The 55,239-nt window shown below is 71.9% G+C and carries 54 protein-coding genes and 1 pseudogene (1 of these 55 running past the window's edge); 23 read left to right on the top strand and 32 right to left on the bottom strand.

Translation table 11 applies throughout. From position 1 onward, the window contains the following. Positions 1-182: 182 nt before the first annotated feature. Entirely contained in the window at positions 183-863 is a 681-nt protein-coding gene (locus ABD419_RS01515) for an EF-hand domain-containing protein (RefSeq protein WP_344480895.1), read from the bottom strand. Between the two features lie 148 nt (positions 864-1,011). Beyond that, complete coding sequence (locus ABD419_RS01510) at positions 1,012-1,929, bottom strand: transglycosylase SLT domain-containing protein (protein WP_344480893.1); 918 nt, start codon at positions 1,927-1,929, stop codon at positions 1,012-1,014. Between the two features lie 480 nt (positions 1,930-2,409). Here ABD419_RS01510 and ABD419_RS01505 point away from each other — a divergent pair, with 480 nt between their 5' ends. Next, positions 2,410-3,372 (top strand): TIGR01777 family oxidoreductase, encoded by a 963-nt coding sequence (locus ABD419_RS01505; RefSeq protein WP_344480891.1) that lies wholly within the window; start codon positions 2,410-2,412, stop codon positions 3,370-3,372. A gap of 154 nt (positions 3,373-3,526) precedes the next feature. On the opposite strand, the pseudogene ABD419_RS01500 reads toward ABD419_RS01505, so the two are convergent. From ABD419_RS01500 to ABD419_RS01490, 3 genes and pseudogenes are all read right to left on the bottom strand, one after another. Further along, positions 3,527-4,144: pseudogene (locus ABD419_RS01500) on the bottom strand (DUF1275 family protein); the annotation flags it as partial. After that, entirely contained in the window at positions 4,141-5,658 is a 1,518-nt protein-coding gene (locus ABD419_RS01495; RefSeq protein ID WP_344480888.1) for a collagen-binding domain-containing protein, read from the bottom strand. The gene ABD419_RS01495 and the pseudogene ABD419_RS01500, both read right to left, overlap by 4 nt. A 113-nt stretch (positions 5,659-5,771) precedes the next feature. After that, positions 5,772-6,635 carry a TetR/AcrR family transcriptional regulator gene (locus tag ABD419_RS01490; RefSeq protein ID WP_344480886.1) on the bottom strand — a complete coding sequence of 288 codons (864 nt, stop codon included), beginning with the start codon at positions 6,633-6,635 and terminating at the stop codon, positions 5,772-5,774. Positions 6,636-6,709: 74 nt separating this feature from the next. On the opposite strand from ABD419_RS01490, the gene ABD419_RS01485 reads away from it, so the two are divergent. Beyond that, positions 6,710-7,975 carry an MFS transporter gene (locus ABD419_RS01485; protein WP_344480884.1) on the top strand — a complete coding sequence of 422 codons (1,266 nt, stop codon included), beginning with the start codon at positions 6,710-6,712 and terminating at the stop codon, positions 7,973-7,975. Beyond that, positions 7,950-8,333 carry a carboxymuconolactone decarboxylase family protein gene (locus tag ABD419_RS01480; RefSeq protein ID WP_344480881.1) on the top strand — a complete coding sequence of 128 codons (384 nt, stop codon included), beginning with the start codon at positions 7,950-7,952 and terminating at the stop codon, positions 8,331-8,333. The genes ABD419_RS01485 and ABD419_RS01480 overlap by 26 nt, the downstream gene beginning before the upstream one ends. 46 nt (positions 8,334-8,379) lie before the next feature. On the opposite strand, the gene ABD419_RS01475 is transcribed toward ABD419_RS01480, so the two are convergent. After that, the gene (locus ABD419_RS01475; protein ID WP_425555893.1) at positions 8,380-9,507 is read right to left on the bottom strand and encodes a DUF5925 domain-containing protein; all 1,128 of its coding nucleotides are present in this window, start codon (positions 9,505-9,507) and stop codon (positions 8,380-8,382) included. Between the two features lie 224 nt (positions 9,508-9,731). On the opposite strand from ABD419_RS01475, the gene ABD419_RS01470 reads away from it, so the two are divergent. Together ABD419_RS01470 and ABD419_RS01465 are read left to right on the top strand one after the other, a co-directional pair. Then, on the top strand, positions 9,732-11,822 hold the full coding sequence (locus ABD419_RS01470; RefSeq protein WP_344480879.1) for a bifunctional copper resistance protein CopD/cytochrome c oxidase assembly protein: 2,091 nt from the start codon (positions 9,732-9,734) through the stop codon (positions 11,820-11,822). Between the two features lie 70 nt (positions 11,823-11,892). Then, positions 11,893-13,065 (top strand): trans-sulfuration enzyme family protein, encoded by a 1,173-nt coding sequence (locus ABD419_RS01465; RefSeq protein ID WP_344480877.1) that lies wholly within the window; start codon positions 11,893-11,895, stop codon positions 13,063-13,065. Positions 13,066-13,660: 595 nt separating this feature from the next. On the opposite strand, the gene ABD419_RS01460 is transcribed toward ABD419_RS01465, so the two are convergent. Genes ABD419_RS01460 through ABD419_RS01450 form a run of 3 tightly spaced genes read right to left on the bottom strand, consistent with a single transcriptional unit; the run spans position 13,661 to position 15,941 of the window. Continuing rightward, positions 13,661-14,551: a 5-oxoprolinase subunit C family protein gene (locus ABD419_RS01460; protein ID WP_344480874.1), complete on the bottom strand. Its 891-nt coding sequence runs from the start codon at positions 14,549-14,551 to the stop codon at positions 13,661-13,663. Then, positions 14,548-15,201: a 5-oxoprolinase subunit B family protein gene (locus ABD419_RS01455; RefSeq protein ID WP_344480872.1), complete on the bottom strand. Its 654-nt coding sequence runs from the start codon at positions 15,199-15,201 to the stop codon at positions 14,548-14,550. Before ABD419_RS01455 ends, ABD419_RS01460 begins: the two co-directional genes overlap by 4 nt. Beyond that, entirely contained in the window at positions 15,198-15,941 is a 744-nt protein-coding gene (locus ABD419_RS01450; protein WP_344480871.1) for a LamB/YcsF family protein, read from the bottom strand. The genes ABD419_RS01455 and ABD419_RS01450 overlap by 4 nt, the downstream gene beginning before the upstream one ends. Positions 15,942-16,142: 201 nt before the next feature. Here ABD419_RS01450 and ABD419_RS01445 point away from each other — a divergent pair, with 201 nt between their 5' ends. From ABD419_RS01445 to ABD419_RS01415, 7 genes are all read left to right on the top strand, one after another. Continuing rightward, positions 16,143-17,099, top strand: coding sequence for a glycoside hydrolase family protein (locus ABD419_RS01445; RefSeq protein WP_344480868.1), 957 nt, complete (start codon positions 16,143-16,145; stop codon positions 17,097-17,099). Between the two features lie 164 nt (positions 17,100-17,263). Further along, on the top strand, positions 17,264-17,668 hold the full coding sequence (locus tag ABD419_RS01440; protein WP_344480866.1) for a YbaB/EbfC family nucleoid-associated protein: 405 nt from the start codon (positions 17,264-17,266) through the stop codon (positions 17,666-17,668). A 1-nt stretch (position 17,669) separates the two neighbouring features. After that, positions 17,670-17,993, top strand: a complete 324-nt coding sequence (locus ABD419_RS01435; RefSeq protein WP_344480864.1) for a WXG100 family type VII secretion target — start codon at positions 17,670-17,672, stop codon at positions 17,991-17,993. Between the two features lie 125 nt (positions 17,994-18,118). Continuing rightward, positions 18,119-18,613: a WXG100-like domain-containing protein gene (locus ABD419_RS01430; RefSeq protein WP_344480861.1), complete on the top strand. Its 495-nt coding sequence runs from the start codon at positions 18,119-18,121 to the stop codon at positions 18,611-18,613. Between the two features lies 1 nt (position 18,614). Continuing rightward, the gene (locus tag ABD419_RS01425; protein ID WP_344480859.1) at positions 18,615-19,112 is read left to right on the top strand and encodes a hypothetical protein; all 498 of its coding nucleotides are present in this window, start codon (positions 18,615-18,617) and stop codon (positions 19,110-19,112) included. A 14-nt stretch (positions 19,113-19,126) separates the two neighbouring features. Further along, on the top strand, positions 19,127-19,549 hold the full coding sequence (locus ABD419_RS01420; RefSeq protein WP_344480857.1) for a hypothetical protein: 423 nt from the start codon (positions 19,127-19,129) through the stop codon (positions 19,547-19,549). Positions 19,550-19,673: 124 nt separating this feature from the next. After that, entirely contained in the window at positions 19,674-19,901 is a 228-nt protein-coding gene (locus ABD419_RS01415) for a DUF4287 domain-containing protein (protein ID WP_344480855.1), read from the top strand. Between the two features lies 1 nt (position 19,902). Here the strand turns inward: ABD419_RS01415 and ABD419_RS01410 are convergent, their stop codons facing one another. After that, positions 19,903-20,346 (bottom strand): DUF1707 SHOCT-like domain-containing protein, encoded by a 444-nt coding sequence (locus ABD419_RS01410; RefSeq protein ID WP_344480852.1) that lies wholly within the window; start codon positions 20,344-20,346, stop codon positions 19,903-19,905. Between the two features lie 154 nt (positions 20,347-20,500). Between ABD419_RS01410 and ABD419_RS01405 the strand changes: the two genes are divergently transcribed. Continuing rightward, positions 20,501-21,586, top strand: coding sequence for an NADH-quinone oxidoreductase subunit D (locus tag ABD419_RS01405; protein ID WP_344481453.1), 1,086 nt, complete (start codon positions 20,501-20,503; stop codon positions 21,584-21,586). A gap of 5 nt (positions 21,587-21,591) precedes the next feature. Here the strand turns inward: ABD419_RS01405 and ABD419_RS01400 are convergent, their stop codons facing one another. Beyond that, positions 21,592-22,236, bottom strand: a complete 645-nt coding sequence (locus ABD419_RS01400; RefSeq protein ID WP_344480850.1) for a hypothetical protein — start codon at positions 22,234-22,236, stop codon at positions 21,592-21,594. Between the two features lie 91 nt (positions 22,237-22,327). Here ABD419_RS01400 and sigJ point away from each other — a divergent pair, with 91 nt between their 5' ends. Continuing rightward, a complete protein-coding gene (sigJ, locus tag ABD419_RS01395) occupies positions 22,328-23,233 on the top strand; it encodes an RNA polymerase sigma factor SigJ (RefSeq protein ID WP_344480848.1) in 906 nt (301 codons plus the stop codon). A gap of 69 nt (positions 23,234-23,302) precedes the next feature. Continuing rightward, the gene (locus tag ABD419_RS01390; protein ID WP_344481451.1) at positions 23,303-23,749 is read left to right on the top strand and encodes a carboxymuconolactone decarboxylase family protein; all 447 of its coding nucleotides are present in this window, start codon (positions 23,303-23,305) and stop codon (positions 23,747-23,749) included. A 233-nt stretch (positions 23,750-23,982) separates the two neighbouring features. On the opposite strand, the gene ABD419_RS01385 is transcribed toward ABD419_RS01390, so the two are convergent. From ABD419_RS01385 to ABD419_RS01370, 4 genes are all read right to left on the bottom strand, one after another. Continuing rightward, positions 23,983-24,294, bottom strand: a complete 312-nt coding sequence (locus ABD419_RS01385; protein ID WP_344480846.1) for a DUF1416 domain-containing protein — start codon at positions 24,292-24,294, stop codon at positions 23,983-23,985. A gap of 29 nt (positions 24,295-24,323) precedes the next feature. After that, positions 24,324-25,175 (bottom strand): sulfurtransferase, encoded by an 852-nt coding sequence (locus tag ABD419_RS01380; protein ID WP_344480843.1) that lies wholly within the window; start codon positions 25,173-25,175, stop codon positions 24,324-24,326. A gap of 439 nt (positions 25,176-25,614) precedes the next feature. Next, positions 25,615-26,337, bottom strand: a complete 723-nt coding sequence (locus ABD419_RS01375) for an LmeA family phospholipid-binding protein (protein WP_344480841.1) — start codon at positions 26,335-26,337, stop codon at positions 25,615-25,617. Between the two features lie 49 nt (positions 26,338-26,386). After that, the gene (locus tag ABD419_RS01370; protein WP_344480837.1) at positions 26,387-27,400 is read right to left on the bottom strand and encodes a hypothetical protein; all 1,014 of its coding nucleotides are present in this window, start codon (positions 27,398-27,400) and stop codon (positions 26,387-26,389) included. 317 nt (positions 27,401-27,717) lie between these two features. Between ABD419_RS01370 and ABD419_RS01365 the strand changes: the two genes are divergently transcribed. The 4 genes from ABD419_RS01365 (at position 27,718) to ABD419_RS01350 (ending at position 31,115) form a co-directional block, all read left to right on the top strand. Beyond that, positions 27,718-28,440 (top strand): winged helix-turn-helix transcriptional regulator, encoded by a 723-nt coding sequence (locus ABD419_RS01365; protein WP_112137400.1) that lies wholly within the window; start codon positions 27,718-27,720, stop codon positions 28,438-28,440. Positions 28,441-28,786: 346 nt separating this feature from the next. Then, positions 28,787-29,104, top strand: coding sequence for a hypothetical protein (locus ABD419_RS01360; protein ID WP_344480834.1), 318 nt, complete (start codon positions 28,787-28,789; stop codon positions 29,102-29,104). Positions 29,105-29,109: 5 nt separating this feature from the next. Next, positions 29,110-30,720, top strand: a complete 1,611-nt coding sequence (locus ABD419_RS01355; protein ID WP_344480832.1) for a hypothetical protein — start codon at positions 29,110-29,112, stop codon at positions 30,718-30,720. Positions 30,721-30,860: 140 nt separating this feature from the next. Next, the gene (locus ABD419_RS01350) at positions 30,861-31,115 is read left to right on the top strand and encodes a hypothetical protein (RefSeq protein WP_344480829.1); all 255 of its coding nucleotides are present in this window, start codon (positions 30,861-30,863) and stop codon (positions 31,113-31,115) included. A gap of 59 nt (positions 31,116-31,174) precedes the next feature. Here the strand turns inward: ABD419_RS01350 and ABD419_RS01345 are convergent, their stop codons facing one another. The 7 genes from ABD419_RS01345 to ABD419_RS01315 form a co-directional block, all read right to left on the bottom strand. After that, positions 31,175-32,224: an arabinan endo-1,5-alpha-L-arabinosidase gene (locus ABD419_RS01345; protein WP_344480827.1), complete on the bottom strand. Its 1,050-nt coding sequence runs from the start codon at positions 32,222-32,224 to the stop codon at positions 31,175-31,177. Positions 32,225-32,385: 161 nt separating this feature from the next. Beyond that, on the bottom strand, positions 32,386-35,442 hold the full coding sequence (locus tag ABD419_RS01340) for a S8 family serine peptidase (RefSeq protein WP_344480825.1): 3,057 nt from the start codon (positions 35,440-35,442) through the stop codon (positions 32,386-32,388). A 230-nt stretch (positions 35,443-35,672) separates the two neighbouring features. Then, positions 35,673-36,269 carry a DUF1707 SHOCT-like domain-containing protein gene (locus ABD419_RS01335; protein WP_344480823.1) on the bottom strand — a complete coding sequence of 199 codons (597 nt, stop codon included), beginning with the start codon at positions 36,267-36,269 and terminating at the stop codon, positions 35,673-35,675. A gap of 35 nt (positions 36,270-36,304) precedes the next feature. Further along, the gene (locus tag ABD419_RS01330) at positions 36,305-36,742 is read right to left on the bottom strand and encodes a hypothetical protein (RefSeq protein WP_344480820.1); all 438 of its coding nucleotides are present in this window, start codon (positions 36,740-36,742) and stop codon (positions 36,305-36,307) included. An 832-nt stretch (positions 36,743-37,574) separates the two neighbouring features. Further along, positions 37,575-38,420 carry a hypothetical protein gene (locus tag ABD419_RS01325; protein ID WP_344480818.1) on the bottom strand — a complete coding sequence of 282 codons (846 nt, stop codon included), beginning with the start codon at positions 38,418-38,420 and terminating at the stop codon, positions 37,575-37,577. Positions 38,421-38,494: 74 nt separating this feature from the next. Continuing rightward, positions 38,495-38,773 (bottom strand): hypothetical protein, encoded by a 279-nt coding sequence (locus tag ABD419_RS01320; RefSeq protein ID WP_344480816.1) that lies wholly within the window; start codon positions 38,771-38,773, stop codon positions 38,495-38,497. Between the two features lie 182 nt (positions 38,774-38,955). Further along, complete coding sequence (locus ABD419_RS01315; protein WP_344480814.1) at positions 38,956-39,807, bottom strand: hypothetical protein; 852 nt, start codon at positions 39,805-39,807, stop codon at positions 38,956-38,958. Positions 39,808-40,138: 331 nt separating this feature from the next. Between ABD419_RS01315 and ABD419_RS01310 the strand changes: the two genes are divergently transcribed. Further along, positions 40,139-41,239, top strand: a complete 1,101-nt coding sequence (locus ABD419_RS01310) for a hypothetical protein (protein WP_344480811.1) — start codon at positions 40,139-40,141, stop codon at positions 41,237-41,239. Between the two features lie 9 nt (positions 41,240-41,248). Here the strand turns inward: ABD419_RS01310 and ABD419_RS01305 are convergent, their stop codons facing one another. Together ABD419_RS01305 and ABD419_RS01300 are read right to left on the bottom strand one after the other, a co-directional pair. Further along, positions 41,249-42,124, bottom strand: a complete 876-nt coding sequence (locus ABD419_RS01305) for a class I SAM-dependent methyltransferase (RefSeq protein ID WP_344480809.1) — start codon at positions 42,122-42,124, stop codon at positions 41,249-41,251. A gap of 84 nt (positions 42,125-42,208) precedes the next feature. Beyond that, complete coding sequence (locus ABD419_RS01300) at positions 42,209-42,916, bottom strand: sensor domain-containing protein (RefSeq protein ID WP_344480807.1); 708 nt, start codon at positions 42,914-42,916, stop codon at positions 42,209-42,211. A 195-nt stretch (positions 42,917-43,111) separates the two neighbouring features. On the opposite strand from ABD419_RS01300, the gene ABD419_RS01295 reads away from it, so the two are divergent. Next, on the top strand, positions 43,112-43,597 hold the full coding sequence (locus ABD419_RS01295) for a hypothetical protein (RefSeq protein ID WP_344480805.1): 486 nt from the start codon (positions 43,112-43,114) through the stop codon (positions 43,595-43,597). Between the two features lie 460 nt (positions 43,598-44,057). Here the strand turns inward: ABD419_RS01295 and ABD419_RS01290 are convergent, their stop codons facing one another. Together ABD419_RS01290 and ABD419_RS01285 are read right to left on the bottom strand one after the other, a co-directional pair. Beyond that, the gene (locus ABD419_RS01290; RefSeq protein ID WP_344480802.1) at positions 44,058-44,792 is read right to left on the bottom strand and encodes a DUF7873 family protein; all 735 of its coding nucleotides are present in this window, start codon (positions 44,790-44,792) and stop codon (positions 44,058-44,060) included. Between the two features lie 65 nt (positions 44,793-44,857). Continuing rightward, positions 44,858-45,391, bottom strand: a complete 534-nt coding sequence (locus ABD419_RS01285; RefSeq protein ID WP_344480800.1) for a hypothetical protein — start codon at positions 45,389-45,391, stop codon at positions 44,858-44,860. A 188-nt stretch (positions 45,392-45,579) separates the two neighbouring features. Between ABD419_RS01285 and ABD419_RS01280 the strand changes: the two genes are divergently transcribed. Further along, positions 45,580-46,317, top strand: a complete 738-nt coding sequence (locus ABD419_RS01280; RefSeq protein ID WP_344480798.1) for a hypothetical protein — start codon at positions 45,580-45,582, stop codon at positions 46,315-46,317. A 61-nt stretch (positions 46,318-46,378) separates the two neighbouring features. Here the strand turns inward: ABD419_RS01280 and ABD419_RS01275 are convergent, their stop codons facing one another. Together ABD419_RS01275 and ABD419_RS01270 are read right to left on the bottom strand one after the other, a co-directional pair. Then, entirely contained in the window at positions 46,379-47,059 is a 681-nt protein-coding gene (locus ABD419_RS01275; protein ID WP_344480795.1) for a GNAT family N-acetyltransferase, read from the bottom strand. Between the two features lie 60 nt (positions 47,060-47,119). Next, positions 47,120-49,378: a hypothetical protein gene (locus ABD419_RS01270; RefSeq protein ID WP_344480793.1), complete on the bottom strand. Its 2,259-nt coding sequence runs from the start codon at positions 49,376-49,378 to the stop codon at positions 47,120-47,122. 200 nt (positions 49,379-49,578) lie between these two features. Here ABD419_RS01270 and ABD419_RS01265 point away from each other — a divergent pair, with 200 nt between their 5' ends. Then, positions 49,579-50,562 (top strand): hypothetical protein, encoded by a 984-nt coding sequence (locus ABD419_RS01265; RefSeq protein ID WP_344480791.1) that lies wholly within the window; start codon positions 49,579-49,581, stop codon positions 50,560-50,562. 14 nt (positions 50,563-50,576) lie between these two features. Here the strand turns inward: ABD419_RS01265 and ABD419_RS01260 are convergent, their stop codons facing one another. The 4 genes in view from ABD419_RS01260 to ABD419_RS01245 are tightly spaced (at most 3 nt apart) and all read right to left on the bottom strand, a layout consistent with a single transcriptional unit that may run on beyond the window. Beyond that, positions 50,577-51,740, bottom strand: a complete 1,164-nt coding sequence (locus tag ABD419_RS01260) for a M23 family metallopeptidase (RefSeq protein ID WP_344480788.1) — start codon at positions 51,738-51,740, stop codon at positions 50,577-50,579. Beyond that, the gene (locus tag ABD419_RS01255; protein ID WP_344480786.1) at positions 51,737-52,273 is read right to left on the bottom strand and encodes a hypothetical protein; all 537 of its coding nucleotides are present in this window, start codon (positions 52,271-52,273) and stop codon (positions 51,737-51,739) included. The genes ABD419_RS01260 and ABD419_RS01255 overlap by 4 nt, the downstream gene beginning before the upstream one ends. A gap of 3 nt (positions 52,274-52,276) precedes the next feature. Continuing rightward, entirely contained in the window at positions 52,277-54,196 is a 1,920-nt protein-coding gene (locus tag ABD419_RS01250) for a hypothetical protein (protein ID WP_344480784.1), read from the bottom strand. Then, positions 54,193-55,239, bottom strand: partial view of an ATP-binding protein gene (locus tag ABD419_RS01245; RefSeq protein WP_344481449.1) — the 3' portion only. The gene runs 1,818 nt beyond the window's last position; the window shows 1,047 of its 2,865 coding nt (coding positions 1,819-2,865); its start codon lies beyond the right edge, outside the window — the gene reads right to left on this strand; it ends in the stop codon at positions 54,193-54,195. The genes ABD419_RS01250 and ABD419_RS01245 overlap by 4 nt, the downstream gene beginning before the upstream one ends.

The following is a 55,239-nucleotide window of genomic DNA, read 5'->3' as shown; positions in this document are numbered from 1 at the left end:
GGACCAGGCTGACAGGCCCGGTCGGCGTCCCGACCGCCCGCCGTGCGGGGCGGACCCCCAGGGGCCCCGCGGCGGGCATGAGAAGGGCCGGCCGATGCTTGGTGGAGCATCGGCCGGCCCGATTACCGCGGCTGGTGGCCGCGGGTGTCAGTGCCGCCTGGTCGGCGGGCGTGCCGTTCCGGTCAGAAGTCGGCCGGGGCCAGTATCGGGGAGCCGACCTTGCCCATGAGGTCGTTCGCCGGGTGGTTGCGCTCGCCGCTGAGGAAGAAGCCGAAGATCGCGCGGCGCCACTCGTCGGGCGAGATGCGGTTGTCGTGGTCGGCGTCCAGATACTCGAACAGGCGGTGGCTCTCCACGTAGTCGACGCCGTTCCAGTTGCGCATGAGCTGCACGAACTCGCCGGAGCTGATGAGGCCGTCGCCGTCCTCGTCGCTGATCGCGAAGTAGGCGTCGGCGACGGACGCGAGCTTGGAGGCCGCGGCGATGCGGTCGGCGAGCATGTGCCGGGCGAGGGCCGAGCGGAGCTCCTTGCGGGAGACGCGGGTCTCGTCGTCCTCGGCGGCCGGGGCGATGAACTCGGTCCACAACCGGTGGGTGGCCTCGCGCAGTTCGAGACCCATGGGGCTCTCGACGGGGACGCCGCGCGCCCCCAGGACGCGGTCGGCGGCCTCGCGCAGGTTCTCCTCGGTGATGTAGTCGTTGCCTTCAGTGTCGAGGGTGTCGAACCAGCGGTCGAACTTGTCGCGGCGGACCTTGCCGATGTTGCCGCCCTGCCTGGCCCGATTGGCGATGATCGCCGCGGCTCCGGCGGCGACCGCGGTAGCGGCGGCGCCGACCACGAGTGCCTTCGTGCTTCGCTGCATGGATTGCACCTTCCCGTCTCAGTTCCTGTCCAGGACGGATCGTTCCACGGCGAACGGGCCCGGGGACCGAAATCGGCCGATCCGGGGACAAGCCGCCCACCCGAGGTGCCGAAGCCCTTTCACCTCTGGGGAATCGGTGATGCGCGGACTACGCGGAGGCCTCCCACGGGCGCAGCTCCAGGAGGGCCCGGACGGTCTCGACGTACTGGAGGTTCGTGTACCCGGTGCCCGCGTCGAGCGCGGCCTCGACCGTGCCGAACCCGGCCTGGTACGCCGAGATCACCGAGTTGAGCAGGCAGTGCTCCTGGTGGTCGGGGACCGCGTCGTCCCGGGAGCAGTCGTCGGCGAGCGAGTACACGCCCGGGTCGGCGCCGCCGAAGTAGTTGACCGCGAAGTACTTCGCGAGCCACTGGACCTGCGCGCTGCCGAGCATCGCGTTGTCGGCGGCGTCCTCCCGGTCGAAGTCGGCCTCGAACCGCTGGTTGACGAACTTCTCGGTCGTCGGCTGGATCTGCATGAGCCCGGTGCCGCCGTCGCACGCGACGATGTCGGTCTGCCAGCCGCTCTCCATCCACGCGATCGCCTTGAGCAGGTCGGGGGAGAACTCGACGGTCGAGTTCGTCCAGAACTGCGTGTCGGCCGCCTCGTCAAGGGCCGCTTCGACCTCGGACGCCGGGGCCGCGCCGCCGTCGAGGTAGGTGGTGCACGGCGGGTGCACCGAGGGCGGCTCGGTCGGCAGCGCGGGACTGGTGGTCTCGGCTGCGGCAGTGGTCTCGGGCTCGGTCGGCGGGGCTTCGGGTGTCGTGGTCGGCTCCGGTTCGGGGCCGGGGGACTCGGTGGTCGGCTCGGCAGAGGTCACGACGGCCGCGGGGGCGCCGTCGGGCGAGGTGGAGGGCATGAACAGCAACACGGCCACGGCGATCGAGGCGAAGAGGAGCACGAAGGCCACGAGCCAGGTCCCCGTGCCGTTGTCGGGGTCGGGTCCGGAGGCGAGGTCGGGGTGGAGGCCCGCCTCTTCGGGTTCAGGCGGGGGCCCGGCGTCGCCGGGCGCGGTGGAGGGGTTCATCGAGGGGTCCTATCAGCGTGTCGCTACACAATGAAGCGTATCGACTACGCGCCACCTGCGGGGTTCATGACCAGCTGGGTTCACGAGCGGCTGGGTTCACGACCAGTTGAGTTCATGGGCGGCCGGGTTCACGACCGGCGGCGCTCCCCGAGGTCGGGTGTGTCCGAACTCGACGGCCCCCGGTTGCAAGGGTGCCTTCGCGGTACGACATCGCGGCGGGTTCCGGCCCCCGGGGTCGGGTGTGTCGGATTCGAAGCGCCCCCGGCTGCAAAGGTGCCCGCGGGGTGTGACATCGGTGCGGAGTTGCGGCCCCCGGGGTCGGGTGTGTTCGATCTGCGTCGCCCCCGGCTGCAAAGGTGCCAGGGGGGTGCGACAGTCCGTTGCCGCGGCTCGCTGCCGCTGGTGATGGGGGTGACGCGGAAATCATATTTGAACGTGTTCAAGTTTGGGGGTATCCTTGGCGTACAAGGAGGAACCCCCATGAAGATCGTCATCCCCGGAGGCACCGGCAACCTCGGCGCCGTCCTCGAACGCGGCCTCCTCGCGGCCGGCCACCGCCTCACCGTCCTCACCCGGACCCCGACCTCCCCGCACCACCTCCCCTGGGACGGCCGCACCCTCGGCCCCTGGGCGGAGGCGATCGACGGCGCCGACGCCGTCATCAACCTCGCCGGACGCAGCGTGAGCTGCCGGTACACCCGCCAGAACCTCGCCGAGATGATGTCTTCGCGCGTCGATTCGACCCGCGTCGTCGGCGAGGCGGTCGCCGCCGCCGCGCACCCGCCCGCCGTCTGGCTCCAGGCCAGCACCGCCACGATCTACGCCCACACCCAGGGCCGCCCCAACGACGAGGCCACCGGCGTCATCGGCGGCAGCGAACCCGACGCGCCCGCGTACTGGGCCGAGAGCATCGACATCGCCCTCGCCTGGGAGGCCGCCCTCGACGAGGCCGACACCCCCGCCACCCGCAAGATCGCGATGCGCACGGCCATGGTCATGAGCCGCGACAGCGGCTCGGTCTTCGACGTCCTCTCGCGCATGGCCTCGCTCGGCATCGGCGGCTCGGTCGCCGGCGGGCGGCAGTTCGTGTCGTGGATCCACGAGCACGACCTCGTGCGCGCCGTCGAGTTTTTCCTCGAACGCCGCGACCTCGACGGCCCGTTCAACGTCTGCGCCCCGCACCCACTGCGCCAGCGCGACCTCATGCGGATCCTGCGCCGCGCCAAAGGCGTTCCGTTCGGACTGCCCGCGACCCGGTGGATGGCCGAACTCGGGGCGTTCGCCCTCCGCACCGACACCGAGCTGCTGCTCAAGAGCCGCCGCGTCGTGCCCGCGCGCCTCGAGGCCGCGGGCTTCGAGTTCCACCACCCCGCCTGGGAGGCCGCCGCCGCGGACCTCGTGGGGCCGCGCAGGGCGACGCCGGAGCGGACGCTGGTCGGCTAGCGAGTCCTGCTCCGAGGCGCGAGGCGCGATTCAGTAAGCCGGTAAGCCGAAAGGTCTGGGACCGGGGAGCGGACAGGAGCTGCCTTCGTGCTCCGACCGGTAAGGCGCGGGCTCGGAGGTAGCGGTCCTCTACGAACCCGGCGACCGCCATCAGGGCCGCCACGCCCGCGGCCGACCAGCACACCGCGCTGAACGAGACCTCGTGCGCCAGCACCGAACCAAGCCCGGCGCCGAGGAGGTACACGCCCCACACCCCGGCCTGGAGCCGGGCCGACCGCAGGTCGTCGCGGTTCCCGGACAGGTTGACCGACAAGGCGATCAACGTCCCGGTGAGGACCGTTGTCGTCACCCCGGCGAGGCCGATCCGGGCCGCGTGGATGCTCTGCACGCCCATCGCGAACGCCGCCAGCCCGATCGCCGGCTCCGTGCTCCCCGCGAGCCCGGCCAGCGCCAGCAGCGCCACCTCGGCCACGAGCAGGCCCGGGACGCCGAAGCTGGTGAGCACGTGCCTGCGGGTCGCCAGCGACGCGGCGACCGCCCCGAGTGAGAACCCGGCGAGCGACCACAAGGGGCCGACCGCCGAGAGGCCGTCGTCGCGGCCCGTCAGCTCCCCGGACAGGGACACGGCCAGGAGCACGGCGTTCCCGGTCTGGTTGGCGACGAACTGCTGCCCGAGGGCGAGGAACCCGGCACCGTCGACCGCGCCCGCGAGTGCGGTGAGGACCAGAGCGGTCCACGCGTGCGCATAGGCGCGGTCGACGGTCGGTCTCACGAGTTCTTGGCGCTCCTGCGGCGGATCGAGGCGACGGCCACGACACCCGCGCCGACGGCGACGAGCGTACCCGCCGCGATCAGCAGCGGCGCAGTGGAAGAGGAACCGGTCGACGCGAGCGGCCCGCAGTCGCCCTTCGTCGTCGACCCGCCGCCGGTGGTCGGACCGTCGCTCGACGGTGTGTCGGAGCTCGGCGCGTCAGTGGTCGGCTGCTCGGTCGTAGGTCCGTCGGAGGTCGGCGCATCCGTCGTAGGCGCTTCGGTCGTGGGCGCGTCCGTGGTCGGCTCCCCGGTGGTCGGCTCCTCCGAGCTCGGCGCGTCCGTGGTCTCGCAAGGGGTCGTCTCCTCGTCGGTGGTCGGCGCGTCCGTGGTGTCGCTCGGCGACTCGGTCGGGGTGTCGTCCTCGCAGGAGAATTCGGCCGCGAACGGGAAGTAGTGGATCTCGCCGCCGTTCTGGCCGAGGTCGCCGAACTTGGCGTTCTTCGCGATGACCTGGCCCTCGACGTTCGTCGGGCTCACGTTCCGGTAGTCGGCGTTCGGCGCCAGGATCGACCCCTCGACCGTGTCGCCGGAGGCGATGTTCAGCCGGGTGGTGTCCGGGAAGTTCCACAGGATGTACGGCGCCTGGTTGCCGCTGATGCCGGCCTGGGTGGCGACGTCCCAGTCGAACTCGTTGCCGGTGCCGGAGGTGTCGACGTTGATCAGCAGCGGCGTGTCGGCGGTCGGGGGCGTGTCGAAGGTCAGGTCGGCCATGTTGTTGAGGTCTTCGCCGGTGACCTCGAGGATGTTCGTCACGCCCGGCTGGAGGCTGATGCGGATGCCCTGACCGGGTGCGACCTCGCCCTTCGGGACGACCACGGGCCGGTCCCGATCGTTCATCGGAACCTTGTACGCGTCGCACACGTACAGGTTCTGGGAGTTCTCGCGGAGCTGCGCGAACGCCGAGTCGAAGTCGATCGGGGAGGTCGGTCCGACCGAGGCGATCGGCTGCTGCACGTTCAGTTCGATCCGGGGCGTGCTGTCGTAGGCGCTGCCCGATGCGACCAGGTGCGTGTTCACGCTCGCGTTGTTGTTGTCGGTGTTCAGGACCGAGGTCCCGGTCAGGTCGCCGACCTTCACGTAGTCGTGGACCTGGACGACGGAGGTCGCCGGGTCCTGGCTGTAGTCGACGCGGCCGCCGACGACGAGTGCGCTCGGGCGGGCGTCGCCGGGCGCGGTGAACGAGGCCACTTCGTGGATGTTCACGTTGTACGAGCCCCGGATGACGAGGTTCCCGCCGGTGGCCATGGCCCCCTCGGACTCGGTGGAGTGCAGTTCGGTCTCGTTCTCCACGAACGCGTTGAAGTCGAGCGCGGGCGCGAGCGGGTCGTAGGTCACGGTCGCGGCCTGCGCGACCGGTGCGGTGCCGGCGGCGTTGAAGGCGATGGCCGTGGCGGCCACGGCGGCGGTGAGCGCGGCGGCGCCCGCCAGTGAGAGGCGCCTGGTCCTGCGGGCGCTCGCGGATCTGTTGTGCACTGTGTTCCCCCTGGGGCGGTCGGTTGTCAGCGGCGGCGGGGGGAACCGCGCCGAGCCTAACCGCGGGAGGGGTCCGGTCGGGTGAGCGAAACACCGAATCGGGCGAGGCGTGATCACTCGGACAGGAGCTTGAGGACCACCGGGCGCGAGACGGTGCCGGCGACCTGCTTCGCGAGGCTGTTGGCGCTGGCGCCGTCCGCGTTCGCGCGGCGCAGGGCCGCGCCGAGAGCGGCCTTGGCGGCGTCGGCCTCGGCCTGGGCCCGGCGCAGACGCTCGGCGGCCGCGGCGACGTCGGGTCCGGTGTCGTCGTCAACCAGGTCGTCGCGCTCCGCGCCCGCGGCACCGTCCGGGCCGGTCGTCCGCGCGGCGGGGGCGGGCCCGCTCGTCTCCATCCACGAGCGGATGGCGCCCTCGGCGAACGGCACCATGACCGCCTTGATCGCGTCGGCGTCGTGCGCGCGGTCGCCGAGCATGAGGCGGCGCAGCTGCGGGACCAGGTTGAGCCAGTTGGGCATCGCGCAGATGAGGAACGTGGTCATGCCGGCGCGGAACGGGTCGTCGGTGTCGAACTGCGCCATCGCGCTCAGGATCTTGCGCCGGTAGTGGCCGTGGCGCCAGTCGTCGATGTCGTGGGCGTCGTCGCCGCGGTGCAGGCCCTCCCAGGTGAGCAGGCGCAGCAGCTGCGGGTGCTCGCGGTGGTAGTCGTAGAGGCGGACCACGAACGCGCCGACCTCGCCGTCCTTCCACAGCGGGTCGACGACGTCGGTGAACTCCTGGAGGGCGTCGATGAGGACCGCGTCGAACAGCTTGTCCTTCGAACCGAAGATCCCGTAAATGCGCTCCTTGTTGCACCCGGCGGCCTCGGCGATCCGGTCGACGCGGGCGCCGGCCAGGCCGCGCTCGGCGAACTCGTCGCGGGCGGCGCACAGGAGCGCGGCGCGGGTGGCGTCGGAGCGTTTGGCCTCTTGGATCGGCATGAGGCCCAGATTACCAGACTGCAAACCAACTATTTGGTTGACATGGTCGCGGATGCAGGTCTAGATTCGGCGCCATGACCGCACCCGCCACCACCACCCCGCCCACCCGCTACGTCCCCGCCGGTCCACCCGGCCGCCCCAGGTCCGGCTACACCCCGGCGCGCGTCGCCGTCCCGGTCTTCGCCCTCGCCGCGCTGCTCGCGACCGGCCAGATGTACACGCCCATCCCGATGTTCGCCCAGATGGAGGCCACCTGGGACGTCGGCCTCGGCGCGATGACCTGGGTCATCAGCGCCTTCGCGTTCGGCTACGCCGCCGGCTTCGTGGCCTTCGGGCCCATGGCCGACCGGTTCGGGCGCCGCCGCGTCCTGGTCACCGGGTTGATCGCCGCCGGAGTGGTCACACTGTTGACCGGTCTGGCGCCGACGTTCGCGGCCGCGATCCCGCTGCGGGTCCTCCAGGGCCTCGCCGTCGGCGCGATCCCGCCCGCCATGACCGCGTACGCGACGACCAGGATCGCCCCGGCCCGCCGCGCCGTCGCCGTCACCGCGATCATCACCGCGTTCCTCGCCTCGACCGTCCTCGGGCAGCTCGCCGCCCAGGCCGTGGTGCGCGCCGCCGACTGGCAGTGGGTGTTCGTCGGCTCCGCCGCCCTCTTCGGCGTCGCCGCCCTCGCCGCCGCGCGCATCATGTCCCCCGACGAGATCGACCCCGGCGCGAGCCTCGCCCGCAGCTACGCCGCGATCCCGCGGGTGCTGCGCATCGGGCGGCTCCTGCCGATGCTCGCCGCCGCCGCGCTCGCCATGGGCTCCATGGTCGCCGCGTACACCGGGATCGAGCTCACCGGCGTCGTCACCGGGAACGCCGCGCTCCTCACCCTGCGGGCCAGCGCCCTCCCGGTGATGTTCGCCCTGCCCTTCCTGGCGATCCCGCTCGCGCGGCTCGACCGCACCTCGCACCTCCCGCTCGGCACCGCCGTCGCCGGGCTCGCGATGGTCGCGGCCGCGTTCGCGGGCGGGAACCTCACCGCCCTCGCGATCCTGCTGGCCGTCCTCGTCTTCGGCATCGGGATCGCCGGACCGGCGATGAACCAGATCGCCGCCGAGGCCGGCGGCGAGCAGCGGGCCGCCGCGACCTCCGTGGCCATGTTCAGCTTCTACGTCGGCGCCACCGCCGGGCCCCTCGTCGCCAGCGCGGTCGCCCCGCACGGATTCGCGGCCCTCGCCTGGACGCTTGCGGCGATGCTGCTCACTGCCGCAGGATTGGCCTTGTGGGGCAAGAGAAAAGCCTCACGCGACCTAGGAGGAACCCCTGATGGAGCAATCCGGAGCACGCTATGAGCGCGGACTGAAGGCACTCCAGTTCGTGTCGGGCCAGGCCGAACCGAACGTCGTCGACATCGAGACCGCCCCCGACCTCGCCAGGTACGTCGTCGAGTTCGGGTACGGCGAGGTCTACTCCAGGCCCGGCCTCGAACCGCGCGACCGCCAGCTGGTCACCATCGGCGCCCTCGCGGCCCTGGGCAACGCCGCCCCGCAGCTGCGCTTCCACATCAACGGCGCCCTGAACGCGGGCTGCACCCGCGCCGAGGTCGTCGAAGCCCTCACCCAGATCGCCGTCTACGCCGGCTTCCCGGCCGCGATCAACGCGATCACCGCGGCCAAGGACGTCTTCGCGGCCCGCGACGCCGAGCAGTGAACACCGCAGGGGCGGAACGCGATGCGTTCCGCCCCTTGCGCGGCGTCTACAGGTACTGGCCGACCTGCTGCTGGGGGACCTGCGGCTCCGTCCGGTTCGGGTCGGTGCCGGCGCGGCGGGCGTACAGCTCGGCGAGCGTCATCGGCTCCCGGACCTTCTCGCCGCCGAGCCAGTCGGCCGACTCCAGCGGCGACAGCTCCCCGACCTCGATCTGCGCGAGGCAGCGGCCGGGACGGACCACGGCCGGGTGGAGGCGGTCGAGCCGCTCGTTGGTGGTGATCGCGACCATGATCTCGCGGCCCTGGCCGAGCAGGCCGTCCGTCAGGTTCAGCAGGCGCGCGAGCGACTGGCCCGACGCCTCCTTCGCCTCGCCGCGGATGAGCTCGTCGCAGTCCTCCAGGACCATGAGCCGCCAGTGCTCGCGGCGCGGCTCGCCCGGCGTCAGGTCGGCGTCGAGCGCGAGGTCCATCTCCGACCCGATGATGACCTCCATCAGGTACGACGGGTCCGCGAAGAACGCCTCCGGGTCGAGGACCGTGTCCACCTGGCACCACGGCGCCCACTCGCGGGCGAGCGCCCGCAGGGCCGTGGTCTTGCCGGTGCCGGGCGGGCCGTGGAAGAGCACCAGGCGGCCCGTCACGTCGGAGGACTGCGTCGCCATGAGCTTGCCGAGCGCGGAACCGGCGCCCGCGGCGTAGTTCCGCTCGATCTCGGGCCAGCGCGGGGCGCTGATCGACCGGGTGGAGCGGAACGGGCCGCGCGCCGACCGGTACCAGAAGCCCATGTCGACCTTGTCCTCGCCGACCTCCTCGACCGAACCGGTCCGGTCGGTGACGTACGCGGCGACCTCCTCGGCGCGCTCGCGCGTCACGGCGGTCACCACCGCCTGGCCCGAGCCGTCGCGCCACCGCTGGGTGCGCAGCGTCCAGCCGTCGCCGGTCACGAGTTGCAGGAAAGAGGTCCCCGAAATCGACCGGACGAGTGAACCGCCCTCGGGGATGAGGTCGACGTCGTCCGTGACCATGTCGAGCGCCCGGACCACCGCGTGCGGCTGCGCGCCGCTCACATAGGCGTCCAGCGCCATGAGGTTCAGCACGTTCGACGGGTCGTCCGAGCCGTCCAACGTGAAGTGCATGTTCCCCAGCACTCCGCCGCCTCCCTGGAGCAGGTTCATGATCTCACCGCGTCTTTCGACGATTCCCATCGCGATCCACCATAGAAAATACGGCCCCGCCCCCGGAGTTGCGACTGGTCGGACTTCGCGGACGGCGCACCGTGATCGTGCCTTATGACCCCGACACCGCGGGACGGCGCCCGCAGGTCGCCGGGGGAGTCGCCGGAGATATCCCACCCCACCCGGTGGGGCGTGAGCTGGAACAATCAGCCATGCTGGATGACGTGACCGCATCGACCGAGACCAGCCAAAACACCGCCGACACCATACCTGGCGGCGGCCGCGGTCCCCGAAGCGGGCTGCGCGCCCCGGGGCACGGCCGGGGCCTGCGGGTCCTCGCCGTCGCCGCCGCGGCGACGGCCGGGCTCCTCGCCGCGGTCATCGCGCTCGACCTCGGCGGCGCCGTCGACGTCGCGGCCCTCCCCGGGCTCGCCGCCGCCGACCCCGCCGTCACCTGGGCCGCCGGTCTCCTCAAGTACGCGTACGACCTCGCGATGCTCGCCGCGGTCGGCTGCGCGACCGCCGCCGCGTGCTTCCTCCCCGGCCGCGACGGGGACCGCGCGCGACTGTCGGCCCAGTCGTGGCGGTGGCTGCGCGTCGGCGCCGCCGCCTCCGGCCTGTGGGCGCTCACCGCCGCGGTCAGCCTCCCGGTGGACTTCGCGAACACGTTCGCGCGACCCCTCGCCGACGTCACCCTCCCGGGCGTGTGGTCCTACATCGCCCAGTACGAGCAGGGCCGGGCCCTCGGCCTCACCGTGCTCCTCGCGGGCGCGGCCGCGGTCGTCGCCGCCCGCGCGTTCACGATCCCCGGCGCGGCCCTCGCCGCCGCCCTCGCGCTCGCCGCCGCCGTCCCGCCCGTGTTCACCGGGCACTCCGCGTCCAACGGCAACCACCAGATCGCCGTCGACGGGCTCCTCATCCACATCGTCGCCGCCGCGTTCTGGGCCGGCGGGCTCTTCGCCCTGTTCATCGCCCGCAAGGACCCCGCTGTGGCGGCCCGCCGGTACTCCCGCGCCGCCGCGTTCGCCTACCCCGCGGTCGCCGCCTCCGGGCTCATCGTGTTCGTCGCCAACGTCGCCTTCACCGACCTGTGGGAGTCCGCGTACGGGCGCATCGCCCTCGCGAAGCTCGCCGTCCTCGCCGTCGGCGGCGTCTTCGGCTGGGCGCACCGCCGCCGCACCCTCCCCGCCGTCGAGCGCGGCGACCGCCGCGCATTCACTCGGCTCGCCGCCGTCGAACTCGGCCTCATGGCGATCGCGTTCGGCCTCGCCTCCTCCCTCTCGGTCACCCCGCCCCCGGCCGAGGAGCTCCCCGACCCGAACACGGCCCTCCTCGGGTTCACCACCCCCGAGCCGCTCACCCTGGCCCGCATCCTCACCGACTGGTACCCGTCGGTCCTGTTCTGCACCGCCGCCCTCGCGATGACCGGGTTCTACCTCGCCGGCGTGGTGCGCCTGCGCCGCCGCGGCGACGCCTGGCCCTGGTACCGCACCGCCCTGTGGTGCGCCGGATGGGGCGTCGTCGTCCTCACCACCTCCACCGGGCTCGGCAAGTACGGCATGGTCATGTTCAGCGCCCACATGGTGCAGCACATGGCGCTCAACATGCTCGCGCCGATCCTCCTGGTCCTCGCCGCGCCCGTCACGCTCGCGCTCCGCGCCCTCAAACCCGACCGCGCCGGCGGCCCCCGCGAATGGCTCCTCGCCGCCCTCCACAGCCGCTGGTCGAGCTTCGTCTCACGGCCGCTCGTCGCCCTCTTCATCTACCTCACCAGTCTTTACGTCATGTACTTCACCGGGATGTTCGAGTGGGCCATGCGCTCCCACTTCGGGCACCTGTTCATGACCGCGCACTTCCTCGCCGCGGGCAGCCTCTTCTTCTGGGTCGTCATCGGCCCGGACCCGAAGCCCCGGCCCCTCACCTACCCCGCCAAGGTCCTCCTCTACTTCATCTCCATCGTCTTCCACGCGATCTTCGGCATCACCCTCATGATGGGGACCGGCCTCATCGCCGAGGGCTGGTACACCCAGATCGCGATCCCCTGGGTCGGCGACCTCCTCGCCGACCAGCGGGCCGGCGGCGGCATCGCCTGGGGCTTCGGCGAGATCCCCAGCCTCATCATCATCGTGGTCCTCATCGGACAGTGGGCCCGCTCCGAGGAGCGGGAAGGACGCCGGCTCGACCGGATCGCCGAGCGCGCCAGCGCCAGCGGCCGCCCCGAGGACGACCCCCACGAGGTGTACAACGCCTACCTTGCCAGCCTCGACCAGGAACGGCACCCGACGGAAGTCGGGAACCAGACCCCCCGAAAGTAAGGAGAATCCGGACCCCGTTTCCGGTCGAACGACAGATGCGCCTGCGCCACCGCGGACGTACCGTCAACCCATGAGCGAACCGATCCACGACATCGCGACCACCGCCATCGAGACCGTCGCCGTCCACGCCGCCGAACCCCGGCCCGCGCACGGCGGATCGATCGTCCACCCCCTCTACCAGGGCACCGTCTTCGAGAGCGTCCCCGGCGAGTCCTACGACGAACTCCAGTACATCCGCCTGAACACCAACCCGTCCCAGGCCCACCTCCACCGCAAGCTCGCCGCCCTCGAAGGCGCCGAGGCCGGGCTCGCCACCGCCTCCGGCATGGCCGCCATCACCACGACCCTCCTCGCCACCCTCGCCGCCGGCGACCACGTCATCGCCGCCGGCGCGTTCTACGGCGGCACCCACCACTTCCTCACCGAGCAGGCCCCGCGCCTCGGCTGGAACGTCGACTTCGTCGCACCCGACGACCGCGACGCCTGGACCGAAGCCCTGCGCCCCGGCACCAAGGCGTTCATCGTCGAGACCATCAGCAACCCGCTCGTGCGCGTCGCCGACCTCGCCGGCATCGCCGCCTTCAGCCGCGAGCACGGCCTCACCAGCATCATCGACAACACCTTCGCCACGCCCGTCGTCTTCCGGCCCCACACCCTCGGGTTCGACCTCGTCTGCCACTCGGCGACGAAGGCCCTCAACGGCCACTCCGACCTCGTCGCGGGCGTCGTCACCGGCTCCGAGGAGCGCATCGCGGCCATCCGCCACGTCCTCAACCTCTACGGCGCCAGCCTCGACCCCCACGCCGGGTTCCTCCTCGCCCGCGGTCTCAAGACCCTCGCCCTGCGGGTGCGGCAGCAGGGCGCAACCTCGCTCGCGCTGGCCCGGTTCCTTGAGGGGCACAGCGGCATCGCGCAGGTCAACCACCCGGGCCTGGAGTCGCACCCGGACCACGCGCGGGCGACGGACTTGTTCGACGGGTACGGCTCGGTGTTCTCGTTCCGCCCCGCGGGCGGCGTGGCGGCGGCCGAATCGCTGCTCAAGGGCCTGCACATCCCTTACGTCGCACCGAGTCTCGGCGGCGTCGAGTCGCTCGTGACGCGCCCGGCGGTCACCAGCCACGCGGGGATGAGCCCCGAGGAGCGCGCCGCCGAGGGCATCCACGACGACCTCATCCGCTTCTCCACCGGCATCGAGGCGGCCGAGGACCTCATCGCCGACTTCGCACGGGCGCTGGGGGACTGACAGCAGGAGCACGGCGCGCGGGCCGAGAATCGGCCGGGAGGCCGGGAGGCCGGGAGGCCGGGAGGCCGGGAGGCCGGGAGGCCGGGAGGCCGGGAGGCCGGGAGGCCGGGAGGCCGGGGCAGCGGGCAGCGCGTCGCGGCGCGGCGCGCGCGACGCATCTGCGCAGGATCCGCTGACCGAGCGGAAGGGGGGAACGCGAGCGCGGCACCCCGACTGCGCCGCACCGCCGACGACCGGCCCAGAGTGCGGGCCGGGCGCCGCGCCGAGATGCGGCCCGGTCCGCGCAGGCCGGGCCGCCCCGTCTGCTCCAGTGCGGCATGGGGATCGGGAGGCGAGCCTGGTGCGCGAGCCGGGCCGACCCGGCCGCGACCTGCACCGCCTCGCCGACGACCGGCCCTGAGCGCGGGCCGACCGCCCCCACGAGCGCGCCCTCGCGGTGCCGCGCGACCCGCGCCGTCTGGTCGGTCAGCCTCGTCTGCTCCAGTGCGGCATGGGAATCGGGGGACGAGCTTGATGCGCGAGCCCGACCGGGCCCACACGGCCGTGCCCTGTGCCGCCTCAGGGTGCCGCACGGGCCGCGCTCAGGACCGGTCGGTCAGCTCTGTCTGCTCCAGTGCGGCATGGGGATCGGGACGAACCTGATGCGCGAGCCCGGCCGGGCCTGTGCGGCCGCGGCCTGTGCTTCGGGGCCGACGACGCCGACGACCGGGTAGCCGCCGGTCGTGGGGTGGTCGGCGCCGAAGAGGATCGGCTGGCCGTTCGGCGGCACCTGGAGCGCGCCGGCCGCGATGCCCTCGCTCGGGAGCTCCGCCCCCGGGTCCGAGCGCGTGAGCGCCGGGCCCTCGAGCCGCAGCCCGATCCGGTTGGAGTGCTCGGAGACCGTCCACTCGCTGCGCGTCAGCGCCGCGACCGCCTCGGGCCGGAACCACTCCAGGCGCGGCCCCAGGTGGAGCTTCATGACGATCTCGTCGCCGATGCCCGCCCACGGCGCCGGCCACTGCGTCGGCAGCGGCGGGTGCGCGGGGCTCGGGCCCAGCGGGATGGTGTCGCCGTCCTGGAGCGGTGCCGGGCCCAGGCCCGACAGCAGGCACGTCGAGTGCGAGCCCAGGCTCGACTTCGGATGCAGCCCACCGGAGAACGCCAGGTAGGACCGGACGCCGACCTCGGCGGGCCCGGCGTCGAGGACCGACCCGGCCTGGAGCTTCACCGGCTGCCCCCACGACTCCGGCCGCCCGTCGACCGTGACGGCGCAGGGCGCGCCGCCGACCACGACGGTGACGTTCCGGTGCGCCTTCACGGTGGCGCCGTTCAACGTCGTCTCCAGGGCGCAGGCCCCGGTCGGGTTGCCCGCCAGCTGGTTCGCGAGCCGCCACGAAGGATGGTCCGCCGCGCCCGACGGCGGCACCGCGAGGTGCCCCCAGCCGGGCCTGCCCGCGTCCTGGCAGGTCGTGAGCACGCCCGCCCGCAGGATCTCGATGTGGCTCATACGCGCACCGCCGCGAACCGCACCCGCGTGCCGGGGACCAGGAGCGCCGCCGGTTCGCGGTGCTCGTTCCACAGCCGCCCCGGGTTCGTCATGGTCGCGATGAGCTGCCAGCCGCCGGGGCTCGTGCGCGGGTACACCCCCGTGTACGGCCCGGCGATCGCGACGGACCCGGCCGGGACCTTCGTGCGCGGGCTCTCCCGGCGCGGGACCTGGTACCGCTCGGGCAGGCCCTCCAGGTACGCGAACCCGGGGGAGAACCCGCAGAACGCCGACTCGTACTCGATGCCCGAGTGGATGTCGGCGACGTCGTCGGGGCGCACCCCCCACAGGGCCGCGACGGCCTCGAGGTCCGGGCCGTCGTAGCAGACCGGGATCTCGACGGCCTCCCCCGCGGCCTCGGGCTCCTCGGTCAGCGGCCAGCCCGGCAGCTCGGCGGCGAGGAGCTCGGGCTCGTCGATCCCGTCGACGAGGACGGTGGTCGCCCCCGGGACGAGGTCCTCGGCCTCCAGCAGGCCCGACATGCGCCGGTTCTGGAGGGACCGGTAGCAGGCGCGGGCCGCGGCCGTCGTGCCGCAGTCGATCAGGATGCCTCTCGGCCCGGCCGGGAGGGGCCTGAGCCGAGGGGCGGCGGTCGTTCTTCCGGTGCTCACGAGAAAGCCTCCACGTCGATGCCTCGTTCGTCCAATGCGGCCCGGATGGACGCGGCGACCGCGACCGCGTCGGGACCGTCGCCGTGCACGCAGATCGACTCCGCCGCAACGCCGGTGCGGCTCCCGTCGACCGCGGTGACCGCACCGTCGGCGGCCAGGCCGACCGCCTGCGCGACCGCGTCGGCCGGGGCCAGGAGCGCCCCCGGCGCGCCGCGAGGCACCAGCCGGCCGTCCCCCAGGTAGCCCCGGTCCGCGAACGCCTCGCCCGCGACCCGCAGCCCGGCCCCCGCCGCGGCGCGGTCGAGCTCGCTCCCCCGCTGCGTCAGCACGACCCCCACCCCCGCGAGGCGCGCGCCCTCCACGACGGCACCGGCCTGGACCGGGTCCCGTCCGGCCCGATGATAAAGGGCGCCATGTGGTTTCACATAGGCGACGTGCGATCCCGCAGCCTCGGCGAAGACCCGCAGCGCCCCGATCTGGTACGCGACCTCCGCGGCGAGCTCGTCCGGGGGGACGTCCATCTCGCGCCGCCCGAAGCCGGCCAGGTCGCGGTAGGACACCTGCGCGCCGATCCGCACCCCCGCGGCGGCGGCCAGCTCGCATACGCGCCGGAGGGTGGCCGGGTCGCCGGCGTGGAAGCCGCACGCGATATTCGCGCTCGTGACGATCCGAAGCAGCGCGGCGTCGTCGGTGAGCTCCCAGCGGCCGAAACCTTCCCCCAGGTCCGCGTTGAGGTCCATGCCTGCAACGGTACCGGATCACTCGTTCAGGCGCATTTTGCGCACTCGGGTGCTCGCGGCGACGATTCCTCCGGAGGGCGGGCGCGCCGCGGTGCCGCGGCCGGGCCGGGAACCGGCTTGCGGCAAGCGCTTTCTTCCGCTACCTTTCAAGCACCCCACCGGGCCCGGCCACCCCGGCCGCCGACTCCACCTGGAGGAACCATGACGAGCGGTCCCGCCTCGAACCCCGACGACCTCCGCGCCCCCGCGCCCCTGTTCACCGACCCGGTCTTCGACGGGCCCACCGACCCCACCGTCGTCCACGACCCGGGCACCGGGCTGTGGCACCTCTTCTACACGCAGCGCCGCGCCACCGCCCCCGACGCCGGGGTCGCCTGGGTCCACGGCACCGACATCGGCCACGCCACCAGCCCCGACGGCCGCACCTGGACCTACGCCGGCACCGCCGCGGGCCCCGACTGCGACGACCGCGACACCTGGTGGGCCCCGGAGGTCCTGCGCCACGACGGCCTCTGGCACATGTACGTCACCTACCTCGAGGGCATCCGCGAGGACTGGACCGGCCCCGCCGAGATCCGCCACTACACCTCCGAGGACCTGGAGGCCTGGACGTACCGGTCGACCGTCGACACCGACTCCGAGCGCGCCATCGACGCCACCGTCCACCGCCTCCCGAACGGCAAGTGGCGCATGTGGTTCAAGGACGAGCGCCGCGGCAGCCACATCCACACCGCCGACTCCGACGACCTCTTCGCCTGGGCCCCCGCCGGTCCCGCCGTCACCGGCCAGGCCCAGGAGGGGCCCACGGTGTTCGCGCTCGGCGGCGTCTACTGGATGGTCACCGACGGCTGGTCCGGGCTGCTCGTCCACCGCTCCACCGATCTCGAGCACTGGCACCGCCAGCCGGTGCCGCTCCTCGCCGGACCCGGCCGCCGCGCCTTCGACGAGGCCCTCGGCCACCACGCCATGGCGCTCACGCAGGGACCCGACGAGGCGTTCCTGTACTACTTCACGCACCCCGGCGGCGGCCGCCGCTCCACCGTCCAGGTCGCCCGCCTCCACGTGCGCGAGGGGTGGCTCCGCTGCGACCGGGACGAGCACTTCGACTACCTCCCCGACCCCGCCAAGGCCGAACCCCAGCGGGGCGGAACGGCCTGAACCGGGCCCGAACCGCCGCGAAAGCGGACGACACGAACTCCTGACACTCTGTGAACAACACTGTCGAATCCCCAGGTGGGACGGCACTTTCAGGGGACCCTAAAGTGGCGGCCCCGGTCTATGCTGGAGTCCACACCGAGTCCACTGAGACCCCCGGAGGCGGCATGTTCGGTGAGGAAGCCATCGCCCAGCAGCTGGCGGAAGCCCGCACGGCGCTCGACGAAGTACGACAGACGCAGCGCGACCAGCTGGTGCAGCCCGTCACCGCCGAGGAGGCGGACGGGCGCATCCAGGTCACGCTGGGCCCCAACGGCCGCGTAGAGAAGTTCCGCTTCACCGAGGAGCGGGTCCTCAAGGAGGGCACCGAGTTCCTCGAAGCGGCGATCGCGAAGGTCGTCAACGCCGCGCTCGACGCCCGCGCCGAGGCGCTCTCGGCCGACGTCCCCACCCCCGACCTGGAGGCGATCGGCGCGGCCGTCGCCCAGATCCAGGAGCAGGGCGTGCGCCAGATGCGCGACATGACCGCGCACATCAGCCAGGTCATGGCGAAGCTCCAGGGAGGCAGCTGACATGGTCGTCAAGATCAACGTCGATTCCATGCGCGAAGGCGCGCAACAGCTCGACTCGGCCACCGAGGCCGTCCAGGGCCTGTTCGACCAGTTCAAGTCCTCAGTGGAGGGACTTTCGGACTCGTTCGGCGGCGACATGATCGGGAGCCTCCTCGACCTGGCGCACCAGTGCTGCATGGAGGCCATCATCGAGTGCATCTCCACCAACGTGGAGGACCTCGGCGACTACGCGAACACGCTGCGCCAGATGGCCGACGACCACGAGAACAACGACGCCGAGGTCGAACGCCTCTTCCGCGAACTCCTCGACGCGCTCGGCCGCTAGGCCGCCCGACCCCCCTTCCGCTCCCCGCACGCCAACGGCCGCCGGCACCGGCCCGCATCAACTCCTTCATAACGCTCCGTACCCCGGGCACTCCGCAGTGTCCCCTCCCTTCGAAGGAGACCCCAGTGGGTTTGCAACTGCCCTCAGAGCTGAGAAGCCTTCTCAGCATGCTCGGCTACGACTGGCCAGAGTCCGACGAGGAGAAGCTCTACAACCTCGGTGACACCTGGACCAACCTCGCCGACCAGATCACCGGCTCGATCGACAAGCTCGAGGCGGCCGCCAAGACTGTCATCGACAACAACATCGGCGAGGACATCGCCGCGTTCAAGTCCGAGTGGGAGGACGGCGAGTCCGCCGTCCGCAACATCGCGGACATCGGCGAGCCGTCCAACATCATCAGCATCGGCCTCATGATCGCCGCCGGCGTCGTCCTCGCCCTCAAGATGCAGATGATCGTGCAGCTCGTGACCCTCGCCATCCAGATCGCCCAGGCGATCGCGACCGCGGTGGTCACGTTCGGCGCCTCCCTCCTGGAGATCCCGATCTTCAAGATGATCACCTCCAAGCTCATCGACATGCTGCTCGACATGGCAATTGAGTCGGTGCTCAATGGTTAGGATGCGCACCCGCGCCGCGCGGAAGACCACCGCCAAGGGCGCCAAGATCATCTCCGGGCTCATCAACAACACCAAGTTCTTCCGCACCGGCAAGGGCGGCGGCAGCTGGGTCAACAAGACCGTCAAGAGCACCGCGCAGAAGGCCACCCGGACCCGCTGGCGCGCACGGGTCGGCAACGCCCTCAACAACGACTACAAGGGCACGTTCTTCAAGCAGCACCCGAAGCTCAAGGGCAAGGTGGTCGTCCACCACGCCGTCGAGCAGCAGGTCATGCGCCGCTACCCCGGCCGGTTCAGCGCCGCCGAGATGCACTCGCTGCAGAACCTCCGCGGCATCCCCAAGGGGCAGGTGAACAGCCGCGTCCACCTGAGCGAGATCCGCAAGGAGTGGAACCAGTTCTACAAGAGCCACCCGAACGCCACCCGGCAGCAGATCCTCGACCAGGCCACGAAGATCGACCTCAAGCTGGGCACGAACTTCAATCCGTCCGTCCCTTAAGTTAGGATTCGCCAATGAGCTACTACCTTCTGGAGCCCGAAGTCGCCGGCGAGCTCGGCGAGGACACGGTCATGGACACGTCGGTGCACCCGCCCGTCGTGACCAGGCTCCAGTACGTGATCCAGGACTGGCTCGGCGACGAGATCCTGGAGTCGACCCCCTGCTTCGTCGTCACGGAGCACCTGGCCGGCCTCATCGGCGCGGCGGGACTCACCGGCTACCGCTTCGCGGACGCCGAGGTCGTCCTCGGCGAGGACGCCGAAGAGCTCGCCGACGGGCCCGTCGACCTGCCCAAGTGGCAGTGGCTCCAGCTCACCGGCACCGCCGGGACCACCGACTTCGGCGCCGCCTCCGACGGCAGCCTCGTCGTCTCCGAGCGCGCCCTCGAGGTCCTGCGCCAAGGGGCCCTCAACAACTGCGACATCGAACCGCGCTGACCGGACACGGGAAGGGGCGGCCGGGATCTCCCGGCCGCCCCTTCCGCTGCACCGATGAATCCCGGGCCCGCGCCTCGTCTGCACTCCTGACACACTCGCCGCACCCGACGCACGAAGGAGCGCCATGACCGCCGAACCCAAGGGCCCCGTCTCGTACTTCCCCTCCATCGAGCAGAAGTACGGCCGCCCCGTCGCCGACTGGCTCGCCGACCTCGAGTCCAGCGGCCGCACCGGCCACAAGGACCTCGTCGACTGGCTCAAGACCGAGCACGGCCTCGGCCACGGCCACGCGAACGCGCTCGTCGCCTACCACCTCAACCCCGGCAAGTGGCCCGCCTACCCGCCGGCCTAGGTCAGAACAGGCCCGAGAACGCCGCCACCACGAACAGCACCAGTACGACCAGCACCCCGATCGCGATGTAGAGGAACAGCTCCGGGGAGAGCAGGAAGATCACCAGGCAGGCCGCGGCGGCGATCGCGACGGCCACGCCGGCGATCTTCCACTTCCCCGACCGCGCCTCGGCGCCGTCCCGCAGCTGCTGGTTCGCCTTGGAGAGCGACTGCGGCCGCATCACCTGCGTCGGCTCCATCGACGCCTCCGCGAACCCCGGCGGCGGCAGCTGCTGGAGATCGGAGATGAGCACGTCGAGCTCGGAGTACACGCGGGCGCGCATGGCGGCGTCGACCCGGTCCTGGTACTCGCCGACGTCCAGGCGGCCCTCTTCCACCGCCTGACGCAGGCGCTCCATGACGACCTGCCGGTCGCTCTCCGAGGCGCGCATCTGATCGCGGTCCATTCGGCCACACCTCCAATGTCGGATGCTCCGTCTAGGATGCCAGGGCCCGGCAACACGCGGCCAGGCTCTTTCGCAACCGGTGCGAAACTGGGACGATGAGGAGGTGAGCGAACAGCTGACCGTCGGCGTGGGCGCCGGCACCGAGACGGCCGACATGGTGCTCAACATCGGCCCGCAGCACCCGTCGACCCACGGGGTCCTCCGCCTCCTCCTGCGCGTCGACGGCGAGCGCGTCACCGAATGCGAGCCGATCGTCGGCTACATGCACCGCGGCGCCGAGAAGCTCTACGAGGTCCGCGACTTCCGCCAGATCATGCTGCTCGCCAACCGCCACGACTGGCTCTCGGCGTTCTCCTCCGAACTCGGGGTCGCCCTCGCGGCCGAGCGCCTCGCCGGGATCGAGGTCCCCGACCGGGCCGTGTGGCTGCGCATGGCCCTCGCCGAGATGAACCGCATCCTCAACCACCTCATGTTCCTCGGCTCGTACCCGCTCGAGATCGGCGCGATCACCCCGATGTTCTACGCGTTCACCGAACGCGAGCGCCTCCAGGCCGTCATGGAGGAGGCCAGCGGCGGCCGCATCCACTACATGTACAACTGCGTGGGCGGCCTGAAGCAGGACGTGCCCGACGGCTGGGAGGACCGCGCCCGCCGCGCCGTCGACGAGGTCGAGACCGGCATGGTCCGCCTCGACAAGCTCCTGCGGCACAACGAGATCTTCGCCGCCCGCACCAAAGGCATCGGCGTCCTCGACGCCGCCACCGCTGCCGCCTTCGGCGTCACCGGCCCCGTCGCACGCGCCTCCGGCCTCGACTTCGACCTCCGCCGCGACGAGCCCTACCTCGCGTACGGCGAACTCCGCGTGCCCGTGGTGACCCGCACCGAAGGCGACTGCCACGCCCGCTTCCTCTGCCTCCTCGACCAGGTCGCCGCCTCCATCGAACTCACCCGCTTCTGCCTCGGCCGCGCCGTCGTCACCCCCGGCCCGGTCAACACGAAGCTCCCGAAGATCTTCAAGCCCCCGGCCGGCGAGACCTACGTCTGGACCGAGAACCCCTTGGGCGCCAACGGCTACTACCTCGTCAGCCGGGGCGAGAAGACCCCCTACCGCCTCAAGCTCCGCACCGCGTCCTACGCGAACGTGCAGGCCCTCGCCACCCTCATGACCGGCTGCCTCATCCCCGACATGATCGCCATCCTCGGCTCGATGTTCTTCGTCGTCGGCGACATCGACAAGTAAGCCGCTCAGGCGCAGCCGCCCGTGGTCTCGTGGACCAGGAACGGCTCGGCCTCGACCGGTTCGGTCCAGCTCGACAGGACCTCGCCGCCGGGGCAGGGCACCGCTCCGTAGCGCCAGGCGCCGGTCGCCTCCGCGGGCGGGTCGGGGGCGAAGGACGCGGCGCCGCCGTCCGCGGGGCGGCAGCCCGTCACCGCGTGCACCAGGACCGGCTCGGACCAGCGGCCGCCCGGCGGGTCGGTGTCCTCGGCGGTGATCCGGACGCTGATGTAGCCGCTCGCGTCGCCCGACCAGACCGCCGCCGCCGCATCCGGCGACGACTCCAGCGAGAACCGGTCGGCGAGGGACTCGACCTGCGCGGTCGTCGCCCCCGAGACCTGGAGCGTGCGCGACAGGGACACGCCCGGGCGGACCGGGGTGACCTCGCACGGCTCGGACTCCAACGGACCGGCCGCGAGGACCGCCGCGCCCGTCACCGCGGCCGCGGCCTCGCCGAGGACCGCGTCCATCGCCGCGCGGGCGTCGGCCGCGGCGACCTGCTCGCGCACCGTCGCGCGCGAACCCGCGAACGCGGCGGCCAGGAGCAGCACCGCCCACACCGCGACCGCGATCCGCAGGCGGCGGCGCCAGCGCGCCGAGACGTTCGAGAACACGGGACCCAGTCTGCCCTACCCGATCTGCGAGACACCCGTCACAATCAGCGATCGGGTGTCACACTCGGGAACCATGCCCCGTCCTCCCGACATGAACGGACCGGAAGCGCACGCCGACACCGCCGCGGACCGCGCCCTCGCGCACTTCGCCCGGCTGCGCCCGCGCCTCGTCGGCGTCGCCTACGGCCTCCTCGGCTCCGTCGCCGAAGCCGAGGACGTCGTCCAGGACACCTGGCTCCGCCTCCAGCGCAGCGACGCCGACGCCATCGACGACCTCACCGGCTGGCTCGTCACCACCACCTCCCGGCTCGCCCTCGACGTGCTCCGCTCCGCCCGCGTCCGCCGCGAGGCCTACGTCGGCCCGTGGCTGCCCGAACCCCTCGCGACCGCCCCCGACCCGGCCGACGCCGCCGGCCTCGCCGACTCCCTCTCCTGGGCGATGCTCGTCGTCCTGGAGACCCTCAGCCCCGCCGAACGCGCCGCGTTCGTCCTCCACGACGTCTTCGGCCTCACCTTCGAGGAGGTCGCCGCCGCCCTCGGCCGCACCCCCGCCGGCTGCCGCAAACTCGCCAGCCGCGCCCGCGAGCACGTCGAGGCCCGCAAGCCCCGCTTCGACGTCGACCCCGAGGAGCACCGCCACGTCGTGCAGGCCTTCTCACGCGCCGTCGTCTCCGGCGACATCGACGGCCTCACCGCGCTCCTCGACCCCGAGGCCGTCCTCACCTCCGACGGCGGCGGCGTCGTCCGCGCCGCCCGCAACCCCGTCCGCGGCGCCGGCAAGGTCGCCCGCTTCCTCACCGGCGTCACCGCCAAGTACGTCGACTTCGAGCACCGCCTCACCTCCGTCAACGGCGGCCCCGCGCTCCTCACCGTCGTCGGCGGCGAGGTCGGCGGCATCACCCTCCTCGGCATCGTCGACGGCCGCATCGTCGCCGTCGACATGGTCCGCAACCCCGACAAGCTCAACGGTGTGCACGAGGTGCACCGGCCCCGATAGGAAGGAACCGCGATGGAAGCCCGACTCGACTTCACCGCCACGGCGTTCGCCAAGGCCTACTACAAGAACATGCTCGCCAACGAGAAGCTGTTCCACACCGCGTCCACCGTCCCGCACCTGACGATGGAGCTCGTGAAGCTGCGCGCCAGCCAGATCAACGGCTGCGGCTACTGCACCGACATGCACTACAAGGACGCCGTGCACGCCGGCGAGGACCCCGAGCGCCTCAACCTGGTCACGGTGTGGCGCGAGGCGCCCGCGTTCGACGACGCCGAGCGGGCCGCGCTGGCGCTGGCGGAGGAGTCGGCGCGGATCGCCGACAACCCGCACGGCGTGAGCGACGAGACGTGGGCGGCGGTGCGCAAGCACTACGACGACGAGCAGATCGCCGCCCTGGTCGCCATGTGCGCGCAGATCAACGCGTGGAACCGCGTCAACGTCATCCTGCGGACCCCGGCCGGGTTCTACGACCCGGTGACGAAGACGGCCCGCTACCAGGACGAGCACCGGCACTGACGGACGCCCGAGGCGGACACCCAAGGGCCCGAAGCGGAAGCGGCGAAGCCGGACGCAGGTCGCAGCCGGCCCCCGCGGCTCCGACCGGCGGCCCGGGGCGCGGATCGCGGCCGCCACCGCGCCGCGGACCTCCGCCCGCATCTCCGCCGTCCGCCCGGCATGGAAAAGGGCCCGAACACGAACGTGTTCGGGCCCTTCCGGACTGGGTTACGAGCTGAATCGCCCCGGTCGGTCTAGCGGCTGACGGCGAGCTTGGTCTCGTTGAGGCCGCGGGCGGCCTCGATCTCGCCGGTGGCGTCGCCGTAGCGCGAGAGCGCCCGGAGGGTCCACTTGCCGGGGGCGGCGAAGAAGCGGAACTGGCCGCCCTCGCCGGTGACGACCTCGGCGGTGAACTCGCCGGTGCCGTCGAGGAGACGCACGTAGGCGCCCTGGACCAGTTCGCCCTCGTCGTTGACGACCGTGCCGCTGAGCACGGTCTCCTTCTCGAGGTCGACCGACGCCGGGAGGGCCAGGTCCTGGTCGGGTGCTGCGCAGCTGTCAGACATGGTGGTTCCTTTCCGTACCGTCGCCGGTGCTACTTGGTGCCGGGCTCGTCGCCGAGCGCGATCGGGACGCCGACGAGCGAGCCGTACTCGGTCCAGGAGCCGTCGTAGTTCTTGACGTCCGTGTAGCCGAGGAGCTCGCGGAGCGCGAACCAGGTGTGGCTGGAGCGCTCGCCGATGCGGCAGTACGCGATGGTCGCCTTGCCCTCGTCGAGGCCGGCCTCGTCCACGTAGAGCTCGCGGAGCTCGGCCTCGGACTTGAAGGTGCCGTCCTCGTTCGCGGCCTTGGACCACGGGACGCTGAGCGCGGTCGGGATGTGGCCGGCGCGCTGGGACTGCTCCTGCGGGAGGTGGGCCGGGGCCAGGAGGCGGCCGGCGTACTCGTCGGGGGAGCGGACGTCGATGAGGTTCTTGGCGCCGATGGCGGCCTCGACCTCGTCGCGCTTGGCGCGCAGGTCCCAGTTCAGGGGCTTGGCCTCGTAGGAGGTGGCCTCGCGCTTGACGGTGTCGGTGGTGACGTCGCGGGCGTCGAGCTCCCACTTCTTGCGGCCGCCGTCGAGGAGCTTGACGCTCTCGTGGCCGTACAGCTTGAAGTACCAGTACGCGTAGGCCGCGAACCAGTTGTTGTTGCCGCCGTAGAGGACGACGGTGTCGTCGTTGGCGATCCCGCGCTCCGAGAGGAGCTGCGCGAACTGCTCCTGGTTCACGAAGTCGCGGCGGACCGGGTCCTGGAGGTCGTCCTTCCAGTCGATCTTGACGGCGCCCTTGATGTGGCCGCTGTCGTAGGCCGAGGTGTCCTCGTCGACTTCGACGAACACGACTCCGGGGGTGTCGAGGTTCTCTTCCGCCCAATCGGCGGTGACCAGCACGTCTTCACGGGCCATGGCTGTTCTCTCCTGAACGCTGAAATGGAATGGCTTGGTATCGACTGTTCCGAGTTCGAGAGGGCCCGGCGGGCGGTGGCGCTTGCCGTTCTGCACGGCTGAGCAAGCAGAGGGATCCGGGGGATCGTCGTTCCCGGAGTCCGGACGGTTCCGGCCGCGCCGATGGGCGGACTGTGGAACCGGGGGATGCAAGCCTTGCTCTTGATGTTCACGCACGCTGGGCCGCAATGCGGCGACTGCCTCGGCCTCCCGGGCCGGGTGAGTCGCCTAAGGCATTCGACAGAGCGTGGCCGCGATCGTGCAGTAGTCGATCGCGCGCCGCTTCGTGAGCATCGGCTTGCGCATGGGCAGAACGCTAGCAGACTTCCGGGGTCGAATCCACTCCCGTTCTCGCCATGCGGACCCCGGATCGCACCGAACGCGAGCGGGCGGTCACCGGTCAGGTGAGGACGACGTCCTCGGCGGTGCCCGAGATCGCGACCACGTCGCCCTCGAACGCGATCTCCGCGAGCGTGATCCCGTACGGCAGCTCGGGGATGTCGACGGTGGAGGTCAGCTGGGACGCGAACTCGTCGATGAGCGGCTGGACCGCCGCGGGCAGGCCCTCGGTGACGGACTCCACGGCCTCGGGGGTGAAGCTGATCTGGCCGTCGCCGACGACGACCTGGCCGCTGGCCTGCAGGTCGACGGAGATCCCGCCGAGCTCCTCGGTCGCGGTGAGGGTCGCGTTGCCCTCCTCGTCGATCTCCAGGTCCCAGCCGGTCTGCTCGGCGATGAGGTCCTCGACGGAGTCGACGGAGATGGTGCCGGACACGTCGAGGGTGCGGGCGACCGCGTCGCCGCCGTCGCTGAGCTCGCGCCAGTCGGCGTCGACGTCGTACGCGGTCATGGCGAGCTCGGGGAAGACCAGGCCGTTCGCGCCGACGTCGGCGAGGGTGATGTCGATCTGCTCGAACTCGCCGGTCCACGCCTGGGTGACGAAGGGCCAGCCGTGGATCGTCACGTCGGGGCGCTGGTCGGAGTAGGCGCCGTGGTCGGCGGCGGTGGCCGCGACCTCGGTCGCGATGCGGCGCTCGGCGACCGCGTTCGCGACCCGGTCGCCGAGGGCGGCGACGGCGAGCACGATGACGAGGGCGATGAGGAGGCGGCGGAGGATCTTCACCAGGTGGCTCCAAGGAGTCTGGGGGTGCGTTCGGCGCGAGGGGTGTGCGTCAGTCGATCATGTAGTAGGCGCTGAGGAGGTACACGACGGGGCCCGTGACCGCGAACGCCAGGAGCGGCCCGGCGGCGTTGACCACGGGGTTCGGGGCGGTCCCGGCGCCGTCGATGCGGCGCGACGCCGACATGTACCCGCACGCGAGGTCCGAGAGGACGGCGATGAGCGCGATGAGGAGGCCGCCGATCGCGGCGTGCTCGGGGTCGGGGCCCTCGATGACGAGGCCGGCGTACGCGGCGGAGGCGGTGCCGCACATGGTGCCGATGACGATCCCGAACGCGCCGCGGGTGACCTGGCGGTTGATGCGCGGGTCGGGCATGACGAGGTCGACGGCGCGGGCGGCGAGGATCGCGGTGCCGGCGGCGACCACCGCGGAGTACATGGCGGGCGGCGCCGAGCCGAGGCGGGACAGGGCGATGTAGCAGGCGTATCCGCACACGGCGACGCACAGGACCATCGTGAACCCGAGGCTCTCGGTGACGTTCTCGTGGGTGCGGCGGGCGAGCTGCCCGGCGACCGCGGCGGCGAACGCGAGGGCGAGGAGGACGGTGACCGGCAGCAGCGACACCGGCTGCCAGGTGACGGCGACCCAGTCGGCGCCGACGGCGAGGGCCGAGGCGACGGCGACGGTGAGCCACGCGCCCTCGATCCGGCGGACCCACGTCACGAGGACGACCGCGGCGACCTGGAGGACGGCGATGCCGGCGGCGTAGACGGGCCGCTCCATCTGGGCGCCGAGGACGAGCCCGGCGGCGACGATGACGACGACGGCGAGCGCGGGGAGCCGGTGGATCAGGTGCGGGGTGGGGGGCGGGAGCGTGTGGTCCTCGCGGCCGTCGGCGCGCGCGCGGGGCCGGGGCCCGGCGGCCGCGTCGCGGCGGGGGCGGGCGGGGCGGCGCGGTCCGGTCGGCTCCTCGGGGTAGGTCTCGCCCCAGGCGGCGCCCTCGGCGGGAGGGGCCGCCTCGGGGGGCTCGTAGCCCCAGGTCTCGTCGGGTCGGCTGTACGACACCGTCACAGCCTACGGCAAGGCCCTTGTGCACCGTTCACCTTCGAAGGGCCGCAGCGCGGGTGTCGGCCGGACCACTCGCGGGGGTGACGGTCCGCGGCCGTCCGTGATCGGCGCGTGTCGGTCCGGTGAACGGCGGTTTGCGGCGGCCTTGCCGGGCGCCGTCCCGCATAGTGAGGTCACACCGTCGTGACGCTGGTCATTTGCCAGGTGACCGTTTACACTTTGACAGGACTCCACCTACCGCATGTAAGCCCGCCCGTCGCCGAAGCCGGGAAGAGCGATAGTCGCGTGTGCTCACCTACCAGCGGAGGACTGCCTTGGAAATCCTGATCCTCACTTCCAACCCCGTGCCGGAGTCCCCAGAATCCATCCTGCCGTCCCTGGAGCTGCTGCCGCACCGCGCGCGGTACGCGGGCCGGGACGTGCGGGCCCTGCTCAGCGGTCCGAGTCCGGACGCGGTGATGGTCGACGCCCGGTCCGACCTCGCCGACGCCCGCGCCACGTGCCGCGTCCTCCAGGCCACCGGCCTGACCGTCCCCCTCCTCGCGATCGTCACCGAGGCCGGCCTGGCCGCGCTCCAGGCCGACTGGGGCGTCGACGACTTCCTGCTCGCCTCGTCCGGCCCGGCGGAGGTCGAGGCGCGCCTGCGCCTGACCACCGGGAAGCCCAACGCGGCCACGGCCGCAGGGCCCGCGGTGATCCGCGCCGGCGACCTCACCGTCGACCCGGACACCTACGCCGCCAAGCTCAAGGGCGCGCCGCTCGACCTCACGTACAAGGAGTTCGAGCTGCTGCGGTTCCTCGCCCAGCACCCGGGCCGCGTGTTCACCCGCGAGCAGCTGCTGCGGGAGGTGTGGGGCTACGACTACTTCGGCGGCACCCGCACCGTCGACGTCCACGTGCGGCGCCTGCGCGCCAAGCTCGGCTCGGAGTACGAGTCGATGATCGGGACCGTCCGGCAGGTCGGCTACAAGTTCGTGGCGCCGCCGCCGGAGAACCTCCGCGAGTCCGAACCGGCCCCCGAGCGGGTGGACGCCTAAAGGACGCGCGCAGTTCGGTTCCCGTTCACCGGAAGCGACGGGAGAGGCGGTTCCGCACAGCGGAGTCGCCTTTTCCATGCGAGTCCTCAGTTGACAGTGGGACGGAAGTTTCCACTGGTCCTGAAGTCGATCTCGGACCTGTTGTGTCCGTGAGCATTTCCGCTCATTCGGGTGAACGGTCTCCCGGAGTCGTGCCAAACAGGAATATTAACCGATTCAAGTACCAGTCAACAGCGCTCCTAACCGGACAAATGCCGCGACACTCAGTACCCATGTTGTGGCACAGGGTGGATAGAATTGAGACCGCTTTGGACTCAAACCCTCGTCCCCCTTGGAGTGTGACCCCGTGTCCGATCGCTCCGTCGACCCAGACAGCCTCGCCGAGTTCCGCGAGGTCGCTCAGGGCCGCTTGGATTTCCTCGAAACGCTGATCGAACGGCTGCGGCACGGCAACGAACTCGGAGTGGAGCCCGGCTTCGGGCTCCTCGACTCGGGCCAGACCGCCCGCGAGATGTACCGCGAATTCCATCGTCAGACCTGGTCCAACCTCCAGGACCTCCGATCCGACCTGGCCGGCATCATCGCCACCGTCGACGGCGTGGCCGAACGCGCCGTCGAGACCGATGACGCCTCCGCCACCCATCTGTCGCGAAGGGAGGCGTGAACGACATGCCTGAGACCCAGACCAGCGGCGACACCGGCCGCGACGACGACGAGCGCGACGACGAGCGCGACGAAGACGACGACGACCGCGAGGACGACCGCGACGACGACGACAACGACCGCGACGACAACGAGCGCGGCAGCCGCGACCGCGACGACCACCCCCGCGGCCCCCGCGAGGAGTACGAGAACAACGCGCCCGACGACTCCACCGTCGTCGAGTACCAGCGCCGCGACGCCGACGCGCTCTTCCTGTCCGGCGAGCCCTGCGGCTACGCCAACTGCCAGAACGTCGCCAACGAGGCGGAGGCCGCCTGGATCAAGCTCGTGTCCGCCATCCCCATCGCGGGCCAGGTCCAGATGCTCACCGTCGAGACCAAGGGCACCCCCGCGCCCAGCCAGGAGAGCATCCGCAACCTGGTCGCCGAGGTCCGCCCCGACGACCCCGACAAGTACGCGCTCCGCATGGTCAGCGAGCACTGGCAGACCTTCAAGAACGACTTCGACACCGACCCCGCCAACGGGATCGCGCCGATGCTGAAGTCGGCGCTGCGGACCCTCTCGGAGACCTGGAAGGGCGACGACTTCGACGCCTTCGCCGAGCAGGTCGAGATCGTCCTCGCCAACTGCGCCTCAGTGTGCGACGACATCGGCGACGCCACCACCGGCGCCGTGGGGCTCCTGGAGCAGAAGGCCGACGAGTTCTTCGGCCTCCAGGGCGGGGACTCCGGCGAACTGCCGTACCCCGCGCCCCTGTACTGGATCTCCGACATGGAGTCGATGTTCACCGACCCGCTCGTCCACGTGCGGCCCCCGTTCCGCTCCGGCTGGTGCGACGTCACCGCCGGCTGCGACAACGACGGCGGCCTCATCGGGGCCCTGCTGGAACTCGGCGGCTTCGAGAAGGACTACGTGTCCGAAGTCCAGGACTACGTCGAGAACCAGACCGACTACTACATGCGCAAGCACAAGAACGACGAACCGCCGATCACCGAGGAGCAGGCGCGCTCCTGGGCGCAGGCCGACGCCAACAACAACATCTCCGCCGACGTCAACGCCGGCATCGACGACTACAACTCGCGGTCCCAGATCGCGAACGAGGACGTCGTGAACCGGTGGGAGAACGCCGAGGAGTCCGCCTCCACGTTCGAACCCGAGGCGTACCCGTCGAGCCCCTCGACGTTCCGCGACTCGTCGGACATGCTCTCCGACGGCTACGGCGGCCTCGACGCCGGCGCCGGCGGCCTCGAGGGCGGCACTCCGACCGGCGGGGACGCCCTCGAACCGCCCGGCGGCGGCGGAGGCGGAGGCGGCGGCGGCGTCAGCGGCGGTCTGGCCTCCGGCGGCGCCGGCGGCGCCACCCTGGGCAGCGGCGGGGCCTTCCCCGCAGGCGCGGCCTCCGCCACCGGACTCGGCGCGGCCGGCAACACCGCGGCCGGCATGGCCGGCGGCGGTATGGGCGGCGGCGGCATGGGCGGCATGATGGGCGGCGGCATGGGCGGCGCCCGCGGCATGGGCGGCGACACCGGAGCCGAAGGCGAGCACAAGGACTGGCTCGAAGAGGACGAGGAGATCTGGGGCATCATCCGCGATGCCGAAGAGGACCCTTACGCCTGACCTGCACCGACGGCAGCGGGCCCGCGGCGATCACGCCGCGGGCCCGCTGCCGTCCGCTCCGCCGGGGACGGACGGATGACGGGGTTGTGACGGGCGGCGCGAGTCTGGGCCTCCGATCCCGAACCGAACGGAGCACCGCCATGACCCACCCGAACCCGCACCACCCGAACCAGGGCCCCGGCATGACCGAGGAGGAGGCGGCGCGGCACCGGAGCCTGAACCTCGCGGGAGCCGCGCTGCTCGTCGTCCCGCTCCTCGCCGCCGTCCTCCTCTCCGCCGTCGAGGCCCCGATCGACCCGAAGTTCACCGCCCCCGTCATCGGCGCGGTCATGATCGCCGGCGCCGGCATGCTCGGCCAGGCCCGCCGCCTCCGCCGCGACGCCGCCCGCCGCTGAGACCGGCCGGGCGCCGCGGCGGCTCCACCCCGCGCCGGCGCCCGGCCCTCACCTCTCGCCTAGACCCCGTCGAGCACCGGCCACCCGCCGCGCCACCGGATCTCCTCCACGCCCAGGTCGAAGTGCCCGTCCTCGTGATAGGAGTGGTACGCCATGAGCCCGTGGTGGATCGACTGCCCGCCGGTCGCCACGTAGTCGCCGTGCGCGCCCAGGACGAGCGTCCCGCCGCCCTCGGTCAGCGCCACCCCGTCGCGGTCGGTGAACGGCCCGGTCGGCGACGTCGAGCGCCCCACCCGGATGCTGTACGTCGAGTCCGCGCCCGCGCAGCAGCCGTCCCACGACGTGAAGAGGTAGTAGTACCGGCCGTGCCGCACCAGCGAGGGCGCCTCGATCCCCGCACCGCCGCGCCCGGCCACGTGCACCGGGACCGCGCCGTCCTCGGCCTTCCCCGAGCGCCGGTCCAGTTCGATCATGTAGATCCCGCTCCACCACGACCCGTACGCGAGGTACCGCTCGCCGCGGGCCTCCAGGACCGTCGGGTCGATCGCGTTGTACGGGTCGCCCGGGTTCGACTCCCACACCTGGCCCTGGTCGACCCACTCGTAACCGGGGTCGGACGGGTCGAGGGTCGTGTTGGTCGCCAGGCCGATCACCGAGCGCTGGCGGCCGAAGGTGGAGGCCGAGTAGTAGAGGAGGTACTCGCCGTCGTCCTCGACGATCTCGGGCGCCCAGAGGTTGTCGACGCCGGGGACGGCCTCGGTCAGCCACGCGGGCTTCACGTCCCACACCGTGTCGGTGTACGTCCAGGTCGCGCCGTCGTCGACGGAGGTGCGGATCGTGATGTTGCCGTCGCCGAGCGGGCCCCAGCCCGTGGCGAAGACGTACCAGGGCTCGCCCTCCTCGCAGGGGGTGTACAGGCCCGGGTCGTGGGCGCCGAGGTCGCCGCCGAGCGGGCCGGGGGCCTCGGCCTCGCAGGCCCCGCCGCCGTGCCCGTGCCCGTGGCCGCGCCCCGGGTCGGCGAGCGCGGGCGACCCCGCGACCAGCACCGCCGCGGCGGCGATCGCCGCGACCGTGCCGCCGGCGACGATGTGTATGCGCTTTCTTCTCATGCGGACCGCCTTGTCCAGAAATTGAGGAATTGAGATGACTCGATGTTAACGGGAACACGAGGCCGCGGTCAATCACCGCGCCCCACCGCACGCCGAAGGGGCGCCCGCCGCAACCGCGGCGAACGCCCCTCCCGATCAGAAACCTAGGCGCGCAAGCGCACTCAGGTCACGATGTTCACCGCGGTCGAACCGACGACCTCGCCGTCGGCCTCGTAGGACAGGCTCCCGAGGTAGCGCGAGCCCGCCTCCAGGTCCGCCCACGACAGCGACAGCGAGAACCCGCCTGCGGTCGTCACCTCCTGCTCGGCCGGGGACACCGCGAGGTTCCCCTCGTCCGAGTCCGGAACGATCCACGCGTGCAGCCTGGCGTCGACCGTCTCCGTGGAGCCGGCGTAGAAGTCCACGAAGACCACGAACGTGGCACCGCCCTCCAGCGTCACCGTCTCGTTCGAGCTCCCCGTGGCCGAACTGCCGACCGGAGTGAGCACGTCACCCGCCTTCGAGTACACGAACAGGTCGAGGTCGGTGCTCGCCGGAAGCTCGTCGTCGAACGTCGAGAACCGCACGAACGCCGCATCCGCAGGCGTCGTGAACTCGAAGGCGGCCACATGCGAGTTCTCCGCAGGCTCGTCCGCCGGGAACGACGAACCGTCCGCGCCCGACAGCGTCGCCGTCGAGACCTCCGAGGCCGCCAGGCCCGACACGGAGACGCCCAGCGTCCCGTCGAAGCCCGAGACCCCCGACAGCTCCTCCGCACCCGAAGCGCCCGTGAAGACCACCTCGTCCGCGGCGGACAGCTGCGAGGGCTTCACCACGATCGGCGAGCGCACCTCGTGCACCGTGCGGTGGCCCTTCTTCTCCACCCAGGTGATGTCGCCGAACGCCCACTCGCCGAACGCCGCATCGGTCCGCGTGATCGTCAGCGTGTACGACGCCGACTCACCCGGTTCGAGCGTCAGCCGCGGACTGTCGACCGAGACCTCGAAGCCCGCCGGAGCGACGATCTCCGCCTTGTAGGTCGACCGCTTGTCCGAGACGTTCGTGACCGTGCGCGTCACCTCGTACGAACCGGTCAGGTCGGCGACCGTGATCGAGGCGTAGTTCAGCTGCGACGGCTCGATCGACCCGAACTGGTCGCAGACCGACTGGATCTTGTACGCCTCCGGCGTGCCGCACGTGTACTGGATCCAGTCGACGTTCGACGAGTCGTACACCAGGCCCGGATCGAACATCTCCGCGCCGTCCGCGTGCCCGGCACCGTAGTCGAACGGCGTCGCATCCTCGGTCCCGCGCTGGATCCCGTTCCCGTCCAGATCCGTCTGGTACGAGGTCGTCATCATCGCGGACTTGACCGCCATCGGCGACCAGTCCGGGTGCGCCGCGATCATCAGGGCCGCCATGCCCGCGATGTGCGGGCTCGACATCGACGTGCCCGAGATGGCCCCGAAGTCGTTGCCCGCGTGGTTCTCCGGCGTCATGCCCGCCAGGACGTCCACACCAGGAGCCGTGATGTCCGGCTTCAGCAGGTTCTGCTCAGCAGACAGCGCCGGGCCGTTCGAGGAGAACGACGCCATCGTCGGCGCGTTCTGCTCGAAGTACTCGGACGTCTCGACCTCGACCTTCGGGCGGCTCTTCGAGTCCACCCACGCATCGAGCGCCAGGCCGTCCTCGTAGTTCACGTGCACCACGGGGATCTTCTGTGCCGAGACCGAGTTGGCCGCCCCGCGCTCGTTCGGGTCGCGCACGATCAGCGCCACGCCTCCGGCGGCCGCGACCGTGTTCGCATTGGCCGTGAACGTGTTCGCCCGGACGCAGAGGATGGCGAACCCGGCAGTCTTCGCCGGGTCGAGCGTGCCGGCGTCGCACTCGGCCGCAGACGCCGGATCGGCGTCGGCCAACGCGGCGTCCACCGCCAGCTTCACCGGCCACTCGGCTTCGCCGACGAGCCCCGACGCGGCGATCTCCTGCCGGCCGTACTCGAGTTCGGTGCGGTAGGTGTGGTCGTGCGACGACGCCGCGACCGTGGTCACCCATGGCTCTTGGTGGTCCACTGTGGATACGGGTCCGTTGTTGCCGGCGCTGGCGGCGACGAACACCCCGGCCGCGGCGGCGTTGCGGAACGCCCACGACACCGAGTTCAGGAACTCGTTGGTGCCTATCGAGCCGATCGAGAAGTTGATGACGTCGACGCCGTCCCTGACCGCCGCGTTGACGGCGGCGAGGAGGTCGGCGCCGGCGCAGCCGACGCCGGGCCAGCAGACCTTGTAGGCGGCGATGCGGGCGGCGGGGGCCAGGCCCGAGATCGTCCCGATCCGCTCGCCGTCGATCTCCACGCGGGTCTTGTAGTTGCCGGCGGCGGTCGTGGCGGTGTGGGTGCCGTGGCCGTCCGCGTCGCGGGGGGACGCGTAGCTGTCGACGGCCACGCCCCGGGCGTCGAACCAGCGCGCGCCGATGAGCTTGTTGTTGCACTCGATGTTGCCGGCCGGGTCCTCGTCGTCGCCGGTGACGCACTCGCCGCTCCACTTGGCGTCGATGACGTCCTGGTCGGGGCGCGGCTCGGGCAGCGGGGCCAAGGCCGGGTTCTCCGGCCAGATGCCGGAGTCGATGACGCCGACGATGACGCCCTCCCCGGCGTTCCTGGCGGAGCCGAACTCCTCTTCCCAGGCGCCGTCGCGACCTGAAAGGTCCATGAAGTCGGTGGTGTCGACCGCCGAACCGGTCGGCTCGTAGATCACGTCGGGGACCACGGAGAGGACGTCGCCGCTCGCGGCGAGCGCCTCGGCCTCGGCCGCGGTGAGGTGCGCGGAGAAGCCGTTGAAGACCGTGTCGTACTCGTTGAGGGCGTCGACGTCGTGTTCGTCGATGACCTCGGCGCGCTCGTCGGCGAGGAAGTCGGTGTACTCCTCGACCTCGGCGGCCTCGAAGTCGATCGTGTCGCCTTCGGCGGGCGCCGTCGCGTCGAGGCCGGACACGCCGCCGTCATAGGTCGCTACGGGGTCGGCCGCGAGCTGGACGATGTAGTACCCGTCCGTGTACTCGATGGAGGCGGCGGACTCCTTGAAGTACTCAGGGAAGACCTCGGGCAGTGAGGGCTCGGCCGATGCCGGGCCGGCCACCGCAGTGAGGCCGGCGACCACGAGGGGGACGGCGGCCGCAGCGGCTGCGGCCCTCGAGCCCGCTCTGCGGCGCCGTGATGGGTGTGGGTACGGAGTTCCCATGTGATGAGCTCCTTCTCAAGGGGGTGTGCGCCGCGGAGGGTGACTGATCCTCCACCGCAAGGTCACTTGCAGTGGCCGAGGCGCACGGAAAAGAGCCTATTGCGAGGAAGGTTCGGTGTAAACCCTCGTAAGAGGAGAATGCCGGTATCCGGCATGACTGTTATGGGGCCGTGACATTGGACGTCGCGGCGGCGGCCGTTCACTGAATTCCAGCAGACCGGGGGAGCGGTCTACCAGCGCCACCAGAGGAATCGGCGCTCGTGCCGGAAGGTAACGGAGCTCGCCTTCGCCTTGCCCGAGAAGGTGAAGCGAATACCCGTTCCTCCCTTGTAGGGGGCGTGATTCGATATCGAACTCGCCATGACGTCCGTATTGTCGTCCGTTGCATAGGCGTCCTTGGGGAGGACCACTTCGAGGGAGGACGCGATGAGGTTGACGTCGATGTCGACGGTGCCGGAGCGGATGACCGCGTACCGGCAGTCGAGTTTCACGGAGCTCGCCTTGGCGTCGACGACGAGCCGGGGCGGGACGACCCAGTCGCCCTTGCGCTCCATGGACGAGGCCTTCGGGGCGAGGCGCAGCTCCGTGGGCGCGTTCGGGGGCGCGGGGGCGGCGGCGGGCGGGACGGCGAGGGCGCCGGCGGGTTCGGGGAGGTCGGCGAGGAGGTGCTCGACCTCGGCGTAGGTGCGGGCCTGGTAGGCCTTGCCGGAGCGCTCGGCGAACTCCTCGAGGTCGAGGCGGCCTTCCTCGGTGGCGGCGTGGAGGCGGGCGATGACGGCCTCGCGCTCGGCGTTCGACATGCGGAGGTTCGGGTCGGGCCGGTTCATGCGCTCGTCGTCTCTTCAAGCGGTGCCATGGCTACTCATCTTCTCGTCGGGCCGGGGTTGAGGCGCCGCGGCCGTCGCACCAGGCCGCCGTTGCACCATTCGTGGTAGTCGAAGAGGTCCGGCTGGCGGATGAGCGCTTTGGTGTTGGCTGCCCACAGTCCAACATACTGGTCGCGCGACTCGGCCGCGGTCGCGAGGAGGCGGTCGACGTGCTTGCGCGGGTGGACGCGGAACTTGGTGCGCACGGCGTCGCCGGCGTAGATGTAGAGCACGTGCAGCGCGAACGACCGCTTCGGGCAGGTCGCGTCGCCAGCCAGGTCGAGCCAGGTGTCGGCGAGCTCGTCGGTGGCGAGGGTGAGGTCCCACTGGCGTCCGTCGGGCGCGGTCGAGTACGGGTCGAGCGCCCACTCCTTGATCTCCTGCGGCGTGGGCTCCGCCGGGCGCGCGAACCCGCTGAAGGTCCCCTCGGCCACGTGCGCTCCCCGCCGTATTCGAACAATGCTCGCACCGATCCTAGCCCGCCCGCGCCCGCGGGCAGGCCCGCGTTTTCACCACCTGGAAGCGCCCCGTCTGGACCAGGCCCGATCGCCTTGGGGGCCTCCCCCCCACCCCACCCGCCCCTCGCCCCGTCTCGGCGGCAGCCGCGACACCCGCCCGCCCCTGCGCGGCTCCGCCGGTCCCTTCTCGTATCGGTCGCTTAGCCTCGTCGGTGCCCGGTGCCCGGTGCCCGGTGCCCGGTGCCCGGTGCCCGGTGCCCGGTGCCCGGTGCCCGGTGCCCGGTGCCCGGTGCCCGGTGCCCGGTGCCCGGTGCCCGGTGCCCGGTGCCCGGTGCCCGGTGCCCGGTGCCCGGTGCCCGGTGCCCGGTGCCCGGTGCCCGGTGCCCGGTGCCCGGTGCCCGGTGCCCGGTGCCCGGTGCCCGGTGCCCGGTGCCCGGTGCCCGGTGCCCGGTGCCCGGTGCCCGGTGCCCGGTGCCCGGTGCCCGGTGCCCGGTGCCCGGTGCCCGGTGCCCGGTGCCCGGTGCCCGGTGCCCGGTGCCCGGTGCCCGGTGCCCGGTGCCCGGTGCCCGGTGCCCGGTGCCCGGTGCCCGGTGCCCGGTGCCCGGTGCCCGGTGCCCGGTGCCCGGTGCCCGGTGCCCGGTGCCCGGTGCCCGGTGCCCGGTGCCCGGTGCCCGGTGCCCGGTGCCCGGTGCCCGGTGCCCGGTGCCCGGTGCCCGGTGCCCGGTGCCCGGTGCCCGGTGCCCGGTGCCCGGTGCCCGGTCGGCCGCGGAGCGGGAGGCGCCTTTCCCGGTCCGCATGCCCTGCGGCGCTAGGCCTTCAATGCCATGGACACCGCCTCGATGCGCATGTTGATGTCGTGGACCTCGGCGGCGCTCGGGTCCCAGCCCTTGCTCAGGAGGAGGTCGCGGACCCGGACCAGCCACGGGCGCGGGTGCTCCATCACATCGGAGGCGGTCAGGACCTCGACCTCCCAGCCGAGCTGCTCCAGCAGGTGGTGGCGGCGGCGGTCGCCGGTCTCCGCGGCGAGGCCCAGGTGGGTCGCCATGCCGTCGTACTCCACCCCGATCCGCCACCGCTCCCAGCCGAGGTCGAGGAAGCGGGACCTGCCGTTGGGCGCCCGCACCCGCAGTTGCGGGACCGGCGCGGGCAGGCCCGCGTCGCTGATGAGGCAGCGGGTCCAGGACTCCATCGGGGACTCGGCGCGCGGGTCGGCGGCCAGGAGCGTCGCGTTCGCGCGGCGCAGCCGGTCGCCGTGCAGCGGTTCGAGGGCCGCGGCGAGGCGCTGGACGTCGATCCCGGCGCGCAGGAACTGGTCGGCGGCCGCGACCGCTTCGAGCCGCGGCAGGTCGGCGGCGCAGTCGGCCAGGGTCCGCGCCAGCGTGGTCACCGGCAGGCCGTCGACCACCGTGACCTCCGCCAGCGGCGGGTCCGACGAGCTCTCGATCGGCCACTCGCGCTGGTCGGCCCCCGGCGGCAGGACGTCGAAGCCGTGGATCCAGGCCGCCGTGCGGCCGGTCGCGACCTGGCTGAAGTCGGACTCGAAGACCGTCTCGAAGCGCAGGAGGAGGTCCTCGCCCGGGTCGGGGAAGGCGCTCACCGAGAACGGGTCGGTCAGTGTCGCCGTGGCGCTGCGGTGTGTCGGAATCTGCGTCATGAGACAACAGTCGCCGAATCCTCACGCAGCGTCAAGCACTGGTTTCCGGCCTGTGGATAACTTCCGGGGCGGTCCTATTTCGTGCCGGCCAGGCAGGCCGCGGAGCTCGTGCTGCTGTCGACGCCGGTGGCCTTGAGCGCCCGCACGCACCGCTCGTACCCGCGGGGGTAGCCGTTCAGGTGCGCCTCGGTGCAGGCCGCCTTCCTCGCGGCGGTGTACGCGTAGCCGTGGCCGACGAGCTCGCCGGCGCAGGCGCCGACGTTAGCCTGCGCGGGAGCGGCCGCCATGAGGGCCAGCGACCACGCCAGGGCCAGGGCGCCGAACGCTACGGCGATGCTGCGGAAGGTGCGCATGGGGATGCTCCCGTCCGGGGGGATCGGAGGAGGGTCTCGTCGTACCGTACCAAGGACCGGGCCGCCCCGCGGCCCGCCGAGACCGGCCGCGGGCCCCTGGAGCCGCCCGGCGGCGGACGCGCCGCGGGGCGGCCCCCACTGGGACCGCCCCGCGATCGATGAAGCGTCGGTGCGCCGCTGCGTCAGTACTCGACGTCGCAGAGCTTCCAGGCGCCGTCCTCCTCCACCGCGGTGAAGGTGTAGCCGGACGACAGGTCGTCCTCGGTGTCGGGCGCCTCGTCGTCGAGGGTCCAGCCGACCCAGACCTTCGTCGCGCCGCTCTCCTCCTTCGACATGCTCCACAGCAGGAACCCGTAGTTCCCGCCGGTGTACTCGAGCTCCCAGTCGACGTCGAACTGCATGTTGTCGCTCGGGCTCGCGCACACGACCGACTGGAGCGCCGCGTCGTCGTCGGTGTCCGACGCGAGGCGGTACGTGATCGCCGCGCCCTCGGGGGTGTTCGCGTCGAACGAGTCGGAGTTGATCGGCGTGCCCCAGCCTTCGAGGGTCGCGCCGCCGGTGTCGCCGCCTTCGGTCGCCTCCTCGGTGGGCTCCTCCTGCGAGGGCTCCTCGGACGCCTCCTCGGACTCCTCCGCGGCGGTCGTGGGGTCGCCCCCGCCCGCCTGCGGCTCGTCGTCCTCGGTCAGCTTCGGGATGAGGAGGACCGCGGCGACGCCGAGGACCACCACGAGGCCGACCACGACCGCGAGGATCACGCCCAGGTTGCCGCCCTGCTTGGGCTGCGGGAGCGGCGGGGGGAGCACCTGGCCGGGCGCCGTCGGGTAGCCGGGCTGGACGCCCATCGGCGGGCCGGGCTGCGAGTACTGCGGGGGTTGCTGCATCGGCGGCTGCGAGTACTGCGGCTGCTGCTGGTAGTAGTTCGTGGGGGGCGGAGGCGTGTTGTACCCCTGCGCGTAGGGGTCGCTGGGCTGCTGCGGCTCGGGTTGCAGCTGGTACTGCGGATTCTCGCCGCCGCCGGGGGGCGGATACGTCATAGCTTTTACACGCCTCGTCTGCTCAGGGGCCGGACACGGGGGACGGGTTCCACCGGGTGCTTCCGATCGTACAGCCCCGGGGCGACAATGTGGCACCCGCGAAAGCGCAGGTCCGGGCACCGCCCGCACTGCGGGACGCCGCCCGCGGCCCCGGCCGTGCCCGCCGACCGCGCACCGGCGCCCGTCGCACACCCTGTGCGACCGCCGATCCCCTGCGAGGACTACGATTTACGCCCCGGCCCTCTGCGACCGGCCCCGCCCGGGCCCCGCACGGCGCCGTACCGAGAAGTTCAGGCAGCACAGAACACCGCTTCTACCCGAGGTTCAACGTATGGCGAACGCAGATGCAATGGGGCTCTGGACGCTCAGGTTCTCCTCCGTCCTCGCCCCCGTCCCCGTAGTGGAACTCCTCGAGATCAACCGGTTCTGGGGCTACGGCCTCCTCGGCCCCGCCATCGCCGCCACCTGGGCCACCGGCCTGTGGCAGCGCCGCCGCCAACTCGCCCGCCTCGGCCCCGCCGAAGCACCCGAGGCCGAAGCCCGCCAGGGCTTCTGGGACCCGGCCGCCGAAGCGCCCGCCCCCGACGGGCACGCCGAGCGCCGCGACCGGGCCATGACCAACCTCGTCGCGTCCATCAAGGACGAGTCCGTCGAACCGGACGTGCGCATCCAGCTCATCCAGGACCTCGTCGACCTCGGCGGCGAGGACATGGCGCTGCGCCTCGCACCCGTCGCCGCCTCCTCCGAAGTGGACGTCGAGGTGCGGCTCGAGGCCGCCGAGCACATGAGCCGCTTCAGCCTCGGCGACGCCACCGGCGCCCTGGAGACCATCGCCACCGACCCCGGCGTCGACGACAAGTACCGCCTCGACGCCGCCAGCGCCCTCGCCGACAGCGCCGCCCGGCCCGCCGCGATCGCGCTCATGCAGCTCGTCACCGACGACGGCGTCAGCGAGTACGTGCGGCACTCGGCCGCGAACGCGCTGCGCCGCGTCAACCGGCCCGCCGCGGCGATGGCGCTGCGGCACCTCGCGAACGCGCCGCTGGTGACCTCGCGGCTGCGGATCATCTGCGCCGAGCAGCTCGCCGACGACAACCTCGAGGACGCCCGGGACGCGCTGTGGCGGCTCGTGAAGGGCGTGGAGGCGGTCATGGACCACCACCTGGGGATCGACGCGGCGGAGGCGATGCACGCGATCGACCCGGAGGTCGGCGTCGAGGCGTACTCGGTGCTCGCGGTCGACGCGTGCTTCCACTGGTCGGGGCGGATCGAGGCCGCGTACCGGCTGGGCCGGCTCGGCGTCGGGGACGGGTTCGACCTGCTGAGCGACTTCGCGTGCGCGGAGGGCGTGGACGACGTGTACGGGCTGGCGGCGCTGGACCGGCTGTTCCAGTTGGAGATCGAGTCGGGGACCCTGGAGGCCGAGGACTGACGCCCGCGCTTAGGCGGGCCTGACGGCGGTGTAGACGGTGTCGACGCCGAGGTGGTGGAGGTCGCGGCGGCGGCCGAGCCAGTCGGGGCCCTCGGGGTCGAGGAGGCGCGCCCACGTGTCGCGGTCTTCGGCGGTGAGGTACCGGTCGAACCACTCGGTCCTGGTGGCGAGCGAGGCGAGGGCGTGCTCGAGGTCGGGGCCGGTGAGCGGGGCGGGTGTCGCGACGAGTTCGTTCAGGGTGGCGACGTCGGCGAGGCCGGCGTGCTCGAGGGCGAGGTTCCAGCCGTAGGGGAGCGGGGTGCCGCCGTGCTCGGCGAGTTCGGCGGCGAGGCGGCGGGCGCCGGCCTCGATGAGGCGCAGTTCGAGGCCGGGGCGGCCGGTGCCGAGGTTCGCGGGCAGGAACTGGGGTGCGATGCCGCCTTCGCCGATGGCGAGGCGTCCGCCGGGGGCGAGGAGCGCGGCCAGGTTCGCGAGGGCCGCCTGGGGGTCGGCGGCGTGGTGGAGGACGTGTCCGGCCCACAGGAGGTCGGCGGGGCCGTCGACGGCGGCGGCGAGGGCCGCGGGGTCGTCGACGGAGGCGAGGGCGGTGGGCATGGGGGTGCCGCGTTCGGCGGCGCGGTCGCGGACGAGGTCGAGCATGGCCGGTTCGGCGTCGACGGCGGTCACGCGGATGCCGGGGACCGTCTCGGCGAGGGCGAACGCCATGCTCGCGGCCCCGCAGCCGATGTCGGCGGCGGTGCGGGTGCGCGGCCCGGCGAGGGCGGCGGCGAGGCGGCGGTACCGGTCGGTCTCGGCGTCGGCGCGGGCGCGGAACCTGGGTGCGGCTGCGGCGAAGTCGAACGCCGCCGTGTCGTCGTGCCCGTGCCCGTGCCGGTGCGCTGCCATGCGGGCCAACCTATCACCGGGGTGGAGGCGGCGCGGGCACGCCGCAGGGCGGCCGCGCGGTGCGGCCGCCCTGGTCGAGCGGGGTCAGGCGGCGGCGAGGCGCTCCTGGACGCGGGTGACCTCGGCGTCGGCGACCGCGGAGCGGACGGGGCCGTGCGGGCGGTCGGCGTCGGTGAGCGAGGCGAGGAGGCCGCGCGAGAGCCCGGCCTGGGTGAGCGCGAAGCCGCGCAGGACCAGCGGCAGCAGCAGGGCCATGACCAGGCCGCCGAGGACCGAGAGGGCGGAGACGGCCAGGTAGGAGTCGCCCCAGCCGAGCCACTCGGTCGCGTAGTGGAGGCCGTCGCCGTCGTTCGTGGCGCGGCGGATCACCCAGGCGTACAGCGGGTACGCGAGGGACGCGACCGTGGCCGCCCACCAGGACAGGGCCACGACGAAGCCGGCGACGGCGAGCGGGAAGTTGACCAGGCCCCACAGGAGGTTCAGCCAGGACTGGCCGTCGGTGAGCGGGGTCAGGAACCGGCGCAGGGCCGACGCGCCCTCGGGGGCGCGGCGGTAGGCGGGCGGGACCACGGGCCGGCCGAGGACCGATTCGAGCTGGAAGCGGCCCGCGGCGGCGAGTCCGCGCATCGCCAGGAGCGTGGCGGCGAGGATCGGGACGCCCACCCAGACGACGGCGGTGCCGACGCCGGCGGCGAACCCGGTCACGGTGATCACGAACGCCGGCAGGGCGATGGGGAACGCGGAGAGCAGGTACGCGGAGTCGGCGCCGAGCTGCTTGAAGATCTTGTTCATGCTCTCAATACTGGCCCGGACGGGGGCGCCGTTCGAGCCTGCGAGCAGGCATTTCACTGGTAGGGACAGCCTTACCGGGGAGGTCGGGCCCGCCCTGGGCCGACGCCGGGGCGGCGCCGGCTCGGGGCGTTTCAGCAGCGGCCGCTGACCCGTTTTCGAGGCGTTCCCGAGGTTCGGCGCCGAGGATCACTGCCCATGAGACCGATGCTTTCCCGGGCCGTGCGGATCGGCTGCGCCGCGGGCCTGGCCGCGTTCGCGCTGGCCGCGTGCGGCGACGACGACGCGGACGCCGCCGACGAGGCGGCCGCCGCGGACGACCCGTTCGCCGCGTACACGGCGTGCCTGGAGGACGAGGGCGTCGACCTCCCCGACGACTGGAGCCCGTTCGGCGAAGGCGGCATGCCCGGCGGCGGCGAGATGCCCTCCGGCATGCCCTCGGACGGCGGGATGCCCACCGGCCTGCCGACCGGCGACATGCCCACTGACCTGCCCACCGACATGCCCTCGGGCGGGCCCGGAGGCGGCGGCGGGTTCGGGACCATCGCGGCGCCCGACGGCGTCGACGAGGACGACTGGGCCGCGGCCACCGAGGCGTGCGCGGCCGAGCTCCCGCAGGGCGGCGGGCCCGGCGGCGGCGGTGCGCCCGGCGGCGGGGACGGCGCCACCGACGAGACCACGTAGGACTTCGCACCGCTCTCCCCGGAGCGGGACGGCGCCGGCCCGCCGCGGGCCGGCGCCGCTCCCGGGGGTCTGGTGCGGCCCGGGTCGTTGACCTCGACACCGGGCCGCCATGTGCCACATAGTGGCCGTCACGTCCCGCGGCAGCCGTTGAGTCTGCTATTAGCACAGTGCTCTGCCATTGAGCTACCGCCGCATGTGGTGCGGCGGGAAGGATTCGAACCTTCAGCCCCTGTGTCCCAGGTGACTGCTCGCGGATACGGTCGGCGTGGCGAATGCTGATACTGGAGCGAGAGCCTGAGTCTTCGCGGCTTGCCTCTGCCAGTTGGGCCACCCCGGCACGGTGCCGGGGGAGGGACTCGAACCCCCATCTCTACCGCGCTGTGCTCCGACTGAATCTCAGTTTCAGCGTTGTTCGGCGCTTGCGCGCCACCCCTGCCGCTCAAAGCAGGGGGGTCGGTAATCAGTCTCCGAGCAGGTACCCGAAGACCTTGGCGCCGACGGACTCGTCGACGACCTCGGCGCCGTTGGCCTCCTCGCGCGCGAACTTCACGGCCACCTGGAGCTTCTCCAGCCGGTCCGAGAGCTGCGCGACCCGCTTCGCGGGCGCCGACCCCGAGAACTTCACCGTCGTCCAGTACCCGACCGGGATGTCCTCGTAGTAGACCTCGACCTGCGCCGGGTGCTCCTCGGTCGCCTCGGCCTTCACGTGGTTGCGCGGCACCTTCTTTGTGCGGACCGTCCGGACCGCCTCGGTCGCGAAGCAGTCGGCGGCCTCGTTGAACGACCACGACTCGGCCGCGTCCAGCACCGGCAGGGCCTTCACGAACGACTGGAGCTCCCCGAGCTGCTTCTCCAGGAACAGCAGGTACGTGACCGGCACGTCTGCGACGAGGACCTCGCCGTCGACGGTGATGTCCGCGGTCGCGAGCGCGTTCGTGCGGTCCTTCGTCGCGGTGACGTCGAACAGGCGCGTCATCGCCGCCGAGACCTCGCGCAGCTGCTCCTCGACCCGGCGCTGCACCTTCGTCGACTCGGGCGGCAGCTGCTCGCCCTCCTCGTCCTTCGGCTGGTAGGTCCGGGAGATGCCTGACAGCAGCGGCGCCTTCGCGAGCTCGCGCCCGGCGTCCCCGAGGGCGCGGGCGGCCTTCGCCTTGACGCTCTTCTCGATCGCGATGATCTGGTTCAACTTGGTCACGGAGCAACCCTCACTTTCGCGCCCCACCATAGGATGCGCGCGCCACCGCGGGCAAGCGCGATTCGTCAGCGGTCGCACCACCGCGCCGACGCCGACGGGCCGAGGAAGCAGAGGATCAGCACCGACAGGACGATCCCCGTGCAGTCGAACTGGAAGTTGAACGAGGTGCCCTGCTCGAGGTGGTACGGCATCGACGCCCCGTACAAGACCGCCTGCCACACCACCTGGACGCCGATCGCGGCGGACTCCACGACCAGCGCGCCCCGCCGCGCCGAGGCGCTGCGGCCGATGATCCGCACCGCGTACAGCGACCGCAGCGCCGCGAACAGGAGCGCCTGCATCGAGAACAGCAGCAGCACCAGCGGGACCCAGTCCGCCAGGCCCGGGACGAGCTCCGCGAACACGTCCCGGCCCGCCGTGAGCGAGTACGCCGTGGTGATCCCGCCGAGCAGGCCCAGACCGACCTGGATCCACATGAGGACCACGGCGGCCGTCGTCAGGCCCGGCCGGCGCGGCGGCCGCCAGTACGGCGCCGAATAGGGGTGCTGCGGCGGATACGGGTACACGGGGTACTGCGGGTACTGCGGGGGATCGGCCATCGTGCGGCGCTCCAAGGGGGGAAGGGATGGCACTGAGTGTAACGGCGCGCTCGCTCCCGCGGGGCCCCCGAGAAACCCGGCCCGAAAGGCCCTCAGCGGTTTTCGAACCGGGTGTTTCGGGGTACTAGGGTGGGCGCGGTCCGCACGGCATCGACGTCGGCGGCACCCGCACCAGGACGGAGACCGACATGATCATGCGGCTCGCCCAGTCGCTCGGTTACCGGGTCGTCGAGGTCGACGACGGCGACGGGACCCTCGCCGTGGGCGGGCACGACGGCGCCAGCTCGCTCCGCGTCGGATGGCGGCCCCTCATCGTCGAGGGCTACACCGGCTCCGGCTCGATCGACCGGTTCGCGATCCGCACCCGCGACGCCCGCCACCGCGAGAGCCTGCGCGACATGCGCGAACGCCTCCGCTTCCCCGAACGGGACGCCGACCCCGTCGAACTCGCCGCCCCCATCCTGAAGCTCCTCGCGCCCGGCGCGTACGGGGTGCGGCGCTGGCCGGACGCGAACGTGCACATCGAGCCGTTCGGGGAGAACCGGTCCGCCTGGTGGTACCCGTACGAGGCGATCGGCACCGAGGGCACCGCTGTCATCCCCACCGACCACTGGCCGCCGCCCGGCGAGGAGACGATCGCCCGGTACGCGGCCGCGATCGAGGCCGGGCAGCGGCCCCTCGCGATCCTCCTGCGCTCCGAGCCGCCCGGCGACGAGCAGGACTGCGCCGCGTTCCTCATCGACGGCCACCACAAGCTCGCGGCGTACCGGCGCACCGGCACCGACCCGCACTTCCTCGACATCGCCCGCCTCGCCGACCGGCGGCCGTGCGAACCGGACGACCTGCGGGCCGTCATCGGCGGCGACGGGAAGCTGGAGCAGTCCGCGGCCTACCTGATGCAGTACCTCGAGCACGCCGAGAAGTGAACGCCGCGTTCACCGCCTAGTGGTGAACGGCGCGTTCACTGCCCGGTGGTGAACGCCGCGTTCACCGCCTCCACGGGCCCAGTGGGACGCCGCCGGGCCGGTCCAGGGCCGCGAACAGGCGCGTCGTCGCCTCGTCGGCGGTGACCGCGCCCTCCGCCGCCTCCAGGTAGTCCTCCATGAACGTGCGCAGGGCCTCGCCGTCGATCGCGTCCCCGTGCCTGAGCTGCGGCGCGGCGTGCAGGACCAGCAGGAGCATGCCGTGGACGCGCCGGCCGGGGCCGCCGATGCCCGGCTGGAAGTACGGGACCTCCAGGACCTGCGCGCCCGCGGCCTCGTAGAACGCCAGGCGGCGGCGCGGATCGCCGTGGTCGTCGTGCGCGGGCGCGTCCGGGTCCTCGATCTCGGCGACCACCAGGCACGGGTCGCGCCGCTCGGCCCAGGCCGCGACCGCCTCCCGCAGCAGCCGGCCGCCGATCCCGCCGCCGCGTGCGCCCGGCCCGACCGCGAGGTACGTGAGCAGCTGGACCCGCGCGTCCGCCGACCACTCCCCGAACGCGGCCGCGACCGGCGCGCCCGCGTCGTCGACCACCGCGAACAGGTTCGCCGCACCCCCGCGCAGCGCCGCGGCGAGCGCCTCCTCGGACTCGAGCTCCTCGGGCGGGAACGACCGCGCGAACAGGTCGCGGTACACCGCCGTGAACAGCCCGTCCGGGCCCGTGCGCTCGACCGTCGTGAACCCCATGACCAGCCTCCCTGGAACGCCAGTGTTCCACCGGGGCCCGGCCACGGGGGCCGGAACCGGTCAGCGGGCGATCCGGCGCAGGCGCCGCCGCGCCAGGCGCGTGTGGGCGCGCCGCAGCGCCCGCGCCGGGTAGCCCGCCAGGAACCGCACCGTCGACCACGGGCCGCCGTTGTACGACACCCACCGGGCCGACACGTACACGGCCGCCCACGCGGCCACGACCACGGTCGCCGCGCCCCAGCCCGCGGGCGTCCAGAACCCGGCCGCCTGCCAGATGCTGATCGCCGCGCACACCGACAGCGCCGACACCGCCGCCGTCAGCGAGTCCCGCACCCGCTGGTGCCGGTCGACCTCCCAGCGCTGCAGCGTCGCCTCCGACTGGTCGGCCATGACCTCGTTCAGGCGGGCGCTGAAGCTCTCCAACTGGTCGTCGACGAGCTTCGCGGCCAGGAGCCGGCGCAGCGCCGCCGAGTTCGACGGCGACCGCAGCAGCCCCGGCGAGTGCAGCAGCGCGATGACCTGCCGGGTCTCGCCCTCGAACTCGAGCATCTGCATGCGCTTGCGCTTCATCGCCTCCATCTGCGCCGTCCGGTCCGCGCCCGGCAGCGTGTACCCGGCGATGATCTCCGAGACGCCCGCCCGGTAGTCGTCCAGCCGGTGGTTCCAGGCCGCCAGCATGCCGCTCAGGCACGCCGTGAACTCCGCGATCGCCTCCAGGTCCCCCGAGATGAAGTTCGGGGCGTCCAAGGCCGCGATCACCGTCGTGTTCTCCGTCGAGATCAGCAGGTCGCCCTCGTTGCGCTGGTTCCAGATCTGCCGGCTGTGGTCGTCCGCGAGGCGGATCCAGTCCCACAGCGACTCCTTCGCGTCCGGCGCCGCGTGCAGCAGCACCGAGGAGCCCGTCAGCTCCAGCAGCCGCTTCCCGTCCTGCACCAGCGGCCGCACCTCGTCCCCGACGGTCTGGTCGAACTCCCGGTCCCGCTCGCTCGCCCGCAGCACCCGCACCAGCACGTGCGACCGGCCCCGGTGCATCGACACCGGCGGCGCGTCCTTCGCGGCCTCGCCAGCCCGCGGCGCGAGCTCCTCCGGGAGCTGGCGCTGGATCAGGTCCCTCGCGAAGCGCGACAGGCGGTCCCACGTCGCGTCCGCGCCCTCGCACGACACCTCGACCGTGCCGTGCTCGCGCGCCGCCCGGAACATCGCCGCGTGCAGCTGGCTCGGGTACAGGTCCTCGACCGTGCGCTCCAGGCGCAGCGAGTGCACGCCCATGGGGGAGAACCGCAGCGCCGCGTTCAACTCCTCGGTCGTGTCCCCGTCGACCACCAGCCGCACCTTCGGCAGGACCACCTCCAAGCCGTCGAACCGCTTGCCCTTCTCCAGGCGCGGCTCCCAGATGTCCGCGTGGTACGTGAAATGGTCGATCACCGCCGACGGCCGCACCGTCCCCCGCCCGGCCTCGAACGACCGGTGCAGGCGCGCCCGGATCGTCTCGTAGTCCACACCCGACACCCCGAACGGGAACAGGTACACGATCCGGCCCTCGTCGATCCGCATCCACTTGTCCCGCTGCGCCTCCCGCAGCCGCTCCAGCGCCTGCCGGTGCGCGTTCATCTTGCTCAGCTCCACCGACGAGAACGGCCACTCGTTCACCAGCCGCCGCAGCTCCTTGCGGACCTCGAACTTCTCCCGCTGCCCCGACGACCGCGCCACCAGCGCGCGGTGGAGCTCCCGCAGCACCAGGTGGTACTGGCGCCGCACCGCCACCTCCCCGGCCACGAACCCGCCCACCGGGCCGCCCGCGCGCTCCGCGTCGTGCAGCAGGCCCGCGCACGAGCCGATCACCGTGTCCAGGGCCTCCGCGAACCGCAGCCGCGACCCCGTCTTCAGGCAGTCCTCCAGATCGATCTCCAGCCGCACCAGCTCGCACAGGCGCAGCGACAGGTCCACCGCCGCGTCCGGCGCCCCGTCCGCCCCCCACGCCCGCCGCACGATGTCCCGGAACCGGACCATGCACTTCATCAGCAGGTCCACCCGGTACGTGTGGTTCCACGCCCGCACCGCCGAATGGTGCACCCACAGGCACAGCAGCGCCCAGTCCACACTCCCCGGCGCCAGCACCGCCTGCCGCTCGAACACCGCACCCGCCCGGCGCAGGTACTCCGCCCCGATGTCGAGCTCCCCGCCCGGATCGACCTCCGACTGGAGCCCGTTCCAGATGAAGCAGTCCCGCACCGCCTGCGTGTCCACCCCGAGCCCCCGCAGATGCGCCTCGATCCCGCCCTGCACCCCCGGATCGCGCGCCTCCAGCGCGAACGCCACCCCCCGACGGCGCCTCCTCGCCGCCCCGCGGCGCCGGCACCGCCCCGACCTCGAACTCACCGCGCTGCATCGGAGGGTGGCTCATCCCACAAGTCTAGGGCGGACCCGCACGTCACCCGGTACACCGAGACCGGGCCCGCCCGGAAACACCGCACCCCTTCCGGTTGAGCCGAGTGGGCCCCGTCCAATAGGGTGTTCCCATGGGAAAGGGTCTGTTCCGCCGCACCATCAGGCGCGCCCGCACGGCCCGTCCGTCCGGCCCCGCGTCCACCACCGGCAAGCGCTACCGCGTCGTCCCCGTCGACGACCCCGACACCACCGCATACGCCGACCCGCCCCGCAAGTGGCCCCGCGTCGCCGCCATGGCCGCCGCCTGGGCCGTTGTCCTCGGCCTCGGATCCTGGATCGCCCCCGCCTTCGCCGCCAGCGGCAGCGAAGAGAACCAGGACCCGCGAGACGAGGCCGCGACCGACGCGGAGGGGGCCGCGCTTCGATACCTGCGGTACGGCTCCAATGAAGACCCCGAGCGCGCCGAGGACGCACTCTGTGAAGACGCGTCCCCTGAACTCTCTCCGAGCGACCTCGACGCGATCCGCCAGTCCTACGCCGATGAGTTGGGCGGCATCACCGACATCGACCTGCAGACCGGCGACCCGGTCCCCTCCAGCGAGGGCATCTCCATCGCCGGCACGGTCTCCTACATCTACCAGGGAAGGCAGCGGCACGAGGAATTCCTGGTGACTGTTCAGGAGCACGACGGAACTTACTGCGTTTCGGATGCGGCCAGTGTGGAAGAAACGTCTGAACCCAGCTTCGAACCCAGTTCCGATTCCAGCTCGACCAGCGAGGAAGTCGACCCGCAGACCGTCGCAACGGACTTCCTTCGCGCAGTCGTCATGGACAGGGACCCGGCGTTCGCCGAGACGCTGCAATGCGAGTCTTTCACGACCATCACGGCACAGGATCTGGACGAGGCGATCGCCGAGTGGGTCACCGTCAACGGCGTGACGACAGGCTTCCTGAACGACATCTCTCCGCTCGAGAATGCAACTGGCGGATTCGAAGCCGAGATCGTCCTGCAGGGCGAGCTGAACCAGGAGACCTTCACCTTCGAAATCGAGGTACAGCAGGGCTGCGTGGCCTCACTGGAAGGCGGCGACGACCTCATGGACGGCACCGACTGAGCGCCGGGCCCCGCTCATTCGAGCGGGGCGCCCATTTGCTTCATGAACGCGATCGGGTCGACCGCGCCCGCGGCGCTGCGGTCGGCGTTGAGGTGCGTCTCGAAGTGCAGGTGGGGACCGCTGGAGCGGCCCGAGGAACCGACGTAGCCGAGGATCTGGCCCGCCTGGACGACGTCGCCCTCCTTCACGAGCGGCGCAGACCCGAAGTGGCAGTACCGGGTCAGGTAGTCGCCCGCGTGCAGGATGTTGACGTACCAGCCGCAGCCGGCGACTTCGGGAGAACCGTCCACGTCGCACGAGTACGGCGCTCCGTACAGGCTGGCGTTGCACTCCGACGTGATCACGGTGCCGCTGGAGGCCGCGACGACGGTCGCTCCACGGGGGGCGCCGATGTCGACGCCGTTGTGCGTCGGGCGCTCCGGGGTCTGGAAGCCCGAGTTGACCGGGCCCTCGACCGGCGCCATCCAACCCGAGGCCGACAGCTCGCCGGGCTGCGCGCAGGTGCCGATCTCGGTGCTGACGGCCGAGACGTTCGCGCCGCCGCCGGTCAGGGTGTTCACGATCTCCGTCGCCAGCGGCTCGTGCTTCGCGTAGGCGTCGGGGAACGCCGAGATCTGCACCCGCTGCGCCGCCACCGTCAGCGGCAGCGACTCCCAGTTGTCGATCTTCACGAGCTTCTCGTAGAACTTCGTGGAGGCGTACACCGGATCGGTGACCTGGTCCGGTGTGCCCCAGCCAGATGACGGCCGCTGCTGGAACAGGCCGAGGGAGTCGTGGTCGTTCTGGTCGCCCAGGTGCCCCAGGTTCGTCAGGCGCGACTCCTGCATCGAGGTCGCGACCGCGATGACCCAGCCGCGCACCGGCACCTCGAGGTCCTGACCGACGGCGATGATGATGGCCGCGTTCTTGATCTGCTCCGAGCTGTACGGCCCGATCTCGGGGAACTCGGCGTTCGGGTCGACCGCCGTGGTGCCGCAGCCGGCGGCGATCACGGTGCCGTCCTCGTCGTTCGACTGGTCCGACAGGAGCTGCACGATCGACACGACCGCGCCGAGGCAGCACACGCTCAGGACGGCGAGGGTCCAGACGAGGGGGCGGAACCGCTTGGGGAGGCGCGGCGGCTTAGGATCCTCGCCGCGCTCCTCGGCGGTGGTCGCTTCGCTTCTGACGACGGTCATGACTGCTCCCAGTCGATCGCCGAGACGAGCCAGCCGTTCTCGGTCCAGGGGTTGGAGCCTTCCACCATGGTGAGCGTCAGCGTCCCGGTGTCCAGGGGGACACCGACCTTCATGCCCTCCGCGGTCGCTTCGCCGACGATCTCCTCAGCGGGGACGGTCGCGGGGTCGACGCCCTCCATCGACTCAGCCGCATCGATGGTCAGGTACGGCTCGATCGAGTCGTGCCAGCCCTGCGCACCGAAACCGTCCGGGTTCAGCCAGGACTCCGCGAACTCGACCGCCTGGTCGACCGCGTCCTCCGGGAGCTCCTCGTCGGTGAAGCAGCCGTCGCCTTCGCACTCCTCGGTCGCGAAGCCGTCGTCCTCGGTCAGGCCCTCGGTGGTCGCCGCGCCCTCAGAGCTGTCGACGCCGTTCGTGCCGTCGAGCGGGGTGTCCTGGCGCCGGTTGGCGAGCGCGATCACGCCGAGCACCAGGATGAGGATGATGACGATGATCCCGTAGCGGGAGAAGATGATCCGGAGGGCGCGGTTCATCCGTCATTCCCTTCTCGAAGGCCGGTAGACCTCTCCACCACCAGAACCGCCGCTCGCCGGCGCACCGCTTCCCGCCCCGCTCGTCGAGCCGGCGGGCTTGTCGGACGTGGTCTGCTGCTCGGGCAGGGAGTCGCCCGAACTGCCGCGCGGCGCGCGCACGGTCTCCGAGTTCTCCTCGGGGCGGGCGTCGTCCCGGCGCTGACGGGCGCGCTCCTGGTCCCGTTCGCGTTCGGCGCTGCGATCGGGGTCGACCCTGCGGCCGAGGAGCGCGTCGGCGGGTCCGCTGCCGCCGACCAGGCCCGCGATGCGCCTCCCTGGCCGTAGCAGCAGCCATGCGGCCACGCCTAGGAGGCCGATCATGACCACCTGCAGCCAAACGGGCATGGCGGTCTGGAGGATGCGGCTGGACGCCCATATGTAGATGACCGCCGCCAGCGAGAAGATCGCGACGTTGATGATCGCGCCTAGGACGGTGTTCACGAGCCGCTTGAACGGGCCGCCCGCCGGGCGGAGCAGGGCGATGGTGCCGATGATCGGCAGGGCCACGATCGCGAACCGCACGATCATGAAGCCCAGGATGATGAGGATCGACGCGATGAGGTCGAACAGCGAGAAGAAGATCGCCGTCAGCAGCGCGAGCAGGCCCGTGCCGGTGCGCTCCCAGGCGCGCTGGCCGCTGATGTTCGCGTACGCCTCGGGGTCCTCGGTCTGGATCTGCGCGATGAGGCCCTGCCAGAGTTCCTGCTTCTCGGCGATGAGGTCGTTCCGGTAGGTCGCCGAGTCCTCGGCTTCCTCGTTCTCCTGCCAGGACATCGCCTGGGCGGCGAACAGCGCCGGTCCGTACTTGTACGCCGTGTTCGACTCGGACACCACCGGGTTGCCTTCGTCGTCTTCGACGACTTCTCCGCCGCGCTCCTCGAAGGTGACCTCTTCGCTTTGGCCGAGCATGGTCCGCAGCCAGTTCTGGTACAGGACCTGCCCCGAGACGGTGTCAGAGGCGGTGACCGCTGCGGAGCGGGTGTCGATGCAGAAGTCGTCGCCGTTGAGCTCTTTGAGCTCCTCATAGCGATCCGAGTCGATGTCCGGGATTCGCGCGCAGCCTTCGGCGGTGTCGTCCGCGATCAACACGGTGCTGAGATCCATACCGATCGTCAGAGCCTTGTCGGTGTACTCGGCGGCCTTCACCGGCCAGCGCACCACGGCCGTGACGAGGACCAAGATCAGCACCGCCCACGCCACCGTGGTCACGGCGTTGTTCATGTCGGCTTGGCGCGACCGCCACAGCAGGTAGAGGCCGATGAGGCCGACTGTGACGGCGCCGAAGACCGTGAAGATCTGGCGGTAGAGCACCTCGGTGCCCTGCTCCATGAAGCGGTTCGACCAGCCCCACATGGTGTCGGGCTCCCACGCGGCCTGCCGCATCGAGTTCGCCGCGCCGACTGTGGCGACCGACAGGTTGAACTCCATGTTCGCCAGGGCGTTCGCGGTGTCGGCGCCGTTCGGGATCGACACAGAGTCCACACACTGGCCGCCGACGCTCATCTGCTGGGACCCGTACATCGGAAGCTGGTATCCGGCGTAGCCGTACCGGCTGTAGGTGCCGATCCCCTCGCTTCGGTCCAGTTGGCTCGGCTCGGCGAACCAGCCGGCCATGCCCGAGTCCGGTGACGCCGGTTGCGGGGCCGCTTCGCACGGAAGCTCCTGCGCCTCGGGCAGTTCGCTGATGCACTGGGACCATGCAGTGTGCCACTCGTAGTCCGAACACCCCTCCGCGTCCCCCTGCGCCCCTGCCGTTCCCGGTGTCAGGACCAGTGCGCCCAGTGCCGCCGTCAAGGCGATGAGCATCCGGGCGGCCCGGCCTCCGAGGCGCGCGAGGCGGCCGCGGGCGGGCGGGGCGAGGTCGTGGGCGGAGGGGTCGGTCACTGTTCCTCCCCGGGGGTGGTGTTCAGGTAGTCGAGGAGGCCGCGGACCCAGCTGAAGTCGGCGCGGATGCGCTGGACGCGGCCGTCGACGTCGCGCATGACGAACTCGCGGTAGGGGAGCTTCCGGGTCTCGGAGGCGTCCACTTCGGAGAGGGACGCGAGCACGGACTCGTACCCCACGCCCGTGGGCACCCGCAGGAGCTTGAGCGCCTCTTCCGCAATGGTCGCGTCCTCCGCGATGCGGCCGACGAACACGGTCGAGACGAGGTTCTGCACGTCGAGGCCGAGGATGTCCTTCGGGTTCTGGGAGGCGACGAGCGCCGCGAGGTTCCACTTCCGCGAGTCGCGGGCGAGGCGCACCAGGAAGGAGCGGCCGGACTTCCAGCCCTCCATGAAGTGGGCCTCGTCGAGGCCGACGAGCTTGCGGCGGTGCATGTCGCCGCCGTAGGCGCGGCGGACGGCGAGGCGGTGCGCGGTGTGAAGCATCGGCAGTGCGAGCGCCTCCTCCGCGGACCAATACTCGCGCTCGATGCCGAGGTCGGGCAGGCGCAGGCCGGACATGGTGATGACCGTCAGTGCCGTGTCGTCCTCCAGGACGCCCTTGTCGGGCGTGCCGAAGAACAGCTTCGCGAGCGGCATCTCGGCGGTGTCGAGGAGGAGTGCGGCGAGTTCGGCGCCGTCGCCGGTGACGTGGTCCTCGGCGTCCTGGAGGGACTCGACGAGGTCCTCCAGCGCGGAGTCCTCCTCGGCGGGGACGTGGCGGGCGGCGTGGCGCAGGAGGCGGGCGGTGCTCGCCTCGCGCTGGACCTGCGGCGGCAGGAGCATCGCGCAGATGTCCTGGACGAGCATGCGCCGCTCGGAGCGGGCGTTGGAGACGGCGATGTCGTACTCGCGCTGGCCGTCGGGCGAGTCGGCGTAGTGCTCGCGGCGCGGGGACGGGATGAGCGCGTAGGGCGCGAGGGTCCCGTACTCGGAGCCGGTCAGGTTGAGCACGCGCGAGAACGGCTTCAGCTCGGGCATCTCGCAGAGCTTCGCGAGCGGCCC

It is taken from the genome of Glycomyces endophyticus (genome assembly GCF_039531525.1).
GTDB lineage: Bacteria > Actinomycetota > Actinomycetes > Mycobacteriales > Micromonosporaceae > Glycomyces > Glycomyces endophyticus.
Note: the sequence above shows the minus strand (reverse complement) of the source record. Positions and strands in the feature narration are given on the sequence as shown.

Coding starts and splice junctions, on each gene's coding strand:
- ABD419_RS01515 (WP_344480895.1), bottom strand. CDS start 863: ATGCAGCGAAGCACGAAGGCACTCGTGGTCGGCGCCGCCGCTACCGCG.
- ABD419_RS01510 (WP_344480893.1), bottom strand. CDS start 1,929: ATGAACCCCTCCACCGCGCCCGGCGACGCCGGGCCCCCGCCTGAACCC.
- ABD419_RS01505 (WP_344480891.1), top strand. CDS start 2,410: ATGAAGATCGTCATCCCCGGAGGCACCGGCAACCTCGGCGCCGTCCTC.
- ABD419_RS01490 (WP_344480886.1), bottom strand. CDS start 6,635: ATGCCGATCCAAGAGGCCAAACGCTCCGACGCCACCCGCGCCGCGCTC.
- ABD419_RS01485 (WP_344480884.1), top strand. CDS start 6,710: ATGACCGCACCCGCCACCACCACCCCGCCCACCCGCTACGTCCCCGCC.
- ABD419_RS01480 (WP_344480881.1), top strand. CDS start 7,950: ATGGAGCAATCCGGAGCACGCTATGAGCGCGGACTGAAGGCACTCCAG.
- ABD419_RS01475 (WP_425555893.1), bottom strand. CDS start 9,507: ATGAACCTGCTCCAGGGAGGCGGCGGAGTGCTGGGGAACATGCACTTC.
- ABD419_RS01465 (WP_344480877.1), top strand. CDS start 11,893: ATGAGCGAACCGATCCACGACATCGCGACCACCGCCATCGAGACCGTC.
- ABD419_RS01460 (WP_344480874.1), bottom strand. CDS start 14,551: ATGAGCCACATCGAGATCCTGCGGGCGGGCGTGCTCACGACCTGCCAG.
- ABD419_RS01450 (WP_344480871.1), bottom strand. CDS start 15,941: ATGGACCTCAACGCGGACCTGGGGGAAGGTTTCGGCCGCTGGGAGCTC.
- ABD419_RS01445 (WP_344480868.1), top strand. CDS start 16,143: ATGACGAGCGGTCCCGCCTCGAACCCCGACGACCTCCGCGCCCCCGCG.
- ABD419_RS01440 (WP_344480866.1), top strand. CDS start 17,264: ATGTTCGGTGAGGAAGCCATCGCCCAGCAGCTGGCGGAAGCCCGCACG.
- ABD419_RS01435 (WP_344480864.1), top strand. CDS start 17,670: ATGGTCGTCAAGATCAACGTCGATTCCATGCGCGAAGGCGCGCAACAG.
- ABD419_RS01425 (WP_344480859.1), top strand. CDS start 18,615: ATGCGCACCCGCGCCGCGCGGAAGACCACCGCCAAGGGCGCCAAGATC.
- ABD419_RS01420 (WP_344480857.1), top strand. CDS start 19,127: ATGAGCTACTACCTTCTGGAGCCCGAAGTCGCCGGCGAGCTCGGCGAG.
- ABD419_RS01415 (WP_344480855.1), top strand. CDS start 19,674: ATGACCGCCGAACCCAAGGGCCCCGTCTCGTACTTCCCCTCCATCGAG.
- ABD419_RS01410 (WP_344480852.1), bottom strand. CDS start 20,346: ATGGACCGCGATCAGATGCGCGCCTCGGAGAGCGACCGGCAGGTCGTC.
- ABD419_RS01405 (WP_344481453.1), top strand. CDS start 20,501: ATGGTGCTCAACATCGGCCCGCAGCACCCGTCGACCCACGGGGTCCTC.
- sigJ (WP_344480848.1), top strand. CDS start 22,328: ATGAACGGACCGGAAGCGCACGCCGACACCGCCGCGGACCGCGCCCTC.
- ABD419_RS01390 (WP_344481451.1), top strand. CDS start 23,303: ATGCTCGCCAACGAGAAGCTGTTCCACACCGCGTCCACCGTCCCGCAC.
- ABD419_RS01385 (WP_344480846.1), bottom strand. CDS start 24,294: ATGTCTGACAGCTGCGCAGCACCCGACCAGGACCTGGCCCTCCCGGCG.
- ABD419_RS01380 (WP_344480843.1), bottom strand. CDS start 25,175: ATGGCCCGTGAAGACGTGCTGGTCACCGCCGATTGGGCGGAAGAGAAC.
- ABD419_RS01355 (WP_344480832.1), top strand. CDS start 29,110: ATGCCTGAGACCCAGACCAGCGGCGACACCGGCCGCGACGACGACGAG.
- ABD419_RS01350 (WP_344480829.1), top strand. CDS start 30,861: ATGACCCACCCGAACCCGCACCACCCGAACCAGGGCCCCGGCATGACC.
- ABD419_RS01345 (WP_344480827.1), bottom strand. CDS start 32,224: ATGAGAAGAAAGCGCATACACATCGTCGCCGGCGGCACGGTCGCGGCG.
- ABD419_RS01340 (WP_344480825.1), bottom strand. CDS start 35,442: ATGGGAACTCCGTACCCACACCCATCACGGCGCCGCAGAGCGGGCTCG.
- ABD419_RS01335 (WP_344480823.1), bottom strand. CDS start 36,269: ATGAACCGGCCCGACCCGAACCTCCGCATGTCGAACGCCGAGCGCGAG.
- ABD419_RS01325 (WP_344480818.1), bottom strand. CDS start 38,420: ATGACGCAGATTCCGACACACCGCAGCGCCACGGCGACACTGACCGAC.
- ABD419_RS01320 (WP_344480816.1), bottom strand. CDS start 38,773: ATGCGCACCTTCCGCAGCATCGCCGTAGCGTTCGGCGCCCTGGCCCTG.
- ABD419_RS01315 (WP_344480814.1), bottom strand. CDS start 39,807: ATGACGTATCCGCCCCCCGGCGGCGGCGAGAATCCGCAGTACCAGCTG.
- ABD419_RS01310 (WP_344480811.1), top strand. CDS start 40,139: ATGGCGAACGCAGATGCAATGGGGCTCTGGACGCTCAGGTTCTCCTCC.
- ABD419_RS01305 (WP_344480809.1), bottom strand. CDS start 42,124: ATGGCAGCGCACCGGCACGGGCACGGGCACGACGACACGGCGGCGTTC.
- ABD419_RS01300 (WP_344480807.1), bottom strand. CDS start 42,916: ATGAACAAGATCTTCAAGCAGCTCGGCGCCGACTCCGCGTACCTGCTC.
- ABD419_RS01295 (WP_344480805.1), top strand. CDS start 43,112: ATGAGACCGATGCTTTCCCGGGCCGTGCGGATCGGCTGCGCCGCGGGC.
- ABD419_RS01285 (WP_344480800.1), bottom strand. CDS start 45,391: ATGGCCGATCCCCCGCAGTACCCGCAGTACCCCGTGTACCCGTATCCG.
- ABD419_RS01280 (WP_344480798.1), top strand. CDS start 45,580: ATGATCATGCGGCTCGCCCAGTCGCTCGGTTACCGGGTCGTCGAGGTC.
- ABD419_RS01275 (WP_344480795.1), bottom strand. CDS start 47,059: ATGGGGTTCACGACGGTCGAGCGCACGGGCCCGGACGGGCTGTTCACG.
- ABD419_RS01265 (WP_344480791.1), top strand. CDS start 49,579: ATGGGAAAGGGTCTGTTCCGCCGCACCATCAGGCGCGCCCGCACGGCC.
- ABD419_RS01260 (WP_344480788.1), bottom strand. CDS start 51,740: ATGACCGTCGTCAGAAGCGAAGCGACCACCGCCGAGGAGCGCGGCGAG.
- ABD419_RS01255 (WP_344480786.1), bottom strand. CDS start 52,273: ATGAACCGCGCCCTCCGGATCATCTTCTCCCGCTACGGGATCATCGTC.